This window comes from Streptomyces incarnatus (assembly GCF_001027185.1).
GTDB classification, from domain to species: Bacteria; Actinomycetota; Actinomycetes; order Streptomycetales; family Streptomycetaceae; genus Streptomyces; species Streptomyces puniciscabiei.
In genome coordinates this window covers 2,361,203-2,417,064 of sequence record NZ_CP011497.1, presented here as the reverse complement: position 1 = coordinate 2,417,064, position 55,862 = coordinate 2,361,203, and the positions used below count along the sequence as shown (strand labels likewise).

The window sequence follows — 55,862 nt, the reverse complement described above, 5'->3', positions numbered from 1 at the left end:
GCTTCGCCGGCCGTCCCGGCGGCGGTGGCGGCTTCGGCGGCGGTCCCGGTGGTGGCGGCGGTGGCCGTCCCGGCTTCGGCGGCCGTCCCGGCGGTCCCGGTGGCCGCGGTGGCACGCAGGGCGCCTTCGGCCGTCCCGGCGGTCCGGCGCGTCGTGGCCGCAAGTCGAAGCGGCAGAGGCGCCAGGAGTACGAGGCCATGCAGGCCCCGAGCGTCGGCGGCGTGATGCTGCCGCGCGGCAACGGCGAGACCATCCGTCTCTCCCGCGGCGCGTCGCTCACCGACTTCGCGGAGAAGATCAACGCCAACCCGGCGTCGCTCGTCGCGGTCATGATGAACCTCGGCGAGATGGTCACCGCGACGCAGTCCGTCTCCGACGAGACCCTGCAGCTCCTCGCCGACGAGATGAACTACGCGGTTCAGATCGTCAGCCCGGAGGAGGAGGACCGCGAGCTGCTCGAGTCCTTCGACATCGAGTTCGGCGAGGACGAGGGCGACGAGGAGGACCTGGTGGTCCGCCCGCCGGTCGTCACCGTCATGGGTCACGTCGACCACGGCAAGACCCGCCTGCTCGACGCCATCCGCAAGACGAACGTCATCGCGGGCGAGGCCGGCGGCATCACCCAGCACATCGGTGCCTACCAGGTCGCGACCGAGGTCAACGACGAAGAGCGCAAGATCACCTTCATCGACACCCCGGGTCACGAGGCGTTCACCGCCATGCGTGCCCGTGGTGCGAAGTCGACCGACATCGCGATCCTGGTCGTCGCGGCCAACGACGGCGTCATGCCGCAGACCGTCGAGGCGCTCAACCACGCCAAGGCGGCCGACGTGCCGATCGTCGTCGCGGTCAACAAGATCGACGTCGAGGGTGCCGACCCGACCAAGGTGCGCGGTCAGCTGACCGAGTACGGCCTGGTGGCCGAGGAGTACGGCGGCGACACCATGTTCGTCGACATCTCCGCCAAGCAGGGTCTGCACATCGACTCGCTGCTGGAGGCCGTGATCCTCACGGCCGACGCCTCGCTCGACCTGCGGGCCAACCCGAACCAGGACGCGCAGGGCATCTCGATCGAGTCCCGCCTCGACCGCGGCCGTGGTGCCGTGGCGACGGTCCTCGTCCAGCGAGGCACGCTGCGGGTCGGCGACACGATGGTCGTGGGCGACGCCTACGGTCGCGTGCGCGCCATGCTCGACGACAACGGCAACAACGTCGCCGAGGCCGGCCCGTCGACGCCGGTCCAGGTCCTGGGCCTGACCAACGTCCCGGGTGCGGGCGACAACTTCCTGGTGGTCGACGAGGACCGTACGGCCCGTCAGATCGCCGAGAAGCGCGCCGCCCGCGAGCGCAACGCGGCCTTCGCCAAGCGCACGCGCCGCGTGTCCCTGGAGGACCTGGACAAGGTGCTCAAGGCCGGCGAGGTCCAGCAGCTGAACCTGATCATCAAGGGTGACGCTTCTGGTTCCGTCGAGGCCCTGGAGTCCTCCCTGCTCCAGCTGGACGTCGGCGAAGAGGTCGACATCCGCGTCCTGCACCGCGGCGTCGGTGCGGTCACGGAGTCCGACATCGACCTGGCGATGGGCTCCGACGCCATCGTGATCGGCTTCAACGTCCGTGCGGCCGGCCGCGCGGCGCAGATGGCCGAGCGCGAGGGCGTGGACGTCCGGTACTACTCGGTCATCTACCAGGCGATCGAGGAGATCGAGGCGGCCCTCAAGGGCATGCTCAAGCCGGAGTTCGAGGAGGTCGAGCTCGGTACGGCGGAGATCCGCGAGGTCTTCAAGTCGTCCAAGCTGGGCAACATCGCCGGTGTCCTCATCCGGTCCGGCGAGGTGCGCCGCAACACCAAGGCCCGCCTCATCCGCGACGGCAAGGTGGTCGCGGAGAACCTCACCATCGAGGGCCTGCGCCGCTTCAAGGACGACGTCACCGAGATCCGCGAAGGCTACGAGGGCGGTATCAACCTCGGCAACTTCAACGACATCAAGGTCGACGACGTCATCGCGACGTACGAGATGCGGGAGAAGCCGCGGGCGTAAGCGCCGACGGTTCGCTGCTGGCCGGCGGGACTGCGGTCCTGCCGGCCAGCTTGCCGTTGCGGGCGCTGCTGCGGGGGCCACGGAAACCCCGTCGAGCGACCGCGCAGGTTCGCGTAACCTTTTGGTGTCCCCGGCCCACACGGGCCCGGGGCCATCGATCCCGTACCGGCGGGTGAACCGGCTGCATACATGTACGTGGGGACTCTGTCCTTCGACCTCCTCCTCGGCGACGTCCACTCGCTGAAGGAGAAGCGCTCCGTCGTCCGCCCGATCGTCGCCGAACTCCAGCGGAAGTACGCGGTGAGCGCGGCAGAGGTGGACCACATGGACCTCCATCGGCGAGCGATCATCGGCCTCGCCATGGTCTCCGGCGACGCGGCGCACCTCACCGACGTACTGGACCGGTGCGAACGGCTGGTCGCCGGCCGCCCCGAAGTGGAGCTGCTGTCGGTCCGCCGCCGCTTCCACGGCGAAGACGACTGACGCGACCACGCGACCAGACCACAGCAACGCAACAAGAAGAAAGAACGGGAGACGGACCAGTGGCCGACAACGCGCGGGCGAAAAGGCTGGCGGACCTCATCCGGGAGGTGGTGGCCCAGAAGCTGCAGCGCGGGATCAAGGACCCGCGGCTCGGCTCGCACGTCACCATCACGGACACCCGGGTCACGGGCGACCTGCGGGAGGCGACCGTCTTCTACACGGTCTACGGCGACGACGAGGAGCGGAAGGCAGCGGCCGCGGGCCTGGAGAGCGCCAAGGGCATCCTGCGCTCCGAGGTCGGCCGCGCCGCCGGTGTGAAGTTCACGCCGACCCTGACCTTCGTCGCGGACGCCCTCCCGGACACCGCCCGGACCATCGAGGACCTCCTCGACAAGGCGCGGCAGTCCGACGCGAAGGTCCGCGAGGCCTCCGCGGGCGCCGCTTACGCGGGCGGCGCGGACCCGTACCGCAAACCGGCCGAGGACGACACGACCGACACGGACGGCGACGCCGCGGAATGACCCAGAAGCACACCACGCCCGACGGCCTCGTCATCGTCGACAAGCCGTCGGGCTTCACTTCGCACGACGTGGTCGCCAAGATGCGCGGCATCGCCAGGACCCGCCGGGTCGGCCACGCGGGCACCCTCGACCCGATGGCGACCGGCGTCCTGGTCCTCGGTGTCGAGCGCGCCACCAAGCTCCTCGGGCACCTCGCCCTCACCGAGAAGGAGTACCTGGGCACCATCCGCCTGGGCCAGAACACGGTCACCGACGACGCCGAGGGCGAGGTCACCTCGTCCACCGACGCCTCCAAGGTGACCCGGGACGCCATCGACGCCGGCATCGCCAAGCTGACCGGCGACATCATGCAGGTGCCCTCCAAGGTCAGCGCCATCAAGATCGACGGCGTACGGTCGTACAAGCGGGCCCGCGAGGGCGAGGACTTCGACATCCCCGCCCGGCCGGTGAGCGTCTCCTCCTTCACGGTGTACGACGTCCGGGACGCCGTGGCCGACGACGGCACCCAGGTCCTCGACCTGATCGTCTCGGTCGTCTGCTCCTCCGGCACCTACATCCGCGCCCTCGCCCGCGACCTGGGCGCCGGCCTCGGCGTCGGCGGCCACCTCACCGCACTGCGCCGGACCCGCGTCGGGCCGTACAAGATCGATACGGCGCGGACCCTGGACCAGCTCCAGCAGGAGCTGACCGTGATGCCGATCGCGGACGCCGCCGCGGCCGCGTTCCCGCGCTGGCAGGTGGACGCCCGGCGTGCGCGGCTGCTGCTGAACGGCGTCCGGCTGGAGATGCCCGACGAGTACGCGGGCGCCGGTCCCGTCGCCGTCTTCGACGCCGAGGGCCGCTTCCTCGCGCTCGTCGAACAGCACAAGGGCAAGGCCAAGAGCCTGGCCGTCTTCGGCTGAGGCGCCCGGGTCGTCTGCTCGGGCATCCGCTGAGGGATCTACTGAGGCATCTGCTGAGAGGCCTGAGCCTGAGAGATCCGAGGGCTCTGCTGAGCGATCCGCTGAGAGATCCGCTGAGACACCTGCCGTGGGCGCTTGTCCGTGGAGCGGCGGCCGGCCACGGGGTGGGCCCCTGCCGCCGCTCCACGGTCCCCCCTCGGTTCCCCCACCCCCTAGGGTTATCCAGCGGCACCCGCCTATTCACCCGACCGGGCAGGCGCTCGGAGTGAACCGGGGGAGCGGAAGGGGGCGCGTTCGCCACACGATCTGTCCCGTCGATCACCGCAGGCCTACCGTCGTCGGACAGGGCACGCGGCGAGGGCGGGGAGGTACGGCCATGGCGGGACGGGGCCCGTGCAGCGGAAGAGGCGCCACCACCTACACCACGGGTACCAGCCACACCATGGGCACCCAGGCCGGCGCCTGCCTCTCGAACCCCACCGCGGGCCTGTCGAACACCACGGCCGCTTCGGACCCCGCCCCCGACGGCCCCCGCGCCGACCCGGTCCTCGTCCAGATCCGCGACCTCGCCGGCCGCCCCCGAGGCGTCGGCTTTCTCGCCGATCACCAGGGCACCCTGCTCACCAGCCACGAGACCGTCGACGGCCTGCCCCGGCTGGTGCTGCACGTCGCCGGCACCGACCGCACCTGTGTGGTCGCCGCCGACGCCGTCACCCCGCTGCCCGGGCGCGACCTGGCCCTGGTCCGCACCGAGGGCCTGGGCCTCGACCCGCTGCCGCTGTCCGTGCGGGAGCGGATCGACGCCGGGACCTATGTACGGGTCCCCGCGGGCTGCTGGCGCGAGGCCCGGGTCCTGGCCGCCACCGAGGTGACGTACACCGCCACCGACCGCTTCCACCTCCTCCAGGACACGCTGGAGCTGGCGATCGGCACCGCGGGCCAGGACGCGCTGCGGCTGGGCGGCGGGGCGGCCGGGGGACCGGTGCTCGACGCGGAGACCGGCGCGGTGATCGGCGTCCTCGGCACCGCCCTGCACTCCGCGCAGCGTGACACGGGCTTCGCGGTGCCGCTGCGGCCCGCCGACGGCCCCCTCGGCGAGCTGCTCGACCGCAACGCGACCACCGTGCCCGCCTACGGCGCCGACCTCAACCTCGCCGGGATGCTGCAGCTGACCGCCACCTCGGTCGGCCAGGACGGCCCGCAGGGCCTTCTCGCCGGCGCCGTGGAACCGGTCGAACGCCACGCTGTGGCACGGGAGTTGGCCGCCTTCACGGACGGCGACCGGGCCGTGCTCGGGCTCGTCGGCGCCCCCGGCAGCGGCCGTACGACGGCACTCGCGGCCCTCGCCGCCCGCCGGGCCCACGGCGAGCGGCCCGCACCGACGCTGTGGCTGCGCGGCGCCGACTTGGAGGACGCCGACGACTCGGTGGCCGACGCGGCCCGCCGCACCCTGGAGCGGGCCGCCAGGATCGTCGCCGCCGCCCGCGCCGTCCGCCCCGAATCCCTCGGCGACCTCACCCCCGAACACCTGGCCCACCTCGCCGCCCGGTCCGGCCGCCCGCTGCTGCTCGTCCTGGACGGCCCCGAGGAGATGCCCCCCGTCCTCGCCCACCGCCTTCCCGAGTGGACCAGGGAGACCGCCGCCTGGCTGCGCGGGACGGGGGCACGCCTCGCGGTGGCCTGCAGGGAGGAGTACTGGGAACGAGCGGGCGCGGAATTCCCCGCCGACCTCCTGCACATCCCGACACCCCCCACGTCGGCCGCGCCCGCCACCCCGGCCGATGCCGCCGGTCCGGCCGCTCCGGCAGGGCCCCCGACTCCCACGGCCACGGCCACGGCCGCGGCTCCCGCAGCCCTGACCACCGCCGCAATCCGCAGCGAGCCGTGCGGTGCCCGCACCGGGCCGTGTGCCGTTCCCACCGAGCCGTGCGCTGATCGCACCGGGCCGTGTGCCGTTCCCGCCGAGCCGTGCGCTGATCGCACCGGGCCGTGTGCCGTTCCCGCCGAGCCGTGCGCTGATCGCAGCGGGCCGTGTGCCGTTCCCATCGAGCCGTGCGCTGCCCGCGCTGAGCCGTGTGCCGTTCCCGCCGAGCCGTGTACCGCCACCGCCGAGCTGTGCGCTGCCCGCGCCGAGCCGTGTACCGCCGCCGCCGAGCCGTGCGCCGCCCGCACCGGGCCCTGCACCGCCGCCGCCGAGCCGTGTACTGCTCGCACCGAGCCGTGTGCCCTCCTCGCCGAGCCGTGCGCCGCCCCCAGCAGGCCTACGGCCCCCCTCCCTCCCTGCCTCCGGCTGACCGATCTGACCGAGGACGAGGCCCGTCTGGCCCGGGGGCGGCTCGGGATCCCCGATGGCGTGCTTGCCGAGCGGGACGCCCGGCATCCGCTCACCCTGCGGCTGCTGGCGGAAGTCCGGGCGGCCAACCCGGACGCGGAGATCGCGGGCCCGGTCGACCGGCACGAGGTGTTCGCCGCCCACCTGGACCTGATGTGCCTGCGGATCGCGGTCCGGCTCGCCGCCGAGAGCGGCCTGCGCGGCACCGCCGTACGCCGGCTCGCCGCGCGCGTGGCCGGGCAGGTGCACGAGGCCGCCCGGCGGAGCCTCGGGCCCGGGCAGGGCGAGCTGGACCGGGCGTCGTTCGAGGCGGTGTTCCCCTGGGGCCCCGCCCCGGCACGGCTCGGCGGCGGCACCGGCTGGGCGTCCGCCGTACTGACCGAGGGCCTGCTCGTCCCGGCCGGCCGGGGCTACCGCTTCGCGCACGAGGAACTGGCCGACTGGATCCAGGGCATGCACCTCGACCTCGACGAGGCCCTGCGCGCCCTGGTCCACCGCCCCCGGGCCGACCGCGACACCGCTGCCGTGCCGGTGCCGCACCACCGCGTCGGCCCCGTCGTCCAGGCCCTGCTGCTCCTCGCCCGGCAGCACGGCGACCGCCAACTGGCCGCACGACTGCGGGATCTGACGGACGCCCTGGACCGCGACCCCCGCTCCTGGTGGGCCGCCCGGCTGCTCGCCCACACCCTGCTGCAGGTCCCGGACGCGACGCCGTACACGGAGGTGCTGCGGCTGCTCGCCGACCGGATCGTCGCCTGGCGCCGCGCCCGGCGGCCCGTGCCGGGCGAGTTCGGCCCGGGCTTCTGGACCGATCTGCCGGTGTCCGACACCGAGCGGCTCGATCTGCTGCGCCGGCTCGTGCTGGCCGACCAGGCACCCCCGGAGGCCGGTGAGCGGTACCTGGACGCCGTCGCCCGGCTGCTCGCGGCCGCGCCCGCGGTCGTACAGCCGCGGCTGACGTGCTGGTTCGACGACGAACGACCCCTGCCCGCGACCCCGCACGCCACCGTCGCGACCGCCGCCCAGGCGCTGCTGCACACCCACCGGCACGGCGCGCTGGACGACCTCACCGAGACCCTGGTGGCGAGCGCGCACCGGCGCGCCGGCGAACTGCTCGCGACCCTCGCCGAGGACGAGCCGTCGGCCGTCTGCCGGGCCGTGGACCGCTGGGCGCACGACGAGCGCCCCGCCCGCAGGGCCGCCGCCGTGGCCCACGGACTGCGCGCGGCCCCGCACGTCCGCTCGGAGGCCGACCGCGAACTGCTGCGCTACGCCGCCCTCACCCTGCTGGCCCGCCCCGCCGACCGCGCCCTGCACGGCGCCGCCCTCGCCCTGCTGGTCCGCGACCCGCGCAGCCGCGACCGGCACCTCGCCGCGGCCCTCCGGCACTTCGCCGACGGCGATCCGCAGTTCCCGCCGGACGCCCTGGCCCCCGCCCTGACCACCCACCCCGGACCGGTCCTGGAGGCCTTCCGCACCCGGCTGTGCGGCCCGCACGCGCAGGAGGCGCTGCGCACCCTCACCGACGTCACCACCCCGGCCCTCGCCCCCCGCGTCGCGCCCCTGCTCCAGGAGGCGGTACGGCTGCGCCCGCCGGCCGCGGGGCACCTCGCCACCCACGTCGACCGCCGCCTCACCCAGGGCCCCACCGCCCGCCCGGTCCTGCTGCCCCTGGTCACCGGCCTGCTCGACGGCGCCCCCGAACAGTTGCGGGCCGCCCTCGCCACGGTCCTCGCCGCCGCCGGCACCCCCGCCTGCCGTCCGCTGCGCCGCGAGCTACTGGAGCTGCTGCTCGCCCGGGAACAAGAGCCGTCCGTGCTGGACGCCGTCCTGCACGCGGCCGCCGGGCACGGCGACGACGGCGGTTGCGAAGACGACGGCCGCGGCGACGACGGCTCCGGCGACGGCGACGGCCGCGGCGACGACGACTGCGGCGGCGGGCGCGACCACGGCGACGGCTGCGGCGGCGGTCGTGACCACTGCCGGGACGAGGAGGTGCGCGGCCTCGTCCACCGCGTCGGTCTGCTCCTCGTCCGCACCCCCGAGGGCGCCACCCGCTTCGACCGCGGCCTGGTCGACCTGGGCCGGCAGGTGCCCGGTTTCGCCGCGCGGATGGCCGGCTGGCTGGCCGCCGCCCCGGACGAATGGGCCGCCGTCGTCGGCCCCAGCACCCGCCGCACGCTCGAGAACCTCGCCGGCGTCCGCGTACCGGCGTGAGCGGACACCGGGCGTCGCAGGGAACGTGCGCCCGGTCACAGCCCCGATACCGATGCGGGTCCGGGGCACCCGGCATGGCACCCTTAGACCTGCGCAAGTCTTAGGCGTCGTTATGGACACGGGTTCGAGGAGCGGTCACAGTGCAGCGCTGGCGTGGCTTGGAGGACATCCCCCAGGACTGGGGGCGCAGCGTCGTCACCATCGGTTCCTACGACGGCGTCCACCGCGGCCACCAGCTGATCATCAAGCACGCCGTGGACCGCGCCCGTGAGCTGGGCGTACCGGCCGTCGTGGTCACCTTCGACCCGCATCCCAGCGAGGTGGTCCGCCCCGGCAGCCACCCGCCGCTGCTCGCCCCGCACCACCGCCGCGCCGAGCTGATGGCGGACCTGGGCGTGGACGCGGTCCTGATCCTCCCCTTCACCACCGAGTTCTCCAAGCTCTCGCCCGCCGACTTCGTGGTGAAGGTCCTGGTGGACAAGCTGCACGCGAAGGCGGTCGTGGAGGGCCCGAACTTCCGCTTCGGCCACAAGGCCGCCGGCAACGTCGAGTTCCTCGCCGAGCAGGGCAAGGTCTACGACTTCGAGGTCGAGGTCGTCGACCTGTACGTCACCGGCGAGGCGGGCGGCGGACTCCCGTTCTCCTCCACCCTCACCCGGCGCCTGGTCGCCGAGGGCGACGTCGAGGGCGCCCGCGAGATCCTCGGCCGGCCGCACCGCGTGGAGGGCGTGGTCGTCCGCGGCGCCCAGCGCGGCCGTGAGCTGGGCTTCCCGACGGCCAACGTCGAGACCCTCCCGCACACCGCCATCCCCGCCGACGGCGTGTACGCCGGCTATCTGCACGTCGAGGGCGAGGCGATGCCGGCCGCGATCTCCGTCGGCACGAACCCGCAGTTCGACGGCACCGAGCGCACGGTGGAGGCGTACGCCATCGACCGCGTCGGCCTCGACCTGTACGGCCTGCACGTCGCCGTCGACTTCCTCGCCTACGTGCGCGGCCAGGCGAAGTTCGACTCGCTGGAGGCCCTGCTGGAGCAGATGGCCGCGGACGTGAAGAAGTGCCGGGAGATCGTGGCGGCGGAGGGCTGAAGCCTTCGGCGGTGCCACGAGCGAAAGGGCGGCCGGTGCGATGAGCACCGGCCGCCCTTTCCTTACTCCTACTGTGCTTGGTCCTGCGCGGGGTCCTACTGCTGCGGCGGTTGCTGCGGCGGGTAGCCGGGCTGCGGCTGCCCCTGTCCCTGCGGCGGCTGGGGGTAGCCGTAGGGCTGACCGGGCTGCGGCTGTGCCTGCTGCTGCGGCTGTCCCTGCTGCTGGGCCTGGCCCTGCTGCGGCGGGTAGGGCTGCTGGCCCGGCGCGGCCTGCGGGTAGGGCTGCTGGCCCGGTGCCTGCGGGTACGGCGGCTGTCCCTGCTGGGGCGGATAGGGCTGCGGCGGCCCGGTGTACAGCTCCGGGCCGGGTGCCTGCGGGTAGGGCTGGCCCGGCATGGGCTGGCCCGGCATCGGCTGGCCCGGCATGGGCTGGCCGGGCATCGGCTGGCCCGGCATGGGCTGGCCGGGCATCGGCGGGGCGGCCACCGGCGGCGGGTTGCCGTCGCTGGTCCACAGGCCGTGCGCCTGCTGGTGCCGCACGAAGTCCTCGGCGATCAGCGCGGCGAGGTTGAAGTACGCCTCGCGCGTCTTGGGCCGCATCATGTCGAGGTCGACCTCGGCACCGGCGGACAGGTGCTCGTCGAAGGGCACGACCACGACCGCGCGGGTGCGCGTCTCGAAGTGCGCCACGATGTCCTCGACCTTGATCATCTTGCCGGTCTCGCGGACACCGGAGATCACGGTGAGCGAGCGGGAGACCAGGTCGGCGTACCCGTGCGCGCCCAGCCAGTCCAGCGTCGTACTGGCGCTGCTGGCGCCGTCCACGGACGGCGTGGAGATGATGATCAGCTGGTCGGCGAGGTCGAGCACCCCGCGCATGGCGCTGTAGAGCAGACCGGTGCCCGAGTCGGTCAGGATGATCGGGTACTGGCGGCCGAGCACGTCGATCGCGCGCCGGTAGTCCTCGTCGTTGAACGTCGTCGAGACGGCAGGGTCCACGTCGTTGGCGATGATCTCCAGACCGGAGGGCGCCTGCGAGGTGAACCGCCGGATGTCCATGTACGAGTTCAGGTACGGGATCGCCTGCACGAGGTCACGGATGGTGGCCCCCGTCTCCCGGCGCACACGCCGCCCGAGCGTACCGGCGTCCGGGTTGGCGTCGATGGCGAGGATCTTGTCCTGCCGCTCGGTGGCGAGGGTGGAGCCGAGGGCGGTGGTGGTCGTGGTCTTCCCGACCCCACCCTTGAGGCTGATGACCGCGATGCGGTAGCAGGAGAGCACCGGGGTGCGGATCAGCTCCAGCTTGCGCTGCCGCTCGGCCTCCTCCTTCTTGCCGCCGAGCTTGAACCGGCCGCCCGCCGCCGCGGGCCGTCCGCTCTTCGCCTTCTGCTTCTTGTTGTTCAGCAGCCGGTCCGAGGACAGCTCCACGGCGGCCGTGTAACCGAGCGGCGCGGCACCGGGGTTGGTCGGCTGCCGCTGGTCGTGCTGAACGGGCTGCGGCCAGGCCGCACCGGACCGCGGGTCCACGGGGGCCTGGGGGGCCTGTGGTGCTTGGGGAGCCTGCGGGGCCTGCGGGGCCTGCGGGGCCTGTGGCGCCTGCGGAGCCTGGAGGTCCTGCTCGGCGGAAGGCGTGCCGTCCGGTGCCTGCGGGGGCTGGGGGAAGCCGTAACCGCCGGGCTGGGGCTGGGCGTTCGGGGTGCCGGGCTGGGGGAAGCCGTAACCGCCCGCTGCGTTGGGGCCGTTGGGCTGCGGCTGGGGTGCGGGCGGCTGCGGGAAGCCGTAACCACCCGGCTGCGGCTGGGGGGTGGGAGCGCCCGGCTGGGGGAAGCCGTAACCGCCCGCCGCATTGGGGCCGTTGGGCTGTGGCTGGGGTGCGGGCGGCTGCGGGAAGCCGTAGCCACCGGCCACGTTGGGACCGTTGGGCTGCGGCTGCGGCTGCGGCTGCGGCTGCGGCTGCGGCTGCGGCTGCGGGTGCTGCGGCTGTGCGGGGGGCGGCGGGAAGCCGTAACCGCCGGCCGCGTTGGGACCCGCCGGGTGGGGCTGCGGCTGCGGCTGCGGTCCGGGGCCCGCCACCGGTTGCCCGGCTGCGTTCGGCTGACCCGGCTGACCGGCCTGACCCGGCTGCGGCGCGGTGGACGCGCCGGGCTGGTTCGCCTGGTTCTGCTGGTTCCAGGCGGCGGGCGCGGGCTGCGGGGCGTGCGGCTGGAACGGCGGCTGCTGGCCGGGCATCGGCCCGGGCTGCTGGGGCTGCTGCTGGGCGGGCCACTGGGCCGCCGGAGAGGGCGCCGCGGGCTGGTAGGAGGGCGGCAGCGGGGGCACCCCGCTCTGCGGCGCGGGCGGCGGCGTCCAGCCCGGCTGGGCGTCCTGGGCCGGAGCGGGCGGCACGGCGGCCTCGGGCGCGCCGGTCTGCGCGCTGCTGGTCTGCGTGCTGCTGGTCTGCGTGCTGCTGGTCTGGGCGGAGTCGTCCGGCTGGGGGCCGTTGGCAGGTACGCCGGACTGAGGCACGCCGTCCTGCGCGGTGGCCTCGGTGGTGACGTCGGCGGCGACGGCGTCCTGCGCCACGGCATCCTGGGCCACTGCATCCTGCACCACGGCGTCCGCGACCCCGGAGGCATCCGCCTCAGCGTCGTCGGACGGGGCGTCGCCGGACGAGGCGTCGTCGGCCTCGGCGTTGTCCACAGCCCCTTCCCGGGTACCGTCGGCGTCCCCGGCCTCGGCGCCGACGCCGCCCTCGACCGCGTCCCCGGCCTCGACCTGAGCCTTGCTCTCGCCTTCGCCCTCGTGCTCGCCCTCGCCCTCGTCCGAGTCGGCCCCGGAGACAGCCGCGTCCGCCCCGGGACCGGCGTCGTGCCCGGAGCCGGCCTCCGCGGGGACCACGTCCGCGGGCTTCGCGTCCGCCCGCTCCTCGGCGTCCTCGGCGGATCCCTCCGCAGTGGACGCGTCGCCCTCGGCGGAGGCGGTGCCTGTCGCCTGACCCTCCGCGGAGTCCTCGTCATCGTCGCCGCTCTGCAGCGCGGCCGCGCGCTCGGCGATCTCCGCCATCTCGCGCTTCAGGGCCACGGCGGAGAACCGCATGGTGGCCCCGCTCTCCAGGTCGCCGTTGCTCGTCTCCGGCTCGACCACGGACGCCGGTGCCTCCGGCTGAGCCTGCTGAACCGGCTGAGCCTGCTGAACCGGCTGAACCTGCTGGGCGGTCTGCGGCTGCTGCGCCTCGAAGCCCTCCGGCAAGCGCGGCATCGGAACGGGATTCCCGACGGGCGGCGCAGGCGGCGCGGGCGGCATGGGCGCGGCGTAGGGGGCGCCCTGTTCCGGCGCGGGCGGGGCGTAGGGCGCGCTGTGCGCCGGCGGGGGTGGCGGGGGCGCCGGAGCCGGCGAAGGCGCGGCGGACGAGCCCTGCGCGTTCTGCGTGTACCAGGCGGGCGGCGCGTAGTCGATCGTGAACTCGCCCGTCATCTCGATGGCGGACTCCGCGTCGGTCTGGTCGTCGTCGGGTGTGTCCCAGCCCCCGCGGATCCCGTCCCGATCGCTGTTCACAGTTCCTCCTGGTGTGGTCGAACACCCTCATGCCGTGCTTGGGGGCGACCGTTCCTGTCGTACGATTCGCCGGGCTTCCCCCTTGGGTCAATGGACCCCTTTGTCGCGGAGTGCGCACAAACCCGCTCGTGGGAACTCGCGACTGCCCGGTCCCAGCCTAATCACCAAAGCGACGCGACTGGCAGGCCCGGCTGCCCCTTCATGCCCGTCCGACGCGTCACACCGGGCCGGAGACCGCCACGGCACACGTGGACGTACATCAAAACGTGACACCAGTGCTCGTGAAAAACCAGGCAAGTTGGACGAGTCAGTCCATCCGGCGTGCCACGCCCAGCAGTCCCGTCTCGGCATCGGTCGCCCGGGTCACGACGTACTGCCGGTCCCGCTCGGTGCACCAGAGGGTCACACCGTCCGGAAGCGTGGGCAGCGTCTCGAGTTCGGGGCGCGGGAGTCCCATCACCCGCCCGATCTCCACCGCCTCGTCCGGCGACACCCGCTGCACGCCGACCAGACGCGCCTGACGCATCAACCGCGGCGCGACCGGGCTCAGATACGGCAGCAGCGTCAGCACGGACTGCCAGGGCGCCGACACCACGCGTCCGCGCGGGGGCCGCATGCCGCAGTCCCGCACCACCAGCACGGGCGTACCGGCGGAGGCGCCCTGCGGGGGCACTCGGCCCACGTCGTACACCGCGAGGCCGTTCTGTCCGCCGCCCATGGCGTGCACCATGGGCATCCAGGCCTGCGCGCGCCCCGTCTCGACGGCCACGCGCGCCCCCGTCGCCGCCGCCCGCAGCGCCATGACCTGCGCGGTCCACAGGCCGCCGATGAGCACGATGTCGTACGGCGTGGGGCGGTTCACACCGAGCACGGCGGGCTGGCCCTCGGCGTTGACGCCGACCACCACGCCGTCGTCGCCGATGGGCAAGGACAACGCGTCGGCCTGCTCCAGCGGCAGGGTGTGCCGCGGATGGCGCGGGCCGAGGAGGCCGAACCCGGTGCGCAGCCGTTCGCCGAGGCCCGGCGCCGGTGAGGGCGTGCCCGACGGCGTGGGGGAAGTCGACAGGGCCATCAGCGGGCACCTCCAAGCGGCAGGGTGGCCAGAACGCCGGGCAGTTGTTCCCGGTCCAGGCGGGCGAGGCCGGTCCGCGACTGCCGTGCCGCCTGCTCCAGATTGCGCCGTGCGTCGGTCAGTTCCTGGTTGCTGCGGCCGGTGATGCGCACATGGCCGGTGATGGCCACGTCCTGCTGCGCGCCCTTGGCCAGGGTCAGACTGAAGGTCGTCGCCAGGGCGGGCACCTCCGTCAGCCGCGCCACCAACTGCGCCAGCGAGCCGCCGGATCCGCCCAGTTGGGGCCAGCGGCGCACCCAGTAGGTGGTGTGGCGGCGGTTGTCGCAGCGCCAGCTGCGGCTGGACTCCTCGGTGCGGCGCTGCGGCGCCTCGCCACGCCCCGCCTGGGCCGTCACCATGGGGTTGGCACACGCGGACGTCGCGATGGCGGCCGTCAGTTCCTCCTCGGTGAGCAGGCTCGCCCGGAACCCGGCGCCGGTCAGCCGGCTCGACAGATGCTCGGCCGCGCGGGTCAGGCACTTCTGCGCGCCCGTCAGTCCGCCGCCGCGCGCCGCCACCGCCTCCGGGCACAACTCGGGATCCAGCTTCAGCGCGATCCATGTGATGCGCACCGCCGGAGAGCCGGTCTGGGCCTGCAGCGGCGCGTAGTTGCTGACCACGACCGACTGCTGGGGCAGGTGCAGCGCGGGCGCGGGCTGGGTGTGCACGACGATCTGCGCCGACTCCAGCAGGATCCCGTCGACTTCGAGGGTGTCCCGCACCAGACCCACCGGCAGCGGTCTGCGGCCGCGCTCCGCGCGCAACGCGTCGGCGTCCGACTCCACCTGCAGCACCGCGGTCAGGAAGCCGCCGTCACCGACCATGCCGATCGGCCGCTGGTCGCGGTCGTCGCCGCGGCTGTAGCTGTAGGTGCGCAGGGTCGGGTCGCACTCCACGGCCGGTGCGAGCCCGGCGTCGGTTCCCGGCGGCAGCGGTGTGCTCGCCGCGCGCCGGTTGCGGGCCCGCAGCGCCAGCAGGGTGCTGAGCCATTCCGGCAGGGAGCGCCCACGGCGTCGTACGACCGCGAGCACCACGAACAGCACGGCGACCGGGGCGACGGCGATCAGGGCGATCGTGCCCACGAGCCAGCCGCACAGCGCGAGGGCGGCCGCGATCTCCAGCAGCACCAGCCGCTGCAGCCCGAACGAACCGCCACGGCCCGAGCGGGACTCCAGATGCGGCGCGAACGCGCCCTGATACGCCGCCGGTGCCTGCTGGGTGGTGGGCCGAGAGGAAGACGAGCCGTGGTCAGCCGACCGGCGCGCGCGACGAGGACGTGATCCCGATTGCGATCGCGACCGGGTCCGCGTTGCGGAAGCCATCACTCCAAAACCCCCGAACTCACCCGGAAACCCTTTGAGCTCCGGTCCCTTCAAGCCGTGAGCACCCTACCCGTGCCACAAGCACCTCCACGCAACAGGCATAGTAGGGGGCGGGTCTGACAGTCGAGTCACCAGAGGCAACCGAGGGCGGGGGACGGATCTTCACAGGTCCCCCACGGCTCCGCAACGGGGAGAGAGCGGACAGAGATGGCATCACGGCGGGACGAACTCAGCGCCTACACCTTCGCGAAGCGCCGCACGCTCGCAGCATTCCTTCAGCCTTCGCCCTCCGGTTCGGAGGAGGGCGCCCCCAAGCCGCTGGGCGCGCTGGTGCCCGGCCTCGTCGTCGGCGCCGTGGTGCTCGCGGTGTTCGGCGCGATCGGGATGTTCAGTCCGACGGCGCCCAAGGGGTGGGACGACCCGGAGAAACACGTCATCGTCGCCAGCGAGTCGACCACGCGGTACGTCGTCCTGAAGACGGGTACCCAGGTCCAGCTGCACCCGGTCCTCAACATGGCCTCCGCCAAGCTGCTGCTGAGCCCCGAGAACGACAGCGTCATCACCGTCGACGAGAAGGTCCTGGACAGCGGCAAGCCCCCGCACGGCGTCACCATCGGCATCCCCTACGCCCCCGACCGGCTGCCCTCCTCGGACGAGGCCTCGGCCGCCAAGCGCTGGGCGGTCTGCGAGCGTCCCGGCGCCGGCGGCCGGGCCATCCAGAAGGCGGCCTTCGTGCTCGCGAAGAAGGAATGGTCCAAGACGGAGGGACCCGACCGGCTCACCCACGGGGACCTGATGTACGTCGTCGGCCCGGACGGCAAGACCCAGTACGTCGTCGACGCACAGGGCACGGCGTACCAGGTCGCCAACCCGAACGACAAGGAACTGCTCAAGGCCCTCGACACCCAGGGCCGCGCCCCGCAGCGGGTGTCCCAGGAATGGCTCGCCACCCTGCACAAGGGCGACGCCGTCTCGATCCCCACCGTCCCCGGCACACCCGGAGCGAAGGCCGGAGCTGGGCTGCCGGCGCAGTACGACAAGGTCGGCGAGGTCATCAAGGCGTACGACGGCCAGACGCTCCAGTACTACGTCGTGCTGCAGGGCAAGGTGGCCCGCATCTCCGAGTTCACCGCCACGCTCCTGCTCAACAGCGGAAAGCTCGTGAACGTCGGCCAGGCCGGTGAGGCCCAGCAGGTGAGCCCGGGCGCGGTCGCCGACAGCACCACGTTCGAGGGCGACAAGAACTGGCCGGCGTACAAGCCGAGGACGGTGAACGACGGCTCCAGCGCCACCAGCGGCCGCAACACGGTCTGCAACGTGCTGCGTTCGGTCGGCGCCAAGGGCAGCACCACCCTGTCGGCGTGGGTGGGCACGGACTTCCCGGCCCAGCTGCCCACCGGCTCCTCCAGCGGCTACGTCACCCCGGGCTCCGGCCAGCTCTACCGCCAGTTCCAGGGCACGGAGACCTCGGTCGGCGGTGTCTTCCTGGTGACGGACACCGGCCTGCGCTACGCCCTCCAGTCCAACAGCGACAGCGACAACAACAACGAGGGCATCGGCACCTCTGCCCAGAAGCACAAGGAGGAGTTGCAGGAGGCGAGGATCGCCCAGACCCATCTCGGCTACGAGAAGGTGACTCCCACCCCGGTCCCGATGGAGTGGTCGACGTTCCTGCCGACGGGCCCGCGCCTGTCGGAGGCGGCGGCCCGGCAGCCGCAGGGCTCGTAAGCGGCGGGGCGGAGGAGAACGGAAGCATGCTGATGGTGAAGGCAAGGACGCCGGGGAGCGCGGCACGAGCGGCGGCCCTGGCCGCCGCGACGGTCCTCACCGCGACCACGACGGTGATCGCCCTCCCCGCCGGCCCGGCACTGGCGGACGACGGCCAGTGCACGTTCCCGTCCAAGCCGTACACGGGCCGCCCGTGGGCGCTGCAGCGCGTCAACCTGGACGAGTTGTGGGCGCTGTCGAAGGGCAACGGCGTTCAGGTGGCCGTGATCGACACCGGGGTCGACGTCAAGAACCCCCAGCTCACCAAGGCCGTGGACGCGTCGAAGGGCGAGAACCTGCTGCACGCGAAGAACGCCAAGGGCGAGAAGATAGACCGCGGCAACAACTCGGGCACCACGGACACGGTCGGGCACGGCACGCGCGTGGCGGGCATCATCGCGGCCCGCCCGATGAAGGGAACCGGCTTCGTCGGCCTCGCTCCGGAGGCGACGATCATCCCGATCAAGCAGAACGACGCCGACGGCGACGGCACGGCGGACACGCTGGCCCAGGGGATTCGCGATGCGGTCGCCAAGGGCGCGGACGTCATCAACATCTCCCAGGACACGGCCAACGCCGTCACGGGCGGCCCGAAGCTGCAGGCGGCCGTCGACTACGCCCTGCGCAACCAGGTCGTGGTCGTGGCCTCGGCCGGCAACGACGGCTTGGGCGGCAACGTGAAGTTGACCTACCCGGCGTCGTACCCGGGCGTCCTGGCCGTGGCCGCGTCCGACCGCAACAACGAACGGGCGCCGTTTTCACAGTCGCAGGACACCGTGGGCGTCGCCGCACCCGGTGTCGACATGATCTCCACAGTTCCCGGCGGTGGCCACTGCTCGGACAACGGCACGAGCTTCTCCGCCCCCTATGTGGCGGGCGTGGCAGCCCTGTTGAAGGCCAAGTACCCCAAGTGGACGGCCCAGGAGGTCGTCGCCCAGATCGAGCAGACCGCGGAGCGCTCGATCCCGGGGCACGACCGTCTGGTGGGCTGGGGCGTGGTGGACCCGGTGAAGGCGCTGTCGGACGTGGATCCGGAACACCCCGTGCAGTCACCGCAGCCCGAGGGCGGCGTCTCCAAGGCGGAAGCCCCCTCGGTCACGCCGCTGCACTTCGGCGAGACCGCGGAGGAACGGGACAGCCGCATGGCGACCTACGTGGTCGTCGGCGGCCTGGTCCTGGTGGCGGGCCTGAGCGGTACGGCCGTGGCGGTACGGGACGCGCGGCGCAGGCGCGCCCGGCTGGGGGCCGGGCGCTGAACGCCCTGGACGAGCTGAACGTGCTGGGCCTGTTCCAGTCCGCTGTGCTGCTGGCCATGGCCTGCGTGAAGGCGGACCGGGTGCGGGCCTGGCGCGCGCATCAGTCCATCGGCACCGGAGCTGCCCGACGGCGCCTTCGTCCTCGCGCGGATCCTCTTCGTGAGCCTCGCCGGCTATGGCATCTCCACGGCCGTCCAGGGCTTCGGCGTCTCGGACCGCATGTCGTGGGACGACGGCGAGCTGACCAGCGCGGTGCATCAGGCGACGGACGACCTGGACGGCTACCGGTTCACGGTCGACGGCTCCGGCACGTCGCCGTACTTCTCCGACTACGCCTCGCTGCTCGAGGACAAGGTGGTCGAGGACGGCGGCGACGCCCCGCAGACCGGCGTGACCGTCACCCCGTCCGACGCCGACACGGCCGACGACACGCACCTCACCGTCACGGCGGACGGCACGGACACGTCGTTCTGCACCCACATCGAGCGCAGCCGCTCCGAGAAGGACGACTACTCCCCGCCGGGGCTCGCCGGCAGGGAGAGCTCACTGACGTACCGTGGATACCGGATCGCTGTGACGACGCGGAAGGGCGCGTGCTGACCCGGGGGAGCGGTGGACGGGCGGCTGACCTCACAGCTTGCCGAAGACCACTCCGCGCCAGGTCCAGCCGGACTTCAGCACGGTGTCGCGCAGCGGCTCGCGCAGCTGGGCACTGTCGAAGCGGAAGGTCTCGGTCGCCTCGAGCCGACCGCTCTCGCCCCGTCCGATGGTCCACTCACGACTGACGGTCCGGCTCGGCCCGCGCGTGTATTCCGACGAGATCTCGAGCCTCGTCGGCGTCCCGACCCGCTTGACCTCCCACTGCTCCTCGAGAGCGCGCACCTCGTGCTCCTTGCGGTCCAGCCGCATCCGGATCCGTACGGCGTGACTGATCTGGGACTGCACGAAGACCTGCTGCCAGGCGGGCTCCGTCAACCTCCACTCCGCCAGCAGGTCGCACCCCTCACCCCCGCCGTAGCGGACGACGTACGGAACATCGCGCTGATTGAGCCCGAGCAGAGCCGCCCGCAGCTCCTCGCCGGGGACGGGCGCAACCCCCTCCGGGGGGTGCTGGGTGCCGGTGAGTTTGTCGAAGAGGCCCATGGGGTCAACCCTACGAAGAACGCCGTGGTCAGTTCGGGGCCGGGGAGGCCTTGTCGTCGGCCTTGATGTCGAAGTTGATCTGGGAGCCCTGAACGGAGGTGACGGTGACCGTCACCCCCAGCGTGCTGCCGTCGTCCGCGGTCAGCTTGCAACGGGTGCTGCTGCCCACCTTCCCGGCGAGGTCCTCGGGGCAGGTGATGTGCGGCTTGGGCCGGCCCGTCTGCGCGGCGAGCCGCTCGGAAACCGTGGTCGCCAGCTTGCCGGCGGACACCTTCGGCTCGGACTTCCCCACGCTCACCGAACCCGAGCAGCCGGTGAGAAGCGTGCCGGCGGCCACGGCCGAGAGAATCGAAACAGCTGTGGTCATCCGGGCTTTGGACATTGCGACACTCCGCGTTGACTGGTGATGAAAAGAAGACCCCGAGAGCATACTTGGCGAGGTCCTGTGGTCACGCAGAAGCCGCGTCAGGGTATTTGCAGTCGCCGGCCGATGCTCCATCTTTCCTTCACCTTCTCCCCAGTCAATCCTCGCTGTCCCAAAACCCACCTGACTGGTGAACGCAATGCGCAGTTTCACTCGAGAGGATGAATCCAGCGTTGGCCCGGTAGCGCTAACTGCGCTGAGCTTCCTGCCAGTTGGGGCTCCTGGGGCGCCAGTGCCCCTGAGTGGCAGGGGCCGTGTGGGGGCGGTGAGCTCGTCATTCGCATGATGATGTTGGTGCTAGCGTGAACGGGCGGCGGCCGCCAAGGCGCCGATGGACAGGCGGAGTTGAAGCAAAAGGGGCGGGGCCTCGTGTCGGCTGATCTTGGAGTGGGGCCAGGGGTCCTCAAGAAAGGCGCATCGGACATTCTGGAATGCCTTACACCGGTCCAGAAGGTGGATCTGAAGGATCCCGCCGATCAGGGGTCGTCTTTCGGAGACGATTCGGCGGCCACCGCGCTGGTGGCCTTCTGCGGCACGTGGCAGTTGGGGGCACAGTTTCTCGCGGATTCTGCGGCAACGCTGGCGGGCGGTCTTAACAAGGCCAACGACAACTACGCGGAGACGGACGAGGCGATCCGTGACGCGGTGAAATCGGTCAAGTCGGATTTGAGGTAGGACGGGGAATCCGCGTCCATGGCAAGCGAGCTGGGGTCCACGAGCGACCCCAAGGATCTCATTCCGGGCGACCCCGGAAAGCTGCATGATCTCGCCACCACGCTCAACGGCTGGTCCAAGAAGTTCGAGAACATCGGCGACAGCCTGCGCGACCTCAAGATCCCGGGCTGGACCGGTCAGGCCAGCGACGCATTCTGGCCCACCTTGGGCAAGGAGAAGACCAACTGGTACCTCGCGGCCGACGCGATGTCGGGCGCGGCCAAGCAGATCTCCTCCTACTCCTCGACCCTGGGATGGGCTCAGGGGCAGGCCTCCACGGCGATCAAGCAGTGGAGTTCCGGGGACCACGACGCGGCGGAGACGACGCTGAAAGCGGCGCAGAAGCAGCTCAAGCCTGAGGCTGAGGCGCTGACGAAGAAGCTGGATGACCTGGCGGGTGGTTCCTCCCACAGTCCTGCCTGGCTCAAGGAAGCCAGGCAACAGGTCGACGACTGGAAGTGGCTCCAGGATCATTCTGTCGGCAAGACCAGTCAGAACCGGTGGAAGTGGGAGACCGAGCGCTGGGCGCCGAAGGGTGACGGTGAGCACCGCACCGAGAAAGTCTGGGGCAAGGACGAGAACGGCAACTGGTTTGTCCGGGACAAGCCTGCGGACGCAGGGGAGGACGGGGAAGAAGGGGCCACGCCCGGCAAGAAGACCAACACGAACATCAAACTTGCCGAGTGGTCGGACGGGGCCAAGGCCTGGTCCACAGGGGGCGATTGGGACACCTCCTTCCTGGGTGACGGCAAGGTGAAGGGTTCGATGGGCTTCGCCGCTCTCGGGGTGGACGGGAGCGCAGGCGCGAGCGTCACCAACGGTCGGCTGCAGGCGGGCGTTTCGGGCAGTGCCTATCTGGCCCAGGCGTCCGCGAGCGGCAGTGCGGAGTACGGAATGGCCGCGGTCCAGGGCGAGGCGAAGGCGTACGCGGGAGCCGATGCCTCGGCGACCGTCGGGGTCGGCAAGGACGGCCTGCACGCCGGGGCGGAGGCGTTCGCCGGAGCCAAGGCCACAGGGTCGCTCTCCGCCGATGTCGGCGGTGTCGGTGCCGGTGCGAGCGGGGAGGCCTGGGCGGGGGTGGGTGCCTCCGCCAATGCCGACCTGGGCATGAAGGACGGCAAGTTCACCATTGGCGGCGAGCTCGGAGTCGGTCTCGGTGTGGGCGGCAAGCTCTCTTTCGACGTCACCGTCGATCCACACAAGATGGTCGATTCGGTCGGTGACGCGGCCGACTGGGTGGGCGACACCTGGGACGACACCGTCGGCAGCTGGCTCTAGGCTCAACCGAAGCTCATCAAGGAAGTGGATTCACCATGACGACCACGCTGCCGGTCAAGATCTCCTTCTCGCTGCCGGACGGCTGGCAGGCGGCGCCGCCGGACGAGGTGGGAGCACCCGGCGTCGCCTTCGTCGCACTCCACCCCGCCTCCATCGACGGGTTCACGGCGAACATCACCATCGCCGGGCAAATGCGCAACGACAACGCCACGATGTGGCAGATCGCCGAAGAGTCGGTACCGCGGCTGGAGCAGGCCGGCACCGTGGAGGTCGTCAAGAAGGCGGAAATCGGCACACCGGACATCCCGGGGCTCACGGACTCCCCTGGTGTGGTCCAGAACCTCCGCCTTCACACCACCCTGCGGGGAGAGCCGCTGGAACTGCTCCAGACCCAGGTGTACCTCGGCATGGAGGACGTAAGGAATCCGGCGCAGCGTGCCGTCCTCGAATTCGTGCTGACCGCGAAGCCGACCCAGCTCCACGCGGTGCTCGATGACTTCAAGACTTTCCTGCGGACGGTACGGCCGGCCGAGGAAGACCATGCCTGAACGAGAGAGTGCCTCTTGCCCCAAAGGTTCTATGACCTCGGGGCAAGGGGGCGCTCCGATTGCTCAGACGGCAGTCCTCCACGCGTGTTCCGGAATCCGGTCCAGGACGTCGCACAGGTGGTTCAGCTTCTCGTCGACGGTCCGCGGAGACAGGGTGCCCCTGTACCACGTGAACAGTTCGCTGTTGCGCAGTTGAAGCGGGGACTTCTTGCTCTTGGTGCTCATCAGCAGGTACGGCACCACCGTGTCGCACAAGGCGCTGCGGACGAATTCCTCGTCCTCCGTGATGATCCGGAAGTTCTGATCGAACTCCGGTACCCCGAGCTTCATCTTGGGCCGGCGGTCGAACAGGGTGTCCAGAACGCTCGGGCGCAGTATCTGCAGGAACGGCCCCGGACCGGGCGTCGTGACGACGAAGACGGACTCGATGGTGGGCTGCTTGCGTTCTCCGGTGTCGGCGCCCGACGTCACGTTCATGTACCGGTACTCGAAGTACGTGAACCGGCGACCACGGAACTCCCCTGCGGTGTAGTGCCAGGCGCGCAGATTGCTCCCACGGGCAGGGAAGGGACGCAGTCCGCAGTACTGGTCGATACGCCCCTGCGTGCGTGTCTCGTACGTCCAACCGCGCTCCGCAGCGATCCGGGCGAGCTGCGCGTGGTCCTCCCTGACGTGCGCGTCCTTCCTGCGTCCGCGCGCGGAAACCGTGAACACGAGGGTGAACATGCCCACGATGACGGCGAACAGCAGCACCAGCACCAGAATCCCAGCCCATTGCGACATGGCCCCACCCTATTGCGGACGCGACTGATGCCAGGAACGGAGTCTTCCGTTTGATACTTGTGTAGAAGTTCGATGAAGATCGCAAACGATGCGGTGTCGGTGGACCGGCCCCGGCCATGATGGGGCGGTATCCCTCTGGCGTCGCCGGCCGGCAGTCGGCGGACCCCTCACCTCGAACCGGCAAAACGGGCAAAGCGCGGCTTCGGGTCCGGCATCGTAACTGAGTTAACACACAGGCCGGTTGGACCCGTTGTACGGGATGACTACAGTGGTAAACGCGTTGTGAGGCGCGGCTCGCTTTGCGATCGTACGGCGAGCGGTTGGTCGGTCCGGATCCTGTCGGGACCGATGGATGTACGGGGAAACGGGGAGGAGCGTCGTGCTTCCGGCAGACATGGTGGGGGGCGTGTCGGCGACCAGGGCGGCGAACCTGGAAGCCAGCGGTGAGGCGCTGGATGCGTTCGTGAAGCGGGTGGACAACGTCCTGAAGACACTTGAGGGGTCCGCCGGCAACCCGGCGAAGGTCGAGGCTCAAAAGATCAGACCGACGTCTCTGACCTCGGGTGCGGCGGACATCTTCCCTGAGGCGCACGGTCTGTACCACCAGTACACGCGGGTCCACGACGAGCTGACCAAGCTGTCCAGGAACCTGCATCTGCAGATCGAGGCGATCGGAATCGCGGTGCAAGGCGCGCACGTCGGCTTCGACAACCTCGAAGAGGAGCAGCGTCAGCGGTTCTGGGCGATCCAGGCGCAGATCGGGAAGGGCCAGGACGCAGCGGACGGCAAGCAGCGCACCGGCACCGGCACCAAGACGGAGGCGTGACGATGGCCGACAAGCACAACGCCGATCTGCAGCGAGTCGGTAATCAGAACAAGGCCACTGACTGGGTCCGAGGCTACGAGAGCAGCCCGCACAGTGGGTTCCTCCTCGGAGTGTTCGACACCGCCATCAGAGCCACGCCTGTCGGGCAAGCGGTCGCCGGTCGAACCGACTTCGGTCACCTCGACCTGCCTCTCAACAAGATGCTCGACCTGGTTGAGCAGACGGATCCCGAGGATCTGGAATCCTCCGGGAAGGCCCTGTGGGACGCACGCGATGCCATCAAGGCGGCGGCGGACGAGCTGGACGGCCACATCCAGAAAGTGCACTGGGTCGGAGAGTCGGGTGACTCATTCCGCGATTGGGGCGGCAAGCTCGTCACGCACACGCACTACTTGAGTGAGTTCGCCGGAGCTGCGGGCGACCAGATCACGGCTGCCGCCGTGGGTCTAGCCGCCGTCCGTGGAGCCATGCCGCCTCGTGACTCGGAAGCGAACCGGACAAGGCCCAAAGATTTCACGGCGGCCGAGAAAGCGGCCGACAAGGAAGGGTATGCCGCTGCCGTAAAGGTGGAGAAGGACCGCCAAGAGGCGATCAACCAGATGAACCGGTTGGCGTCGTACTACGCGGTGTCCGAAGAGGTGCTGTCATCCTTGCCCGAGCAGGGTAAGGAGCCGAAGTTCACATCCATGCCCAACGTTGGGGTGCCCAAGCCCACGATGAAGTCCGGCGTCGCTGCTCCCACGTCCTCCACGGGCTCGGGATCGGGATCGCACGGAGGTGTTGGATCGGTATCCGGCGGCGGCCATCACGTGACGGTACCGAGCGGTGACGTTCCCCGGCACGTCACGAGTGACAGCCCGGTGCCCACCCAGCACATCCCCGACAAGATTCCGCATCCCGACCAGCCTGTCGGCACGCACATCGACACAACTGGCACGCTGCCTCCGCCCGCGACCACTACACCTGGGCCCAGCCACACACCGCCGGTCACGGGCACGCCTCCCACAACTGGTGGCCAGCCCAATGTGTTCGACGGCGGTGGCTTCAGGGTTCCCATGCCCAACGCCCCTTCGGGCCAGGGCTTGAACGGCGCCGGTGGGTTGCGTAACTCTCCGACCGCTCGAGGGCGTGCGGGTACGTCCGAATTCACCAACCCCGGCTCCGGGCGCTCCGCAGGGCGAGGGCCCATGGACCAGATGGGTCGCGCCACATCGACTGGCCAGTCCGCCGTCAAGGGCACCGGAGCCGGACAGAGGGCGTCGTCCCCGATGGGCCGAGGGGTCACGGGTGGTACGCCCCGACCCGGAGGCTCGGCCGCATCACGGGCGAGCAGCGGGCCGGCTACCGGCGCAGGACGGTCCAACGGTGTCGTCGGAGGGCGGCCGTCCACCACGAACCCGTCGGCGAAGAACGGGTCGAGGCTTCCTCGCGGCACGGTCATCGGCGGTGAGGAAGAGGCCGCCTCGCGACCCACGACTGGCCGGCTCGGCCAGCGCGGTGTCTTCGGAACACCTGAGCCCACGGCGCGGCCTGGTGCGAGCACGGCGGGCTCTCGTGGCGCTTCGGGATCGTCCGAGGCTGTCACTGGCAGGCCGACCGCGCGGAACTCCGCAGCAGGAGCTGAGCGCAACGGCATGACTCGTGGTGGAACCGGTCTCACGCGTGGCGCCGGAAACAACGCAAAGCCCGGCGACGCTCGGAAATCGGAAGGATCGCCGCGGCCTGACTACCTGGTCGAGGACGAAGAGACACACCTGCCCGAAAAGCCCCGGCGTGATGTGCCGCCGGTGGTCAACTGAACGCGAGCGAGGACACGGAAGACGATGAAGTCAGGGAACAGCCGACGAGCCGAGCAGGCTATCGTTCACAGAACGCGCCGTGGTAGACGAGCGCGTGCTGTGGCGGCGGTCGTCGGCGCCCTGGCCGCCGCGACGGTGGGCTTGGCTCCGAATGCGGCTGCGGACGAGCAGCCGAAGCAGTGGTACCTCGGTCCGATGCAGGCAGAAAAGATGTGGAAGGTCAGCACCGGAAAGGGGGTAAAGGTCGCTGTCATTGACACCGGGGTGAACGCGAACACCTCGTCGCTCAAGGGACAGGTCTTGGCGGATGAGGCTCCGAAATCGGTCGCTTACCGAGCCACTGATGATTACGACGGGCATGGCACAACCATGGCCGAACTGATCGCAGGTACGGGAGCAGCTGGCGGCCTGAAAGGCCTTGCGCCCGGGGCGAAGATCATACCCATCCGCGTCAAGTTCGACGGCATGAAGCGTAGTGCGGAGGAAAAGAAGAAGACGCCCGATCCAACCTCCGCGATCAGGGCGGCGGCCGACACCGACGCGAAGATCATCAGTATGTCGTTCGGTTCGCCAGGGCCCGACTCCGACGAACAGGCTGCCATCGACTACGCGGCATCAAAGGGTAAGTTGCTGATTGCTGCAGTCGGCAATGACGGCCGGAAGTCAGGCGACACCATTGGCTATCCGGCTGCGGACTCCTACGTAGTCGGCGTAGCCGCAGTGGACAAATCCCTCACCGTGTCGAAGTTCTCCTCTGCTGGAAACTACGTTGACCTGTCGGCCCCTGGTCAGGGATTCCCCGGCTGGTGTGATGCAACCTTCCGCTCGTACTGCGACAACATGAACGGTACGAGCTCGGCGACGGCGATCGCCTCGGGAGCTGCCGCCCTGATCTGGTCCGCCCACCCCGACTGGACGGTGAACCAGGTAACCCGCGCCCTGATCGACACGGCCGGTCGCACATGGCCGAAGAACAACCCGAGCAAGTACGCCGGCTACGGGCTCATTCGCCCACGTCTCGTTCTCGCAAACCCGAACTACAACCCAGGACCGGCGCACGTCGACCCGCTCGCGAAGGACAACGGCGGCGACCTGCTGGCCAAGTCGGGTTCGTCCGTTGCTGCTTCGCCCTCTTCCGCCTCTGCATCAAACCCGTCACAGGCCCCGGAAAAGGGTTCTACCGGTGGAACTTCAGCGGCAGGATCGAGCGCGGAGTCGTCAAGTGGCGGTAGCAGCAACACCACTTGGATCGCACTGGGCGCCCTTGGCGCGGTCGTCGTGGTCGGCGGCGGCGCTCTGGCCATCGCGCGGGCACGACGCGCCAGGTGAGTTCCTCGGCGTCAACGCCGCAGCAGCCCAGTGCCGTTTCGGACAGGGCAGGCACTGTGTGTTCGCCGCTGGACGCGACAAGCAACAGCGGTGAGCCGAAACCTTCAGATCAACAACGGACACACGAAAGGCAGGGCCGACCATGGCCGGCGGAACGCAGAAGCTCCAAGACGATGCAGTAATCCGTCTCGAGAAGCAGATGCTCGAGAAGTACGAGAACATCCAGAAGCGCGTGCACACGCTCCAGGGCGTCATCGACGGCCTCGAGGGCCAGTGGCAGGGTATCGGCCGTGCCGCGTTCGACAAGAAGCAGATCGAGATCAACGAGTCGCTGCGCAACATCGGCGGCATCCTCGGTGACGTCATCGAGGCCATGACCACGACGCGCAACATCAAGGACAGCAAGGAAGACGAGGTCCGCGCGGCGGTCAACAAGATCGACATCCACGACGGCGCCTCCTCGACCCCGCCGTCCGCCCTGAGCTCCTACTGAGCCGAGAAGGTCTCAGAAGCATCTGCCGGGCAACCGGCGCAGTCATCAGCTACACACACCAGCGAGACGAGGTAAAGAGGCATGGCCAACAACGCTGAGGGGCTGTCAGTCACTTACGACGGGCTCGACACCGCGGCGACCAGCATCGGTAACCAGGCGAGCCAGCTCGAGCAGGATCTGCAGGACCTGCGCAGCCTGGTGGTGAACAGCCAGCAGTACTGGGAGGGCCAGGCCCAGGGCACCTTCCACGAGAAGCTGCAGCGCTGGGACAAGGAAGCTGCCCACATCCACCAGGCACTGCAGGGCATCGGCCACGTCGTCGCCCAGTCCGGCGGTACCTACATGGAAGGCGACAAGAAGGCGGCCAGCTACTTCCACTAGGCCGAGGCTCGCAGAATCAACTCCAGGGTGGGCGCGCGCGGGAGGCGCCCACCCTGCTGTTGTGCCGAGCGGCAAAGCCGAGCTTCCGAACCGGAGAGGTAAAGAGTGAGCATGCGCGAGTCAGGGTCCGGACCGAGTGCCCGAGACACCCGGCAGTTCGGCCCGTACACGGTCATCACGCGGCTCGACTCCGGCCTTCCCGCGCACACCCCCGTCCCCGAGCACCGCTTCATCGCCCGCAGCGCCGACGGCGACCGCACCGTACTGCTCAGCGGCCCTCTGGCGACCGTCGACCCGCAGCGTTTCATGGCCGAAGCCGATGCCTCCCGCTATCTCCTGGGGCCCTGGGTCCTGCCGGCCGTCGAACTCGCGCCCCCCGGCGAGCAGCCGTGGCACGCACGCCCTTACGTGCCCGCGCTCCCCCTGCCCATCGCTCTCGCCCTGCACGGCGGCCCGCTGCCCGAGCGGACGGTTCGGGCGCTCGGTGTCGCCCTGGCCGAGAACCTCGCCATCATGCACGGCCAGAACCTGACCCACGCGGGACTCTGCCCGGCCGCTGTTCTGATCGCCGCGGACGGACCCCGGCTCACCTGCTTCGGGGCGGTAAGGGCAGCCTCTCCGGACGGTGCCGCACGACAGGACGTACCCGGGCTCGACCCCGGCAGCCTGCCTCCCGAGCAGGCCGCCGGTGGGCAGCCGCGCCCGCTGGGGGACGTATACGCGCTCGGCGCGACGCTCGCCTACGCCGCCACCGGGTACACCATGCCCGAACGGGAGGAACTTCCCTCCGGGCTGCGGTCGATCACCACCAGGTGCCTGAGCCGCGATCCCGCCCACCGGCCGCAACTCGTCGATGTGATCGACGAGTTGACGGGGAGTGCTCCGTCGGACGCTCCCGTGGGTTTCGCACCGCCCTCGCGAGCGGACGCGTTCCTTGGCCCCGGTTGGCTGCCCGCCCGACTCATCGCCGCGATCGTCCACCAGTCGGCGTCCGTGCTGGCCGCCGAGGTACGGCTGCCCGCGCAACCGGCCCGGCCGCCGGGCGCAGTGCCGTCCCCGGCGCCGATACTCCACCCCAGCCACTGACGCAAGAAGCCGATGCCTACTCCTCTCACCCACGACGACCCCATTGCCCTCGGCCCTTTCCGGCTCATCGCCCGGCTCGGCAGCGGAGGCATGGGCACCGTCTACGTGGCGCGCTCCGCCGGCGGTCGTACCGTCGCCCTGAAGACCATGCACGCCGCCATCGCCACCGACCCGGCGGCCCGCACCCGTTTCCGGCTGGAGGTGGACGCGGCCCGGGTCATCGGCGACCAGTTCGGCGCGCGGGTGATGGATGCGGATGCGCTCGCGGAGACGCCCTGGCTGGCCACGGAGTACGTGCTCGGACCCCCGCTCGACGAGGCCGTCGAAGGCGGGGCACCCTTGCCCGAGCGGTCCGTACGGGCCCTGGGCGCCGCCCTGTGCTCCGCGCTCGGCCAACTGCACCGGTCGGACGTCGTACACCGCGACCTCAAGCCGTCCAACATCCTCCTGACCGCCTACGGGCCGAAGGTCATCGACTTCGGCATCGCACGGGCGATCGGCGACGAGCGGCTGACCCGTGCCGGCGCTGCCGTCGGTACGCCGGCCTTCATGTCGCCGGAACAGGCGACCGGGCAGGAACATGACGCGGCCGGTGATGTGTTCGCGCTCGCCGGTGTACTGGTGTACGCGGCCACCGGGCGCGGCCCGTTCGGGCACGGGCAGACGGCGGATCTGCTCTACCGGGTGCGATACGCGGAGGCGGACCTCAGCGGTGTACCGGCGGCCCTCGTGCCGGTGCTGGCCCAGTGCCTGGCCAAGGAGCCTGGGGCTCGCCCCACCACGGCTCAGCTCGCGGGGCAACTGCACGACGGCAGGGGCGAGTTCGCCGACCATCTGCCCGACGAGCTGCTGGCCGACATCGGGCGGCGGGCCACCGACGTCTGGCGGCTGACGCCCCAGCGGCTGCCGGCGCCTGCAGCCGAGGCGGGTCCGACCACGGTCGCTCCGGTGCCCAAGCGGGGCCTCTCGCGCCGCGGGTTCCTGGCATCGGGTGGGGCGCTCGCGGTGACCGCGGCCGCGGGTGGGGGACTGTGGTGGTACCGCGGGCGTGCCAAGGCCCCGGCCAAGAAGGCGCCCCAGCAGACGCGCAACCTTGAGCCGCTGTGGCATTACGGCGGTAAGGGGGCGATGGAGATGGACTCCTGGGGACTGATCCACCCGTATCACGCCAACGGATCCATCTGGCTCCCCTACAACGCCGTCATGAAGCGTCTCAACCCGTCCAACGGGGCTTCCCGAGACGTCCTGTTCGGCGGGAACTGGTGGCAGGCGGCTGCGGTGAACGACCGGCTGTACATGCTCCAGCAGTACTACCCGGAGAACGGCAAGCCGCCCCTTGGCGTGACGTCGATCGACGTCTGGGACGAAAGTCAGAACTACGAGGGGCCGACCTCGACTCGATTCGCGTCCGCCACGTCCACCATCAAGCCGAACCAGCTCCTCTGCATCACCGACGGCGTCGCCTACGTCGCATTGGGTTACGGGAAGGACATCGAGGACCAAGGGTTCCTCCCCTCGCAGACCTGGACCCTGCGGGCCGCCGATTTCAAGAGCGGCAAGACGCTCTGGACGAAGCCGTTGCCGAAGCGGTCGAGCAAGAGTCACCGACTGCACTTCCTCGCCGCGAAGGTCGCCGGCGGCCGCCTGGTGACCTTCCAGGAGGTGACGGACATGAAGCCGCACATCGTCGTACGTGACATCGACAGCGGAGCCGTCCTGTGGGACAAGCCGTATGACATCGAGGACATCGACTCTCTCAGAAGCGAGATCGCCGCGGACGACAACCACCTCTACGTCGGTGGCGCGCAGCTCCGGGCCCTGCGACTGAGCGACGGGACTCAGGTCTGGGCGAGCAAGAGCGGGCAACGATACAGCCCGCCGACGCTGGCGAACGGCGTGCTGTACGCCGTCGCCGAGGGCGTCGGACTCACGGCGGTGGACACCCCACGCGGCAAGGTCCTGTGGACCGAGGCGACAGCCGAAGCGGACCAGGCGTACACCGGCTGGCAGCCGATCATCGGCACGCGCTACGCGTACTACAAGAACGCACTGCAGCTTCGGGCCGTATCGCTGTCGGCCCACAACGTCGCGCTGACCTACCAGACGACCGCTGTGGAGTTCCACGCGGACACCCGGTCGGGTCTGCTTCTCGGCGTGGAGTCCGACGACCTCTCCGCCTACCCCCTGAAGTGACCACGGACAGCCCCTGGAGCAGGTCAACGTCCGCACCGCCGTCCGGGAACCGCCCCGTTCTTCTCGGCAGAAAGACCAACCTTCGATGAAACCACTTGGCACCGGCGACCCTGTCCGTCTCGGCCCCTACCGCTTGCTCGGCGTCCTCGGCGAGGGCGGCATGGGCAAGGTCTACGTCGGACAGGACGGCGCCGGCGTCCTGGCCGCCGTCAAGGTGCTGCGGCCCGAACTGGCCCACGACACCGACCTGGCCCAGCGCTTCGTGCGCGAGGCACAGGCCGCACAGGCGGTGCGCAGCAAGGGAGTCGCTGCCGTGCTCGGGGCGCACACCGAGGGCGCGCGGCCGTGGATCGCCACCGAGTTCCTCGCCGGCCTCACCTTGGACCAGGTGGTCGACACATACGGCCCGCTTGCCGAACCGGCACTGCGGGCCTTGGCCACTTCCCTGGCGCTGACCCTCGCCGACATCCACGCGGCGGGCTTCGTCCACCGGGATCTCAAGCCGCCGAACATCGTGCTCACCTCGAACGGGCCGCGCGTCATCGACTTCGGCATCGCCCGGCCGGAACACGGCCTCACCCTCACGACCACCGGACAGATCCCGGTCACGCCGGGCTACGGCGCACCCGAGCAGGTACTCGGGCGACGAGTCGCCCCGCCCGCGGACGTGTTCTCGCTCGGCGCCGTGCTCGTGTACGCCGCCACCGGCCAACGAGCCTTCGACGGCGGGCACGTGGCGGCGCTGCAGTACGAGGTGGTGCACGGTGAGCCCCGGTTCGGTGACATGCCACCGCAATTGCGGGAGCTCATCGCCCCATGCCTCGCGAAGGACCCGGCCGCCCGCCCGCTGCCCGTGCAGATCGCACAAGCCATGTCGGCGCCCAGGGGGGCGGACCGGGCGTGGCAGCGCGGGAAGATCGCCGATGCGATCAAGAAGCGGGAAGCCGAAGCTCATCGCCTGACCACGCAGATCACGGCGCACTCGACGGTCGGAGCACCGTCCGTCGGTCGGCGGCGCCTGCTCATCGGACTCTCCACGGCGGGCGTCGTCGTCGCGGCCGGGGGCGGTACGACGGCCTGGTGGTTCGGTATCCGCGGAGGCACCACGACCCGGACCATCAAGAAGAGCGACCCTTTCGACATCCCCCCGGCTGTGCGGACCCCCGTGCAGCCGTTGGGCGCCGACCCCGACAAGGATCCGAGCAAAACCGGGGAACCGGCCAGCATCTGGTCACTGGGCGACCTGGCCGACGTCTACTCGCCGCTGCTGCTGCCCATACGCGACGTCCTCGTCTTCGGCACCGCGAGTGGTGGCATCGCCGCGTACGACGTCAGGGACGGCAAGAAGCGCTGGACGGCGCCCGGCATGGTGGCGAAGGCCGGCTACCTGTCCCTGTCGGACCGGCTCGTCGTCGGCGCGGACAGCCAGGGGGTGTTGCGGACCTTCGTCCCGTCCACCGGCGAGCCCAAGTGGACATGTCCTGGCGCCGAGGCCATGACGCTGCTGGGCGCCGACGCGGAGGCGGTGTACGTCCTCACGAAAGAGGGGAGAGTGCGCAGCATCGGCCGCACGGATGCGAAGGTCCGCTGGACGGCCACCGTTCCGGCCGACTTCCGCCAGAAGGTGATCCCGCCCGGCGCCGTCGGCCAGGGCAGGGTCATCATCCCCGCGTCGAACGGTAGCGTCCTCGCCGTACGGACCAGCGACGGCCGCACGGTGTGGAGCCGGACGGCTCACCTCAACAGTGACGACTTCACGGTCCGCCCGGCGGCCGACGGCGACACCGTGTACCTCAACGGCAAAACGCTGGAGGCGCGTCGGCTCAGCGACGGGCAGCTCACCTGGGCCGCCAAGCCTGGCGACGAAGACGGCTTCGGTGCGTCGGCGGTGTCCACGGACGCGGTCTACGCCACCAGGGGCTCCTACCTCACACGCCGGGACAAGCGTGACGGCAGCGACATGTGGACGCCCGAGCGCATAGGGGTCTACAGCTCACCGATGACCGCCCTGACCAACAGCCGCGTGGTGCTGAGCGGTCACGGCGTGTGGGCGTTGGACAACGGTTACTCCGAGACGGACCCGATGGAGCTCAAGACAGCGAAGGCGGCCGACGGCAGCCAGGGATGGGCGTACGACGTCGACCAATTCACCTATGGTCACTTGGCCTCCGCCGCCAACCGTGTCTTCCTCATGCACGACAGTGGGGTCGAGGCCCTGACGACGTTCTGAGCGGTGAGGGCCCGAAGCGGTGTTCCTGCCCCTCACCCGCTCCGCTCAGCCGTGGGATGCGCCGCACTGCTCGGACGCGGACACTCCATCGCTGAACTTGGTGATGGCTTCCTCCATGGCTGACAGTCCGACCGTGCCATGCTCCTTGCGGATGACGGTGAAGATCTCATGGCCTTCCTTCTGCAGCTTGGCGCACGAGGCGTGGCCCACCCCCATCGAGCCGGAGACGATGTACCCGGCGCCCTCCTTCTTGGCGCTGCCGGGGTTCAGGCGATGAGCGCTGTAGGCAACGTTGTTGAGCGTGGTGCCCGACTCCCACTGTTCGATGACGCTGGTGACGGCGACCTGCCCGTCGACCACGAGTCGGCAACGCGTGAAGCCGGAGGGGCCGCTCTTCACCGATGAGATCTTCTTCCCCACCGGCAGAAGCGGTCCAAGAACCGAGGCAGGTACCGCAGTTCCGCACAGTGACGACGGAACCGCGTATTCCCGCTTGTCCTCCGAAGTGCCCGAAGAACAGCTCGCCATGGTCACACCGGCGGCCAGGAGGCAGACGAGACGGACCAAGGGGGAATGGGGACGGATACGCGGCATCTCGGATTCCTGGCTAGGGGATTTCGGTTTCAAGATCGTCGGCCATGTGACGCCCGTTCGTGGATGCGTCGTTGAAGCCGTTCTGCGTCGCGTCCATGGCCCACCCGCCGACCCTGCCGGCGTAGGGGGAGCGGTGTGCCTTGGCAGCTTCGACGGCGGCCCGCTGGGCCAGGGCGGTGTTCCGCTCGCGGCTGTCCTCCCAGAGCTTGGCGGAGTCCAGCCCGCTGTCGTCGAGCTTGCTGCCCTCGACGTCCTGGAACAGCTCTCCGAGGACGACGCTGCTCACCGTTCCGGCCGCACCACCGGCAGCGGCGCCCAGCACCGGCGAGCCGATGAAGCTCGTCCCCACGCCGATGCCGGTGCCGACGACGCCGTTCGCGACGTTCTGCCACTGGGACACGGCGTGGTTGTAGGCGTCGTCCTGCTCCTTCGCGGGGCCCAGCACGGCTTCCTGGCGTCCGATGGCCAGGGAGCCTCCGATCTCCGCCGACCTGCGTGAGATCTCCTTGACGGTGTCCTCCACACTCGCGTCGTACCGCTGGTCCGCGGGGAGGTCCGGATTCAGGTGGTAGTCCATCAGGTTCGCCATGTAAGCCTTCTGGCCGACCTCCACAGCCGAGTACCCGTCGGGGTTCTGTCCGACGGAGATCAGGAAGCGGGACACGTCGGCGTGATTCATCTGGGCTGACGCACCGGCGACGGGGAAGAGCTTCTCGATCTGCTGCCACTGGTCGGAACCCGGATCCGGCTTCACGTCGGTCGTGGCCCGGTTGATGTCCGGCAGGTACTCCGAGGCCATCTGGCCGATGCTGTCGGACATGTAGCCGTTCTTGGTCAGGCGGTCGGGGTCGTCGCTGATGGACGCGACGACGCTCGCCATGAGTCTGGCCTGCTGGCCGTTGTGCGCGGGGGTGTCCGCCGTGGGCAGTTCGCCCGCCGGGTGCCCGGTCGTCGCTGCCTCGATCACCATCGCCAGGTTGTTCTGCCCGGGGTGGATGTCGTTGCCCTTGAGGTCGGTCTCCTTGGGCCACTCCCGGTCCTCGAAGAGGTACTTGAAATTGGAGACGGCCTCCTTGTGGTCTCCCCCTCTGGGGAGGTAGTCCTCGTTGAGGAAGTCCGTGGCCGCGTCCGGGCTGGCGGACAGCGCCTTCAGGTATCCCGTCAACGGGTCGTCGCCGCTGTCGTCGCCCATGCGGTTGAGCCACGGGTCCATGCCCATGTGCTGCCAGGCCAGGTTGGCGTGCTCGCCGTTGCCGGTGAGCTTGCGCTCGGTGGTCATGAGAGCGGTGCCATAGCTCTTGAGGAACTGGTCGTCGTAGTCGCCCGCCCGCATGAGGTTGCTCATGACCTGGAAACCCATGGGGCCGGTCTGCCCGCCGATCGGCTGGTCGCCGAGAGCGATCATCTTGCCCTTCCACTCGGTCATGGCGGTCGAGTCGCTCTGCGAGGCGGTGGCGAGGGCCAGACTCAGGTTCCGCTGGAGGTCGCCGTACTTGTCGACGCGCTCCGGTCCCAACTGAGCCGCCTTGTGCGGGTCGTTGATGCCCGCCCAGAACTCAAGGGTCTTCTGGGGCCCGAGATCCGTGGCGAAGCGCTCCGCGAACAGCGGGTCACCGGCGTGCTGCTTCAGCCCGGCGTTGAGCTTGTCGAACTCGGCGGGGGTCAGGTCCTCCGGGTCCTTCTTGGCGAGACGCGCCAGCTCGTCCGCGTCCTTGACGGCTTTCGCAGCGGAGTCGCGGTCCTTGTAGGTCGCGTCCGAGAAGCCGTAGTCGGTCTGGTCGACGAGAGCGGTGAGTACGGTCTTCGCCGAGTTGTCGCTCTCGGTGGCATTGCGGAGGATCTCCTGGACCTCGTCCCGGAGGGCGGTGACATCGTGCTCGTCGTGTTCCGGCGGGGTGTACCCGGACGCGGCACGGTCGGGATGGACGTTCATGGTCACGGTGAACGTGCCCTTGCCCGTGTCCATCACGGTCAGGTTCTTCTTCAGCCCGCGCTCGATCGCCCCGATGAGCAGTTTCTGATAGCCCTTCAGCTCGCCGACGGTGTCGCTCAGGATGTTGTGAATGGTCTGAGCCTGGGTGTGGGCGTCCTGGAACTCACCGGCCGTCTTGCCGATGAACTCCTTGGTCACCTGTTGGTTCATGCCGGCCCAATTGGCCTTGTTCGCAGCCTGGTGGAGGCCCTTTTCGGCGTCCCCCGCCAGGTCTTTCAGGTTCCGGACGATATGTCCCCAGTCCTCGACGGCGTCGTCGAGCAGCTTGAAGTTGGCGAAGCGCAGAGCGTCGAGATCCATGAGTCGGTGTCCCCGTGGTACGTCGAGATCAGTTCTTCTTCGGCGTGTCGTAGGCCGGGTTGTGCTTCCCCGGACCACCGACACGTTCGTCGAAGCCCGCCTCGAGGGTGTCGATGCTGCTCATCTGCCGCTGGATGTACGCGTCGTCGCCTGCGTGGATCTTCTTGGTGACCTGCATGTGGTTGGAGATCTGGGCGCACGCGTCCAAGAGGGAGTTGAGCTGCGTGTCCCACTTGCCCGACACGTGCTGGAGCCCTGCGCCGAGGGCGAAGCCCTGTTTCGTCAGGTCGCTCGCCGCCGAGTCGACGCTCGTGTTCGACAGCCGGGCCTTGTCCCAGAGCTGGTTGTAGAGGGTATGGGCCTGGCTGCCGATCTTCGTCAGGTCGTGCTGAGTGACCTTGAGATCGCCTGTCTGGCCCGGAAGGGCTGGGGAGCCCCCTCCGGGGTCGTCCGGGACGTGGTTGAGCTGCATATGTGCCGCCCCGGACTGCTGGCGCGTCAGCGCGTCCGACTTGAGCTGCTCCCATTCGTCCCATGCCATGGATGACCCATCCCCGCGGAGTGCCTGACCGGTAATTGCGTTCCATTTGAATCGTCTAGGTCAGGTAAAAATAGCAAAGCGTTGGTGCGGGCACAGCAGCAACCCCAACTGCCCCCGAAACCTCCACTTGACTCCTGCAGTTCTCCAGGAACGCCGGATGCCGCGGACCAGAACGATCCGCGGCATCCAGCTCAGGGCAGGCCCAGCTGCCCGAGAACAACTCCGAGAGCGATGGTCCCTTAGGAGTCCACCAGCCCCACCTGCACCATCGGCTTCCCCCTCTTCCGCGACACGAAGATGCCCCGCCCCGCCGGCATCGCCCGCGGCCGTACGCCGCCCAGCAGTTCGCCCTCGGCGGGGTCGCCCGCGAGGACCACGCCCTGGGCGCCGAGTTCCTTGATGCGCTGCATGAAGGTCTCATAGCCGGCGCGTCCGGCGCCCGCCGTGGAGCGGGCGATGATGAAGCGGACGCCGACGTCGCGGGCGAAGGGGAGGAGTTCCGTCAGGCCCGCCAGCGGGTTGCCGCTGGACGTGGACACCAGGTCGTAGTCGTCGATGACGACGTACACCGTGGGGCCCCGCCACCAGCTGCGGTTGCGCAGCTGCTCCGGGGTCACGTCGGCCGTCGGGGTGCGGCGCTGCATCAGGTCGGCCAGCGCGTCCATGTGGTGCTGCATCTGGTTCGACATGGGGATGTACTCGGCCAGGTGCGAGTCCGGGGTCACCCCGAGCAGCGAGCGTCGGTTGTCGACGACGAACAGCTTGCAGCTGTGGCCGTCGTAGCGCTCGGTGAGGCGCTTGATCAGCAGCTTGAGCAGGTTCGACTTGCCGGACTCGCTCTCCCCGAACACCAGGAAGAACGGGTCCTGTTCGAAGTCCACGAACACCGGCTCGAGGTTGTCCTCGTCCAGGGCGAAGGAGATGCCCCGGTTCGGGAAGCGGTCGCCGGGCGGGAGCTGGGTCGCCGGGAACTCGCGGGGCAGCAGGCGTACCTCGGGCGCGCCGGGCTCCTGCCAGTGGCGGGTGACCTCGGCCGCGAGCGCCGTCGTCGCCTCAGCCAGGTCCGTGTCGGAGGAGAGGCCGTCGATGCGTGGCACCGCCGCCATGAAGTGCTGCTTCTGCGGTGTCTGACCGCGGCCCGGCACCCCGGTGGGCACGTTGGCCGCGATCTTGCGGTCGATCTCCGAGTCCATGGGGTCACCGAGCCGCAACTCGAGGCGGTTCATCAGGTGGTCCTTGAGGTTCGCCCGGACCTCCATCGACCGCGACGCGGTGATGATCACGTGGATGCCGTAGCCGAGACCGCGCTGGGCCATGTCCAGGACCAGCGGCTCCAGGGCCTCGTAGTCCGTGCGGAAGTTGCCCCAGCCGTCGATGACGAGGAAGACGTCACCCCAGGGCTGGTCGGTCACCGAGATGTCGCCGCGTGCGCGGCGGGAGCGGAACTCCGCGATGGAGGAGATGCCCGCGGAGCGGAAGTACTCCTCGCGCCGGGTCATGACGCCGTACACCTCGGCCGCCGTACGACGGACCTTCTCCGGGTCGAGGCGGGAGGCCACGCCGCCCACGTGGGGCAGGCCGGCCACCGCGGCCATACCGCCACCACCGAAGTCCAGGCCGTAGAACTGCACTTCGTAGGGGGTGTGGGTGAGGGCGAACGACGCGATGATCGAGCGCAGCAGCGTCGACTTGCCGGACTGCGGGCCGCCGACGATCTGCATGTGACCGGCCGCGCCGCCGAAGTCGAGCCACAGCGGGTCGCGCCGCTGCTCGTAGGGCTTGTCGATGAGGCCGGCGGGCACCACCAGCCGGCCCGCGCCCTCGTAGCCGGGCTGGGTCATGCCGCGTCCGGGTACCGGGGCCAGGCCCGGCAGCAGCGCGTCGAGCGACGGCGGGCTGTCCAGCGGGGGCAGCCACACCTGGTGGGCGGCCGGACCCTGCGCCTCGAGGCGCCGCACGATCACGTCGAGCACGGTGTCGGCGAGCGCGTCGTCCTGCTGCTCGGCCGGCGTCTCCTTGCGCTGCTGCGGGATCGGCGCGTACTGCACCGGCACCTCGGCCGCGGTGAACAGGACGGGCCTGCGGTCGACGGGCAGCGGGCCGCCGAACGCCGCGGCCTGCTGCGAGCTCGTGCGGTACACGCCGGAGACGTACGCCGCCTTGAAGCGCAGCATTTCGTCGGTGCCGAACTTGAGGAAGCCGGAACCCGGGACGTTCGGCAGCTCGTAGGCGTCCGGGACGCCGATCGCGGCGCGGGACTCGGCCGCCGAGAACGTCCGCAGGCCGATGCGGTACGACAGGTACGTCTCCAGGCCGCGCAGGCGGCCCTCCTCCAGGCGCTGCGAGGCCAGCAGCAGGTGCACGCCCAGCGACCGGCCGATACGGCCGATCTGCACGAACATCTCGATGAAGTCCGGCTTGGCGGTCAGCAGCTCGCTGAACTCGTCGATCACCAGGACGAGCGAGGGGATGGGCTGCAGCGGGGCGCCTGCGGCGCGCGCCTTCTCGTAGTCGTGGATGTTGGCGTAGTTGCCCGCGTCGCGCAGCAGCTCCTGGCGGCGGTTGAGCTCACCGCGGATCGAGTCGCCCATGCGGTCGACGAGGGTGAGGTCGTCCGCGAGGTTGGTGATCACGGCCGCCACGTGCGGCAGCTGGGCCATGCCCGCGAAGGTGGCACCACCCTTGAAGTCGGCGAGGACGAAGTTCAGTGTCTCGGAGGAGTGGGTCACAGCAAGGCCGAGGACGAGCGTGCGCAGCAGCTCCGACTTGCCGGAGCCGGTGGCACCGACGCACAGGCCGTGCGGGCCCATGCCCTCCTGCGCGGCCTCCTTGAGGTCGAGCATCACGGGCCGGCCGTCCTCGCCGAGACCGATCGGCACCCGCAGCCGCTCCGACTGCGAACGCGGCCGCCAGGTCCGCTTCGGGTCGACCGAGGCCGCGTCGCCCAGGTTCAGCAGGTCGGTGAACTCCAGGTTCGCGAGCAGCGGTTCGTCGTCGTCCCCGCCCGACGCCATGCGCAGCGGCGCCAGTTGACGGGCGAGGGCCTCGGCGGCCTCGTACGACAGGACGTCCGGGGTCCCTTCGTAGACCATGCCGTGCGCCGACTCCAGGCGCAGCTCCTTGGGCCGGACGACGACCGACAGGTCGCCCCGGCCGACGGTGAGGTCGCCCGGCACGACCTCCAGGACCGTCACACCCTGCATGCCCTCGGGGCTGGCCAGCAAAGAGGTGGGGGGCAGGGAGACGCCGTCGAGCACCACCACCACGTGCGGCTGGTCCGGGACCGGGGAGCCACCGGGGTGGAAGCGCGGGCGGCCCTGGAGACGGGAGGCGAGCCGGTCCTCCAGCTCCACCGGGTCGGTGGTGATCAGGCGGATGCTGCCGGCGCCGTCGGCGTGACCCGGCGCCTGCACGTGCGGCAGCCACTTGGCCCACTCCCACTCGGGCGCCGACTGGCGTTCGGCGACGACGGCGATGACCAGGTCCTCGGGGGAGTGCAGCGAGGCGAGGGAGGCGGTGACGGCACGGGCCGCGCCGCGCACGGTGCCGGGCTCGCCGCTGATGGTCACGTGGTAGAAGGCGCGCAGCGACACCGCCATCGGCAGCTCGTCGAGGGTGCTGTGCGTGGCCAGGAAGCGCTGCATGGCGCCCGCGGTCAGCGGCTCCAGCTCGTCCACCGGCGCGGTCTGCGGCGGGATCAGGGGAGTGGCCAGGGCCTGCGGGCCGAGGCCCACCCGCACCTGCCCGAAGTCCTCGTCGCCGGTGCGCCGTTCCCACACCCGGCTGCCCTCGGCGACCAGCGCCCACAGTTGCTCCGGCGAAGGGTGCAGGTAGTACTGCGCGTCGCGCTGGACCTTGGCGGTGTCGAGTGCGGCGCGCCGGGTCTGGGAGAGGTAACGCAGGTAATCGCGGCGCAGGTCGGCCATCTGCCCCTGGTTGCCGCGGCGGTAGCGGACCAGCATCGAGATGCCCATGGCGATCGTCGAGGCCACCATCAGCAGGCCCATGATCTTCATGAAGGGCTGGGCCTGGGGGTTGAAGAAGAACACCACGGACCCGCCCATGCCGAGCATGGGCAGGAGCTGCATCCAAGCGCTCTCCTGCTGGCCGCGCGGAAGTTCCGGCGGAGCCTGCAGCAGGACCTCGTCCGTGGGCACTTCCTTCGGCAGCGCCCGCGGTGGGCGCTTGACGACGATGTGGCTCACTACGCACCAATTCCCTTGCCGGACCGAGATTTTTCGTCCGCCGCCCCGTGTCAGGCGAACGTCGATCGCGAAGCGCGATCCTACTGACAACCACGGACAACGGCTGGCGGTAGGGTGCCGGTGAGACGCGTGAGCAGTTGCGAATCGTTCCGGGAAAACCCGGGCAATCCGCAACGGTTCGAAGGAGGCGCCTCCCCGCAAACCCCGGATGAGACCGCTCGGTTCACCGGCGGAGCGTGTGGCGCCGCACAACCTACACAGGATTTTTACGGGCGGAAGGTGCACGGCGGCACCGCAGGCCGCCCCACCACCGACGAGGGGGAACAGCAGGTGAGCATGACGGCCTCCGCGCCGGCCGGCGCGCCCGGCGGACACGGCACCGGAGCCCCTTCCGGGGCGGGTACGGGATTCGGCTTCTGCCGGGTCACCATCGTGGCGCCCGACAGCCGTATCGACGTGGCGCTTCCCGACGACGTACCGGTCGCGGACCTGTACCCGGAGATTCTGCGGCTGTCCCAGCAGAGCCCCGCCGAGGGCGCTCCGGTCGGCTACCACCTCGTACGGCGCGACGGCACCGTCCTCGACGGCGCCCGGTCCTTCACGGCACAGCGCATCCTCGACGGCGAACTGCTCACCCTGCGCCCGTTCGCCGAGTCGCTGCCGCCCGCCGTGCTCGACGACGTCTCCGAAGCGGTGGCCTCCGCCGTCACCCGCGACCGGACCCTGTGGAGCGGCGACCTCACCCGCGCCGCCGGTCTCGTCGCGGGCGGCATCCTGCCCGCGTTGCTCGCCTTCGTGGCCTGGAGCTCCCAGATCCGCCACGACATGCACAGCCTGCAGGGCATCATCGCGGGCGTCACCGGCATCCTGCTGGTCACCATCGCCTGTGTACGCGCGCGTGTGTACGACGACCGGGGCTCCGCGGTCGCGCTGGGACTCGGTGCCCTGCCGAACATCGGCGTGGCCGGCTCCGGGCTGCTGCCGCTCGCCCACCACGAGGGCATCGGACGGCTCCAGTTCCTGCTCGCCTGCGCGGCGGTCCTCGTTGCCTCCCTGGTGCTCACCCTGGTGTCGCCCGGCGGCGACGGACCCTTCGTGGCGTTCCTCTTCGCCTCCGCCATCGGTCTGATCACCACCTTCATCGCGACCCTCACCGATCTGAAGCCCATCGAGACGGCCGCCATCGGCGCCCCGCTGTCCGTCGTCGCGCTGGCCTTCCTGCCGGGCCTGTCCATGCGCTTCGCCCGGCTGCCCATCGGCTTCGAACCGCCCAACCCCTCCCGCGGCGGCTACGACACCGGCGAGCCCGTCCCGCAGGAGCCCGTGGACGCCGACCGTGTGGCCGCACAGGCCCGGCGCGGCCACGAACTGCTCGTCGGGCTCGTCGGGGGCTGTGCCCTCGTCGCCGTCGGCGCGTCGATCGTCCTCGGCTTCTCCAGCAACGTCTGGGCCCAGCTCCTGGCGCTCGCGACCGGCGTGGCGATGCTGATGCGGGCGCATCTGTTCCGCTACACCGCGCAGGTGGGCGCCACTCTGGCGGCCGGCCTCGCCGCCATCGTCTTCCTCGGTCTCGGGCTCGCCCTGAACCCGCCGCGGGGCTATCTGATCGACGCCCTCCAGGGCGACACCGCGTCCCTCGACATCCGCAGCATCTGGCTCGCCGCGGCGGTCGGCGCGGCCACCGCCCTCGTCACCGCGATCGGTCTGATCACTCCGCGCCGCGGTGTCACCCCCTTCTGGGGCCGTTTCCTGGAGATCGCCGAGAGCTTCGTCCTGCTCACCCTGATCCCGCTGGCGCTGGCCGTGTTCGACGTGTACGCGCGTGCACGGGCGATGACCAGCTGAGGACCGAAGCGCGGGAAGCCACGGAGAAAGGGCGGCACACATGCGTGCCGCCCTTTTCATGTTCTGCCAACCGCCGCGCAGCTCACTGCGCCGCAAGCCCCCCATTGCGCTCATTGGGCTCCAGATCGAACTCCCCGTCCCGCGCCCCCAGCACGAACGCCCGCCACTCCGCCTCGGTGTAGCGGAGCACGGTGGCGTGGTCGAGGGAGGAGCGCATCGCGACCGCGCCGCCGGGCAGGTAGGCGATCTCGACCCGCTCCTCGTGCTCCTCCGTGCCCGGCGCGCAGTGCCACTCCACGCCGGAGATGTCGAGGGCGTACAGCTCGTCCCGCTCCCGCTCCTTGCGCGCCTTGACGTCCTCCTGCGATTCCGGCGCCGGTGCTCCGGCGCTCGTGCCCTGTGTCTCGGCCATGGTGAAGCGGCCCCCTTCGGCATACGGACTGCGTTGCGTCGTCACCCTACTGGGAGGGCACGCGCGCGTACGGTGAAACGGCCTGGTCACCGCCTGTAGGAGGGAGTCCGGCCGGACACGCGGGGCGGACCGGCGACCGGTTGTGCCCAGGGAGCGGAGGTTTCGTCACGGGCAGGCAACGGGGCGCCCATGCAATGCCATGCTCACGTAAATTCCGGGCCATGAGCATGCCCGGCACTGCCCCTTGGTCCCTCCCGTCGACCGACGTCCTCGCCCTGGGGCGCGGCCGGGGCGGCGGCTACCACAGCAGCTATCACGGCGGCTACCACAGCGGCTTCCACAGCAGCTACCACCACTACGGGAGCCATGGTTCAGGCGGCGGTGGCGACGTGTGGATGTGGATCCTCGTCCTGGTCGTCCTGATCGTGGTCCTCCTGGTCTGGAACGCCAAGCGGAACCAGTGACACGGACGGCCGAACCGTCCTGGTACCCTGTGTGACGGCCGTTTGTGTACGCACCCCCGGAGCCCTCTGAACAGGCTCTGGAGGCCGCGCCCAGCGGATCCCGCCTCCCGAGTAACGGAAGCTCCCCCGAGAAGCAGACCGGGGGCACTCGGTGGCACTCACAGACTATGAGGAGTACGCGTGTCGCTCGACGCCGCTACGAAGAAGCAGATCATCGCCGAGTTCGGTACCAAGGAGGGTGACACCGGCTCCCCCGAGGTCCAGGTCGCTCTGCTCTCCCGTCGGATCTCCGACCTGACGGAGCACCTCAAGACCCACAAGCACGACCACCACTCCCGCCGTGGCCTGCTGATCCTCGTCGGTCAGCGCCGCCGCCTTCTCCAGTACCTGGCGAAGAAGGACATCCAGCGCTTCCGTACGCTGGTCGACCGCCTCGGCATCCGCCGTGGTGCGGCGGGCGCCAAGTAGGACGCCGTGAAGGGAGCGGTTCCCGGTATCAGATCCGGGGGCCGCTCCCTTCGTCGTACATGCGGAAACGTGCGGAGTGTCACTCACGCTTTGTAGTGTGGTAGCACAACGCAATACGTACGACACAGAACGAGGAGAAGCGCACCTCGCCGCCGCCGGTCCTCGGTAGTGGCCCCCGGGGGGAAGCGAGCCCCGGGTGCTTCGATCGAAGACCGGCCCGCACCAGACGGCGCGCTTCTCCACCACCGTCCCCCTGCCACACGGGCAGCCAAGGGACGAAAGACGATATGTAACGGAGAAAACGCTAGTGGAGAACGAGACCCACTACGCCGAGGCCGTCATCGACAATGGCGCCTTCGGTACCCGTACCATCCGCTTCGAGACGGGCCGTCTGGCCAAGCAGGCCGCCGGTTCCGCCGTGGCGTACCTGGACGACGACACCATGGTGCTGTCGGCCACCACCGCCTCCAAGAATCCCAAGGACCAGCTCGACTTCTTCCCGCTGACGGTCGACGTCGAGGAGCGCATGTACGCGGCCGGGAAGATCCCCGGTTCCTTCTTCCGCCGTGAGGGCCGCCCCTCCGAGGACGCGATCCTCACCTGCCGCCTCATCGACCGCCCGCTGCGCCCGTCCTTCAAGAAGGGCCTGCGCAACGAGATCCAGGTCGTCTGCACGGTCATGGCGCTCAACCCCGACCACCTGTACGACGTCGTGGCGATCAACGCCGCGTCCGCGTCCACGCAGCTGGCCGGTCTGCCCTTCTCCGGCCCGATCGGCGGCGTCCGCGTCGCGCTGATCCGCGGCCAGTGGGTCGCCTTCCCGACGCACACCGAGCTCGAGGACGCCGTCTTCGACATGGTGGTCGCCGGCCGCGTCCTGGAGGACGGCGACGTCGCGATCATGATGGTCGAGGCCGAGGCCACCGAGAAGACCATCAAGCTGGTCGAGGGCGGCGCCGAGGCGCCGACCGAGGAGGTCGTCGCCGCCGGTCTGGAGGCAGCGAAGCCCTTCATCAAGGTCCTGTGCCGCGCCCAGGCCGACCTCGCCGCCAAGGCCGCCAAGCCGGTCGGCGAGTTCCCGATCTTCCTGGACTACCAGGACGACGTCCTGGAGGCCCTGACCGCCGCGGTCAAGCCCGAGCTCGCCCAGGCGCTCACCATCGCCGGCAAGCAGGAGCGCGAGGCCGAGCTGGACCGCGTCAAGGGTCTCGCCGCCGAGAAGCTCCTGCCGGAGTTCGAGGGCCGCGAGAAGGAGATCTCCGCCGCGTACCGCTCGCTGACCAAGACCCTGGTCCGGGAGCGCGTCATCAAGGAGAAGAAGCGCATCGACGGCCGTGGCGTGACGGACATCCGTACGCTGGCCGCCGAGGTCGAGGCCATCCCGCGGGTGCACGGTTCCGCGCTGTTCGAGCGTGGCGAGACCCAGATCCTGGGCGTCACCACCCTCAACATGCTCCGCATGGAGCAGCAGCTGGACACCCTCTCCCCGGTGACCCGCAAGCGCTACATGCACAACTACAACTTCCCGCCGTACTCCACCGGTGAGACCGGCCGCGTCGGCTCCCCGAAGCGCCGCGAGATCGGCCACGGCGCCCTCGCCGAGCGCGCGCTCGTGCCGGTGCTGCCCACGCGCGAGGAGTTCCCGTACGCGATCCGCCAGGTGTCCGAGGCCCTCGGCTCCAACGGCTCGACGTCCATGGGCTCGGTCTGCGCCTCCACCATGTCGCTGCTGAACGCCGGTGTGCCGCTGAAGGCCCCGGTCGCCGGTATCGCCATGGGCCTGATCTCCCAGGAGATCGAGGGCGAGACGCACTACGTCACCCTCACCGACATCCTCGGTGCGGAGGACGCCTTCGGCGACATGGACTTCAAGGTCGCCGGCACCAAGGAGTTCGTGACCGCCCTCCAGCTCGACACCAAGCTGGACGGCATCCCCGCCTCCGTCCTGGCCGCGGCCCTCAAGCAGGCCCGCGACGCGCGTCTGCACATCCTCGACGTGATGATGGAGGCCATCGACCGGCCCGACGAGATGTCCCCGCACGCCCCGCGGATCATCACCGTCAAGATCCCGGTCGACAAGATCGGCGAGGTCATCGGCCCCAAGGGCAAGATGATCAACCAGATCCAGGAGGACACGGGCGCCGAGATCACCATCGAGGACGACGGCACGATCTACATCGGTGCCGCCGACGGTCCCTCGGCGGAGGCCGCCCGCGCCACGATCAACGGCATCGCCAACCCGACGATGCCCGAGGTCGGCGAGCGCTACCTCGGTACGGTCGTGAAGACGACCACCTTCGGTGCGTTCGTCTCCCTGCTGCCCGGCAAGGACGGTCTGCTGCACATCTCGCAGATCCGCAAGCTGGCCGGCGGCAAGCGCGTGGAGAACGTCGAGGACGTCCTCGGCGTGGGCCAGAAGGTCCAGGTCGAGATCGCCGAGATCGACTCCCGCGGCAAGCTCTCCCTCGTTCCGGTGATCGAGGGCGAGGAAGGCTCCGACGAGGCGAAGGACGACGCCGAGCAGTGACGTCCCGTAGCTCCAAGGTGACGGCCCGCCCCTCTTCGGAGGCGCGGGCCGTCGCCCGTACCCAAACCCTGATCAAGGGCCAGAACGGCATCGGCACGGTCCGCAAGACCACCCTCCCGGGCGGCCTGCGCATCGTCACCGAGACCCTGCCCTCGGTCCGCTCCGCGACCTTCGGCATCTGGGCGCACGTCGGCTCCCGCGACGAGACGGCGGCCCTGAACGGCGCCACGCACTACCTGGAGCACCTGCTCTTCAAGGGCACGAACCGCAGGTCGGCGCTGGACATCTCCTCCGCCCTCGACGCCGTCGGCGGCGAGATGAACGCGTTCACGGCCAAGGAGTACACGTGCTACTACGCGCGCGTGCTCGACACCGACCTGCCGCTCGCCATCGACGTGGTCTGCGACATGCTGACCGGCTCGCTGATCCTCGAGGAGGACGTCGACGTCGAGCGCGGCGCGATCCTCGAAGAGATCGCCATGACCGAGGACGACCCCGGCGACTGTGTGCACGACCTGTTCGCGCACACCATGTTCGGCAACAACGCCCTCGGCCGCCCCGTCCTCGGCACGGTGGACACGGTCAACGCCCTCACCGCCGACCGCATCCGCCGTTTCTACCGGAAGCACTACGACCCCACCCACCTGGTGGTCGCCTGCGCCGGCAACATCGACCACAACAAGGTCGTACGACAGGTCCGCGCGGCCTTCGAGAAGACGGGCGCCCTGCGGAGCCCGGACGCGCAGCCCATCGGCCCGCGCGACGGCAGCCGTACGATCCGCACCTCCGGCAAGGTCGAACTGCTCGGCCGCAAGACGGAGCAGGCGCACGTCGTCCTCGGCATGCCCGGCCTCGCCCGTACCGACGACCGGCGCTGGGCCATGGGCGTGCTCAACACCGCGCTCGGCGGCGGCATGTCCTCCCGCCTCTTCCAGGAGGTCCGGGAGAAGCGTGGCCTCGCCTACAGCGTGTACTCGTACACCTCCGGCTTCGCCGACTGCGGCCTGTTCGGGGTGTACGCCGGCTGCCGGCCGAGCCAGGTGCACGACGTGCTGAAGCTCTGCCGCGACGAACTCGACCACGTCGCAGCCAACGGCCTCACCGACGACGAGATCGCCCGCGCCATCGGCCAGCTCCAGGGCTCCACCGTCCTCGGCCTGGAGGACACCGGCGCGCTGATGAACCGCATCGGCAAGAGCGAGCTGTGCTGGGGCGAGCAGATGTCCGTCGACGACATGCTGGACCGGATAGCGGCGGTCACCCCGGACGAGGTCCGCTCGGTCGCCCGCGACATCCTGGGACAGCGCCCGTCGCTGTCGGTCATCGGCCCGCTGAAGGACAAGCAGGCCGCGCGGCTGCACGACGCCGTCGCCTGAACACCTCCCGGTCACTCCCCAAGGAAGCACCGGTCACTCCCTAAGGAAGCAAGAGATGAGCAAGCTGCGCGTGGCGGTCCTCGGGGCCAGGGGCCGGATCGGCTCCGAGGCGGTCAAGGCGGTCGAGGCCGCCGAGGACATGGAGCTGGTCGCCGCCCTCGGCCGGGGCGACAAGCTCCAGACCCTGGCCGAGACCGGGGCCCAGGTCGCCGTCGAGCTGACCACCCCGGACTCCGTCATGGACAACCTCGACTTCTGCGTGCGCCACGGCATCCACGCGGTCGTCGGTACGACGGGCTGGACCGAGGAGCGCCTCGCGCAGCTGACGGGCTGGCTGGCCGACTCCCCGCAGACCGGTGTGCTCATCGCGCCGAACTTCTCCATCGGGGCCGTCCTGACGATGAAGTTCGCGCAGATCGCCGCGCCGTACTTCGAGTCGGTCGAGGTCGTCGAGCTGCACCACCCGAAGAAGGTGGACGCGCCGAGCGGTACGGCCACGCGCACCGCCCAGCTCATCGCCGAGGCCCGCCGGGCGGCGGGCACGGCCCCGGCGCCGGACGCCACGGTCACGGCCCTGGACGGCGCCCGGGGCGCCAGCGTCGACGGGATCCCGGTCCACGCCGTCCGCCTGCGCGGCCTGCTGGCCCACCAGGAGGTGCTGCTCGGCGGCGAGGGCGAGACGCTGACCATCCGCCACGACTCCCTGCACCACAGCAGCTTCATGCCGGGCATCCTGCTCGGCGCGCGCCGCGTGGTGACCGCTCCCGGCCTCACGTTCGGCCTGGAGCACTTCCTGGACCTGAGCTGAGACAGACCCTCCGATGCGAGCGAAGATCACCTACCTCGTCACGGCCGCCGTCCTGGTCTTCTACTTCGTCCTGGTCGGCAGCCGCGGCGTCATGCTCATCGAGTCCGGCACGGTCGTGACCGTGACCTTCGGGGTCGCGGTGCTGATCCTGCCGGTCATCGGCCTGTGGTTCCTGTGGAAGAACACCCAGTTCGTCCGCAGGGCCAACGCCCTCGCCGCCGAACTCGACGCCGAGGGCGGCCTGCCCGTGGACGAGCTGAAGCGGCTGCCCAGCGGCCGGATCGACCGCGACTCGGCCGACGAGGTCTTCGCCAAGCGCAAGGCCGAGACCGAGGCGACCCCCGACGACTGGCGCTGCTGGTTCCGCCTCGCCGTCGCCTACCACGACGCCCGCGACACCCCGCGCGCCCGCAAGGCGATGCAACGGGCCATCGCCCTGCACGACGGCAGGCCGGTCCAGGTCTGAGGCCCTGTCGCCGAACTCCGGCCGTCCGCCCGGGGCGGGCCCTGCGCCCGCCGCGACGGGGGCGCCGCGCGAGCCCTGTTCGAGCCCGGGGGACACCACTGCCCGGGAGACACTGCCCGGGGGACACTGATGTACGCAGCAGGCGCATGCTCTGGGGGTGCGGGGCGGACGGGAGTACGACACAGGGCCTGGCCCCGCCCTCACCGCCCCGGAATGCTGCCCCCGCCGTCCACCCCGAGCTGCTGTCCGGTGATGAACCCGGCGTCCTCGCTCAGCAGGAACGCGATGGCCGCGGCGACCTCCTCCGGGCGGCCGAGGCGTCCCGCGGGCACCGAGCGCAGCACCCTGGCCTCCTCCGCGCCGCCCACGGGGTGCGAGGCTCGGAAGAGCTCGGTCTCCACCGGGCCGGGAGCCACCGCGTTGACCGTCACCCCGTCCGCGGCCAGCTCCAGCGCCCAGGTCCGGGTCAGGCCCGCCAGCGCGCTCTTGGCCGCCGCGTAGCTGCTGCGCCGGCGCGCGCCATGCACCGAGCGGCTCGTCACATTGACGATCCGGCCCCAGCCGCGCTCCCGCATCCCGCCGACGCAGGCCTGGGTGACCTGTACGGCCGCGCGCACGTTCAGGTCGTACACCGCCTGCAGTGTGTCGAGCCTTATCTCCCCCAGCGGTTCCGGCACGGCGATGCCGACGTTGTTGACGACCGCGTCCACACGCTCGTCACGCGTCACGGCCTCCAGCAACTGCCGGGTGGCCTCCGCATCGGCGAGGTCGCAGGCGTGCAGTACTCCAGGGAAATCACTGGCCGGGGCGCTGCGGGCGACTCCCAGCACCCGGTGCCCCCGGGCGGCGAGCCGGTGTGCGGTGGCGAGGCCGATCCCCTTCGACGCTCCGGTGATCAGCACGGTACGTCCGGACAACAGCGGTCTCCCTTCCGGTGCGGAGGACATCCCACAGCCGATCCTTGCACCGGCCCGCACCTGCCATGCCGTGGACCCGCCATGCCGTGGGCCCGGCACGCCGTGGGCCCGGCACGCCGTAGGGGCCGCCCCGCAGCAAGCGAGGCGGCATCCTCGGGCTACCCGGGGGTCAGTGGTGGCGGTTCTCCGCCGCCCACGCCTCCACCGTGTCCGCGGCCCGGTCGAACGCCGCCGGGCGCCCCAGGAAGTCCAGCGTGTGCGTGGTCAGCAGTGCAGGGGTGTCCGCGGCCGGCCGGTCCTCGCGTACGAGCACCAGCGCCTGCCCCTGCACGGTGCGCGGCAGCCCCAGCCAGCGCACCGGCTGCTGCACCGTCCGCACCGACACCACCCGCGCCCACGGCACCGTACGCGTCACCAGGAAGCCGACGTGGCGCAGCCCGCGGCCGCTCACCCACACGCCCATGCGCAGCAGCCGCAGCGCCCCGGCGATGACCACGAGCCCCGAGACCAGCACGGCCACGGCGGAGGAGGCCGAGCCGGTCAGGGCGATGAGCACCGCGGAGAACAGCACGAAGGAGGCGAGCAGCAGCACCAGCGCCGCCGCACCCACACGCCAGGGACCGGGACGGTAGGGACGCCGCCAGCGCTCCCGGTCGTCGTGGGGCAGCGCGCTCTCGGAAGCGGCCTCGAAGGTGCGGTCGGCCGTCAGGAAGGACAGGGGCACGGCTGGTCCTCACTCCATGCGTGCGTGGGCTGTGCCCGGTGAGGCTATCCGCCGCTGTTGCCGCCCACCACCCTGGGCGGCCGGAAGGGCTCAGTGCCCCTGCGAGGCCTGGGACTGCTGCGCCGGCGTACTGGACGGTGTGGACATCGCCGGCATGCCGAGTATCAGGGCTCCCACCAGCCCCGCGACAAGGGTGAGTCCGAGCAGCCAGCGCCCGGCTATCTCCCCGAAGGACGCCCGCGGCCGGGGCGGGGGAGTGACATTGCTGCGGAACCTGTCCGCCTCGGCCAGGAAGGCGAAGGGCACGGGTTCACGCCGACGGAACATCGCCGTACGTCTCCTTTCATGATCAACGTTTTAGGCTCGAACGAGTGGGCCTCACCGATACAGACGCTCGAGTGACACAAAAGGTGCCCATGTCGGAAAAAAACCGTGGTGGGATTTCTGAGGCCGGGTACTGCCGTGGCCCGGGCGGGTGCCCCGTAAGGTGGGCGCGAACCACAGCTGTGATGGGAAGGACCCCTAACCCCGTGACCACCCCCGAGTCGCTCACGTTCCGCAGTGACGTCACCGTCGAGCTGGTGAAGTCCAGTGCTTCGGACGCCGACGTCCTCTTCGCCGCGCGGGTCTCCACCGCCGGCGAGCAGTCCCTGGACGAGCTGAAGAAGGACCCCGAGCGCTCCAAGGGACTGATCAACTACCTGATGCGCGACCGGCACGGCAGCCCGTTCGAGCACAACTCGATGACGTTCTTCATCAGCGCCCCGATCTTCGTGTTCCGCGAGTTCATGCGGCACCGCGTCGGCTGGTCGTACAACGAGGAGTCCGGCCGCTACCGGGAGCTCCAGCCGGTCTTCTACGTCCCCGGCGCCGACCGCAGGCTGGTGCAGGAGGGCCGCCCCGGCAAGTACGTCTTCGTCGAGGGCACCCCGGCCCAGCACGAGGCGGTCAGCAGCACCCTGCGGGAGTCGTACGAGCAGGCGTACGCGGCCTACCAGAAGATGCTCGCCGAGGGCGTCGCCCGTGAGGTCGCCCGCGCGGCCCTCCCCGTCGGCCTCTACTCCTCGATGTACGCCACCTGCAACGCCCGCTCCCTGATGCACTTCCTCGGCCTGCGCACCCAGCACGAGCTGGCCAAGGTGCCGTCCTTCCCGCAGCGGGAGATCGAAATGGTCGGCGAGAAGATGGAGGCGGAGTGGGCGAAGCTCATGCCGCTGACGTACGCCGCCTTCAACGCGAACGGCCGCGTGGCCCCGTAAGACCTTTAAGACCCGTAAGAAAGGCCTACGAAGCCCTGTTCCCCCACCAGGAACGGATGTACGGGTCAGCCTCGCGAAGTGTCCGTATTGCGGCATTTGGAGAAGTTCATCTAGCCTGATCAAACGGACCCGGCACTGCTTGAACCCCCGAGCAGGCAGTGCCGGGATCCGCATTTGTCCTGACTTTCCCGACCCCCCGAGGGCAGACCGCACAGGGAGCACCGAGTAGCGTGTTACCCATGGCTCCGACCTCGACTCCGCAGACCCCCTTCGGGCGGGTCCTCACCGCCATGGTCACGCCCTTCACGGCGGACGGCGCACTCGACCTCGACGGCGCGCAGCGGCTCGCCGCCCACCTGGTGGACGCAGGCAACGACGGCCTGATCATCAACGGCACCACCGGCGAGTCCCCCACCACCAGTGACGCGGAGAAATCGGAGCTCGTACGAGCCGTACTGGAGGCCGTCGGCGACCGTGCCCACGTCGTCGCCGGCGTCGGCACCAACGACACCCACCACAGCGTCGAGCTGGCCCGCCAGGCCGAGCGCGACGGCGCACACGGCCTGCTGGTCGTCACGCCGTACTACAACAAGCCCCCGCAGGAGGGCCTGTACCGGCACTTCACGGCCGTCGCCGACGCCGCCGAACTGCCGGTCATGCTGTACGACATCCCCGGCCGCAGCGGCGTCCCGATCAACAACGAGACCCTCGTCCGGCTCGCCGAGCACCCCCGGATCGTCGCCAACAAGGACGCCAAGGGCGACCTCGGCCGCGCCAGCTGGGCCATCGCCCAGTCCGGCCTCGCCTGGTACTCCGGCGACGACATGCTGAACCTCCCGCTGCTCTCCGTGGGCGCGGTCGGCTTCGTGTCGGTCGTCGGCCATGTCGTCACCCCCGACCTGCGCGCCCTCGTCGACGCGTACGTCTCCGGGGACGTCGTCAAGGCCACCGAGATCCACCAGAAGCTGCTCCCGGTCTACACCGGCATGTTCCGCACCCAGGGCGTCATGACCACCAAGGCCGCGCTCGCCCTCCAGGGACTGCCCGCGGGCCCGCTGCGCTCGCCCATGGTCGAGTGCTCGCCCGAGGAGATCGCCCAGCTCAAGATCGATCTTGCCGCCGGCGGGGTACAGCTCTGACAACAGACTTGGCACCACAGGGACTTCACAACTGAAGAACCAACGGGCTTCACAACTGAAGAACAACAGAAGAAGCGGGCCACCGGTGCCCGCACCCCACAACGACAACTGCTTCTGCACGAACGTCTCACGCGCCACGTGCCCGACCGGTACGTGGCGCGTGTGGTGAGGAGAGTCTTTTGAGTCATCCGCATCCCGAACTCGGCCCGCCCCCGCCCCTCCCCGAGGGGGGCCTGCGGGTCACCCCGCTCGGCGGTCTCGGCGAGATCGGCCGCAACATGACGGTCTTCGAGTACGGCGGCCGCCTGCTGATCGTCGACTGCGGAGTGCTCTTCCCCGAGGAGGAGCAGCCCGGAATCGACCTGATCCTGCCGGACTTCTCGTCCATCCGGGACCGCCTCGACGACATCGAGGGCATCGTCCTCACGCACGGCCACGAGGACCACATCGGCGGTGTCCCCTTCCTGCTCCGCGAGAAGCCGGACATCCCGCTGATCGGCTCCAAGCTGACCCTCGCCCTGATCGAGGCCAAGCTCCAGGAGCACCGGATCCGCCCGTACACCCTCGAAGTGGCCGAGGGGCAGCGCGAGCGCATCGGCCCCTTCGACTGCGAGTTCATCGCCGTCAACCACTCCATCCCGGATGCGCTGGCCGTCGCCATCCGCACCCCCGCCGGCATGGTGGTGCACACCGGCGACTTCAAGATGGACCAGCTCCCGCTGGACAACCGCCTCACCGACCTGCACGCCTTCGCCCGGCTGAGCGAGGAGGGCATCGACCTCCTGCTCACCGACTCCACGAACGCCGAGGTCCCGGGCTTCACCCCGCACGAGCGCGACATCTCCAACGTGCTGCGGCAGGTCTTCGCCGGCGCCCGCAAGCGGATCATCGTCGCGAGCTTCGCCAGCCACGTCCACCGCATCCAGCAGATCCTGGACGCGGCCCACGAGTACGGCCGCCGGGTCGCCTTCGTCGGCCGCTCCATGGTCCGCAACATGGGGATCGCCCGCGACCTGGGCTATCTGAAGGTGCCGCCGGGTCTGGTCGTGGACGTCAAGACGCTCGACGACCTCCCCGACCACGAGGTGGTCCTGGTCTGCACGGGATCCCAGGGCGAGCCGATGGCGGCGCTGTCGAGGATGGCCAACAGGGACCACCAGATCCGGATCGTCGAGGGCGACACGGTGATCCTGGCGTCCTCCCTCATCCCCGGCAACGAGAACGCGGTCTACCGTGTGATCAACGGCCTGACCCGCTGGGGCGCCAACGTCGTCCACAAGGGCAACGCCAAGGTGCACGTTTCCGGCCACGCGTCCGCGGGCGAGCTGCTGTACTTCTACAACATCTGCCGTCCCAAGAACCTCATGCCGGTGCACGGCGAGTGGCGCCACCTGCGCGCCAACGCCGAACTCGGAGCGCTCACCGGTGTCCCGCACGACCGGATCGTCATCGCCGAGGACGGCGTGGTCGTCGACCTGGTCGAGGGCAAGGCCAAGATCTCCGGCAAGGTCCAGGCGGGTTACGTCTACGTCGACGGCCTCTCCGTCGGCGATGTCGGTGAGCCGGCCCTGAAGGACCGCAAGATCCTCGGCGATGAGGGCATCATCTCGGTCTTCGTGGTCGTGGACTCGTCCACCGGCAAGATCACCGGCGGCCCGCACGTCCAGGCGCGCGGCTCCGGCATCGAGGACTCGGCCTTCTCCGATGTCATCCCGAAGATCACGGAAGCGCTGGAGCGGTCCGCCCAGGACGGCGTCGTGGAGCCCCACCAGCTCCAGCAGCTCGTCCGGCGCACCCTCGGCAAGTGGGTCTCGGACACCTATCGCCGCAGGCCGATGATCCTCCCTGTGGTCGTGGAGGTCTGACGGCTCGTCGGAGCATCACCCGAGCGGGGCGCCTCGATTTGCATCGGGGCGCCCCGCTCCAGTACGTTTACGGCTCCGCCCCACCGGGAACCCCAGCACTTCACGTGCTGGACACGGATGCCCGGAGCGGGGTGGAAAACCGACTCAGAACTTCTGATAAA

General features: G+C 70.2%; 44 protein-coding genes. 30 read left to right on the top strand and 14 right to left on the bottom strand.

Annotated elements, in window-relative coordinates:
- The 6 genes from infB to ABB07_RS10545 form a co-directional block, all read left to right on the top strand.
- A partial coding sequence (gene infB, locus ABB07_RS10575) for a translation initiation factor IF-2 (protein ID WP_244189316.1) occupies positions 1 to 2,039 on the top strand: 2,039 nt, incomplete at its 5' end.
- A gap of 189 nt (positions 2,040 to 2,228) precedes the next feature.
- Complete coding sequence (locus ABB07_RS10570) at positions 2,229 to 2,522, top strand: DUF503 domain-containing protein (protein ID WP_208898485.1); 294 nt, start codon at positions 2,229 to 2,231, stop codon at positions 2,520 to 2,522.
- Between the two features lie 59 nt (positions 2,523 to 2,581).
- Entirely contained in the window at positions 2,582 to 3,043 is a 462-nt protein-coding gene (rbfA, locus tag ABB07_RS10565) for a 30S ribosome-binding factor RbfA (protein ID WP_208898484.1), read from the top strand.
- Entirely contained in the window at positions 3,040 to 3,945 is a 906-nt protein-coding gene (gene truB, locus ABB07_RS10560; protein WP_208898483.1) for a tRNA pseudouridine(55) synthase TruB, read from the top strand. The genes rbfA and truB overlap by 4 nt, the downstream gene beginning before the upstream one ends.
- Positions 3,946 to 4,321: 376 nt before the next feature.
- A complete protein-coding gene (locus tag ABB07_RS40725; RefSeq protein WP_244189315.1) occupies positions 4,322 to 8,494 on the top strand; it encodes a trypsin-like peptidase domain-containing protein in 4,173 nt (1,390 codons plus the stop codon).
- 140 nt (positions 8,495 to 8,634) lie between these two features.
- Positions 8,635 to 9,582 carry a bifunctional riboflavin kinase/FAD synthetase gene (locus tag ABB07_RS10545; protein WP_208898482.1) on the top strand — a complete coding sequence of 316 codons (948 nt, stop codon included), beginning with the start codon at positions 8,635 to 8,637 and terminating at the stop codon, positions 9,580 to 9,582.
- A gap of 95 nt (positions 9,583 to 9,677) precedes the next feature.
- On the opposite strand, the gene ABB07_RS10540 is transcribed toward ABB07_RS10545, so the two are convergent.
- The 3 genes from ABB07_RS10540 to eccE all read right to left on the bottom strand — a co-directional run bounded on the left by ABB07_RS10540 (position 9,678) and on the right by eccE (position 15,548).
- On the bottom strand, positions 9,678 to 13,115 hold the full coding sequence (locus tag ABB07_RS10540) for an SCO5717 family growth-regulating ATPase (RefSeq protein ID WP_208898481.1): 3,438 nt from the start codon (positions 13,113 to 13,115) through the stop codon (positions 9,678 to 9,680).
- A gap of 307 nt (positions 13,116 to 13,422) precedes the next feature.
- On the bottom strand, positions 13,423 to 14,187 hold the full coding sequence (locus tag ABB07_RS10535; protein ID WP_208898480.1) for a hypothetical protein: 765 nt from the start codon (positions 14,185 to 14,187) through the stop codon (positions 13,423 to 13,425).
- On the bottom strand, positions 14,187 to 15,548 hold the full coding sequence (eccE, locus tag ABB07_RS10530; RefSeq protein WP_208898479.1) for a type VII secretion protein EccE: 1,362 nt from the start codon (positions 15,546 to 15,548) through the stop codon (positions 14,187 to 14,189). The genes ABB07_RS10535 and eccE overlap by 1 nt, the downstream gene beginning before the upstream one ends.
- Before the next feature lie 207 nt (positions 15,549 to 15,755).
- Between eccE and eccB the strand changes: the two genes are divergently transcribed.
- From eccB to ABB07_RS10515, 3 genes are all read left to right on the top strand, one after another.
- Complete coding sequence (eccB, locus tag ABB07_RS10525; protein ID WP_208898478.1) at positions 15,756 to 17,276, top strand: type VII secretion protein EccB; 1,521 nt, start codon at positions 15,756 to 15,758, stop codon at positions 17,274 to 17,276.
- 26 nt (positions 17,277 to 17,302) lie between these two features.
- Entirely contained in the window at positions 17,303 to 18,571 is a 1,269-nt protein-coding gene (mycP, locus tag ABB07_RS10520) for a type VII secretion-associated serine protease mycosin (RefSeq protein WP_208898477.1), read from the top strand.
- 159 nt (positions 18,572 to 18,730) lie between these two features.
- Positions 18,731 to 19,171, top strand: a complete 441-nt coding sequence (locus ABB07_RS10515) for a hypothetical protein (protein WP_208898476.1) — start codon at positions 18,731 to 18,733, stop codon at positions 19,169 to 19,171.
- A 30-nt stretch (positions 19,172 to 19,201) separates the two neighbouring features.
- Here the strand turns inward: ABB07_RS10515 and ABB07_RS10510 are convergent, their stop codons facing one another.
- Together ABB07_RS10510 and ABB07_RS10505 are read right to left on the bottom strand one after the other, a co-directional pair.
- Entirely contained in the window at positions 19,202 to 19,714 is a 513-nt protein-coding gene (locus tag ABB07_RS10510) for a hypothetical protein (RefSeq protein ID WP_208898475.1), read from the bottom strand.
- A 28-nt stretch (positions 19,715 to 19,742) separates the two neighbouring features.
- On the bottom strand, positions 19,743 to 20,081 hold the full coding sequence (locus ABB07_RS10505) for a DUF4333 domain-containing protein (protein WP_244189314.1): 339 nt from the start codon (positions 20,079 to 20,081) through the stop codon (positions 19,743 to 19,745).
- A 426-nt stretch (positions 20,082 to 20,507) separates the two neighbouring features.
- Between ABB07_RS10505 and ABB07_RS10500 the strand changes: the two genes are divergently transcribed.
- The 3 genes from ABB07_RS10500 to ABB07_RS10490 are packed head-to-tail and all read left to right on the top strand — an operon-like array spanning position 20,508 to position 22,678.
- Positions 20,508 to 20,813 (top strand): hypothetical protein, encoded by a 306-nt coding sequence (locus ABB07_RS10500; RefSeq protein WP_208898473.1) that lies wholly within the window; start codon positions 20,508 to 20,510, stop codon positions 20,811 to 20,813.
- 18 nt (positions 20,814 to 20,831) lie between these two features.
- On the top strand, positions 20,832 to 22,130 hold the full coding sequence (locus tag ABB07_RS10495; RefSeq protein WP_208898472.1) for a putative T7SS-secreted protein: 1,299 nt from the start codon (positions 20,832 to 20,834) through the stop codon (positions 22,128 to 22,130).
- A 35-nt stretch (positions 22,131 to 22,165) separates the two neighbouring features.
- Positions 22,166 to 22,678: a hypothetical protein gene (locus tag ABB07_RS10490; protein WP_208898471.1), complete on the top strand. Its 513-nt coding sequence runs from the start codon at positions 22,166 to 22,168 to the stop codon at positions 22,676 to 22,678.
- A 63-nt stretch (positions 22,679 to 22,741) separates the two neighbouring features.
- Here the strand turns inward: ABB07_RS10490 and ABB07_RS10485 are convergent, their stop codons facing one another.
- Positions 22,742 to 23,461 carry a hypothetical protein gene (locus ABB07_RS10485; RefSeq protein WP_208898470.1) on the bottom strand — a complete coding sequence of 240 codons (720 nt, stop codon included), beginning with the start codon at positions 23,459 to 23,461 and terminating at the stop codon, positions 22,742 to 22,744.
- A gap of 352 nt (positions 23,462 to 23,813) precedes the next feature.
- Here ABB07_RS10485 and ABB07_RS10480 point away from each other — a divergent pair, with 352 nt between their 5' ends.
- The 8 genes from ABB07_RS10480 to ABB07_RS10445 all read left to right on the top strand — a co-directional run bounded on the left by ABB07_RS10480 (position 23,814) and on the right by ABB07_RS10445 (position 33,798).
- Positions 23,814 to 24,287 carry a hypothetical protein gene (locus ABB07_RS10480; RefSeq protein ID WP_244189313.1) on the top strand — a complete coding sequence of 158 codons (474 nt, stop codon included), beginning with the start codon at positions 23,814 to 23,816 and terminating at the stop codon, positions 24,285 to 24,287.
- Positions 24,288 to 24,289: 2 nt separating this feature from the next.
- The gene (locus ABB07_RS10475; protein WP_208898469.1) at positions 24,290 to 26,086 is read left to right on the top strand and encodes a WXG100 family type VII secretion target; all 1,797 of its coding nucleotides are present in this window, start codon (positions 24,290 to 24,292) and stop codon (positions 26,084 to 26,086) included.
- Between the two features lie 99 nt (positions 26,087 to 26,185).
- Positions 26,186 to 27,415: a S8 family serine peptidase gene (locus ABB07_RS10470; RefSeq protein ID WP_244189312.1), complete on the top strand. Its 1,230-nt coding sequence runs from the start codon at positions 26,186 to 26,188 to the stop codon at positions 27,413 to 27,415.
- A gap of 199 nt (positions 27,416 to 27,614) precedes the next feature.
- Positions 27,615 to 27,908 (top strand): WXG100 family type VII secretion target, encoded by a 294-nt coding sequence (locus tag ABB07_RS10465; protein WP_411573187.1) that lies wholly within the window; start codon positions 27,615 to 27,617, stop codon positions 27,906 to 27,908.
- 81 nt (positions 27,909 to 27,989) lie between these two features.
- Positions 27,990 to 28,289 carry a WXG100 family type VII secretion target gene (locus tag ABB07_RS10460; protein WP_208898467.1) on the top strand — a complete coding sequence of 100 codons (300 nt, stop codon included), beginning with the start codon at positions 27,990 to 27,992 and terminating at the stop codon, positions 28,287 to 28,289.
- A 111-nt stretch (positions 28,290 to 28,400) separates the two neighbouring features.
- Positions 28,401 to 29,375, top strand: a complete 975-nt coding sequence (locus tag ABB07_RS10455; RefSeq protein ID WP_208898466.1) for a serine/threonine-protein kinase — start codon at positions 28,401 to 28,403, stop codon at positions 29,373 to 29,375.
- 12 nt (positions 29,376 to 29,387) lie between these two features.
- Entirely contained in the window at positions 29,388 to 31,568 is a 2,181-nt protein-coding gene (locus ABB07_RS10450; RefSeq protein WP_208898465.1) for a protein kinase domain-containing protein, read from the top strand.
- An 85-nt stretch (positions 31,569 to 31,653) separates the two neighbouring features.
- The gene (locus tag ABB07_RS10445) at positions 31,654 to 33,798 is read left to right on the top strand and encodes a serine/threonine-protein kinase (RefSeq protein WP_208898464.1); all 2,145 of its coding nucleotides are present in this window, start codon (positions 31,654 to 31,656) and stop codon (positions 33,796 to 33,798) included.
- A gap of 45 nt (positions 33,799 to 33,843) precedes the next feature.
- Here ABB07_RS10445 and ABB07_RS10440 read toward each other — a convergent pair whose 3' ends face one another.
- The 4 genes from ABB07_RS10440 to eccCa form a co-directional block, all read right to left on the bottom strand.
- The gene (locus ABB07_RS10440) at positions 33,844 to 34,218 is read right to left on the bottom strand and encodes a hypothetical protein (protein WP_208898463.1); all 375 of its coding nucleotides are present in this window, start codon (positions 34,216 to 34,218) and stop codon (positions 33,844 to 33,846) included.
- 187 nt (positions 34,219 to 34,405) lie between these two features.
- Positions 34,406 to 36,685 (bottom strand): DUF6571 family protein, encoded by a 2,280-nt coding sequence (locus ABB07_RS10435; RefSeq protein WP_208898462.1) that lies wholly within the window; start codon positions 36,683 to 36,685, stop codon positions 34,406 to 34,408.
- Positions 36,686 to 36,713: 28 nt separating this feature from the next.
- Positions 36,714 to 37,226, bottom strand: coding sequence for a hypothetical protein (locus ABB07_RS10430; RefSeq protein ID WP_208898461.1), 513 nt, complete (start codon positions 37,224 to 37,226; stop codon positions 36,714 to 36,716).
- Between the two features lie 239 nt (positions 37,227 to 37,465).
- On the bottom strand, positions 37,466 to 41,431 hold the full coding sequence (gene eccCa, locus ABB07_RS10425) for a type VII secretion protein EccCa (RefSeq protein ID WP_208898460.1): 3,966 nt from the start codon (positions 41,429 to 41,431) through the stop codon (positions 37,466 to 37,468).
- A 336-nt stretch (positions 41,432 to 41,767) separates the two neighbouring features.
- On the opposite strand from eccCa, the gene eccD reads away from it, so the two are divergent.
- The gene (gene eccD, locus ABB07_RS10420; RefSeq protein WP_208898459.1) at positions 41,768 to 43,276 is read left to right on the top strand and encodes a type VII secretion integral membrane protein EccD; all 1,509 of its coding nucleotides are present in this window, start codon (positions 41,768 to 41,770) and stop codon (positions 43,274 to 43,276) included.
- An 82-nt stretch (positions 43,277 to 43,358) separates the two neighbouring features.
- Here eccD and ABB07_RS10415 read toward each other — a convergent pair whose 3' ends face one another.
- On the bottom strand, positions 43,359 to 43,688 hold the full coding sequence (locus tag ABB07_RS10415) for a DUF397 domain-containing protein (RefSeq protein WP_208898458.1): 330 nt from the start codon (positions 43,686 to 43,688) through the stop codon (positions 43,359 to 43,361).
- A gap of 221 nt (positions 43,689 to 43,909) precedes the next feature.
- Between ABB07_RS10415 and ABB07_RS10410 the strand changes: the two genes are divergently transcribed.
- The 6 genes from ABB07_RS10410 to ABB07_RS10385 all read left to right on the top strand — a co-directional run bounded on the left by ABB07_RS10410 (position 43,910) and on the right by ABB07_RS10385 (position 49,797).
- On the top strand, positions 43,910 to 44,152 hold the full coding sequence (locus ABB07_RS10410) for a hypothetical protein (RefSeq protein ID WP_208898457.1): 243 nt from the start codon (positions 43,910 to 43,912) through the stop codon (positions 44,150 to 44,152).
- Positions 44,153 to 44,332: 180 nt separating this feature from the next.
- Positions 44,333 to 44,620, top strand: a complete 288-nt coding sequence (gene rpsO, locus ABB07_RS10405; protein WP_030619140.1) for a 30S ribosomal protein S15 — start codon at positions 44,333 to 44,335, stop codon at positions 44,618 to 44,620.
- Between the two features lie 307 nt (positions 44,621 to 44,927).
- Positions 44,928 to 47,147 (top strand): polyribonucleotide nucleotidyltransferase, encoded by a 2,220-nt coding sequence (locus ABB07_RS10400; protein WP_055708656.1) that lies wholly within the window; start codon positions 44,928 to 44,930, stop codon positions 47,145 to 47,147.
- Positions 47,144 to 48,523, top strand: a complete 1,380-nt coding sequence (locus tag ABB07_RS10395) for a M16 family metallopeptidase (RefSeq protein WP_208898456.1) — start codon at positions 47,144 to 47,146, stop codon at positions 48,521 to 48,523. Before ABB07_RS10400 ends, ABB07_RS10395 begins: the two co-directional genes overlap by 4 nt.
- Before the next feature lie 55 nt (positions 48,524 to 48,578).
- The gene (gene dapB, locus ABB07_RS10390) at positions 48,579 to 49,331 is read left to right on the top strand and encodes a 4-hydroxy-tetrahydrodipicolinate reductase (RefSeq protein WP_208898455.1); all 753 of its coding nucleotides are present in this window, start codon (positions 48,579 to 48,581) and stop codon (positions 49,329 to 49,331) included.
- A 13-nt stretch (positions 49,332 to 49,344) separates the two neighbouring features.
- Entirely contained in the window at positions 49,345 to 49,797 is a 453-nt protein-coding gene (locus ABB07_RS10385) for a tetratricopeptide repeat protein (RefSeq protein WP_208898454.1), read from the top strand.
- Positions 49,798 to 49,997: 200 nt separating this feature from the next.
- On the opposite strand, the gene ABB07_RS10380 is transcribed toward ABB07_RS10385, so the two are convergent.
- The 3 genes from ABB07_RS10380 to ABB07_RS10370 all read right to left on the bottom strand — a co-directional run bounded on the left by ABB07_RS10380 (position 49,998) and on the right by ABB07_RS10370 (position 51,765).
- Complete coding sequence (locus ABB07_RS10380) at positions 49,998 to 50,714, bottom strand: SDR family oxidoreductase (protein ID WP_341845880.1); 717 nt, start codon at positions 50,712 to 50,714, stop codon at positions 49,998 to 50,000.
- Positions 50,715 to 50,883: 169 nt separating this feature from the next.
- Complete coding sequence (locus tag ABB07_RS10375; protein WP_208898452.1) at positions 50,884 to 51,438, bottom strand: hypothetical protein; 555 nt, start codon at positions 51,436 to 51,438, stop codon at positions 50,884 to 50,886.
- A gap of 90 nt (positions 51,439 to 51,528) precedes the next feature.
- Positions 51,529 to 51,765 (bottom strand): hypothetical protein, encoded by a 237-nt coding sequence (locus ABB07_RS10370; protein ID WP_208898451.1) that lies wholly within the window; start codon positions 51,763 to 51,765, stop codon positions 51,529 to 51,531.
- A 182-nt stretch (positions 51,766 to 51,947) separates the two neighbouring features.
- Between ABB07_RS10370 and thyX the strand changes: the two genes are divergently transcribed.
- From thyX to ABB07_RS10355, 3 genes are all read left to right on the top strand, one after another.
- The gene (thyX, locus tag ABB07_RS10365; RefSeq protein ID WP_208898450.1) at positions 51,948 to 52,697 is read left to right on the top strand and encodes an FAD-dependent thymidylate synthase; all 750 of its coding nucleotides are present in this window, start codon (positions 51,948 to 51,950) and stop codon (positions 52,695 to 52,697) included.
- Positions 52,698 to 52,936: 239 nt separating this feature from the next.
- Positions 52,937 to 53,836: a 4-hydroxy-tetrahydrodipicolinate synthase gene (gene dapA / locus ABB07_RS10360; protein WP_208898449.1), complete on the top strand. Its 900-nt coding sequence runs from the start codon at positions 52,937 to 52,939 to the stop codon at positions 53,834 to 53,836.
- A 179-nt stretch (positions 53,837 to 54,015) separates the two neighbouring features.
- On the top strand, positions 54,016 to 55,701 hold the full coding sequence (locus ABB07_RS10355) for a ribonuclease J (protein WP_208898448.1): 1,686 nt from the start codon (positions 54,016 to 54,018) through the stop codon (positions 55,699 to 55,701).
- The last annotated feature ends 161 nt before the right edge of the window (positions 55,702 to 55,862 follow it).

What these genes read in the sequence shown, in the direction of transcription:
- ABB07_RS10570 (WP_208898485.1), top strand. Translation starts at nt 2,229, where the DNA reads ATGTACGTGGGGACTCTGTCCTTCGACCTCCTCCTCGGCGACGTCCAC.
- truB (WP_208898483.1), top strand. Translation starts at nt 3,040, where the DNA reads ATGACCCAGAAGCACACCACGCCCGACGGCCTCGTCATCGTCGACAAG.
- ABB07_RS40725 (WP_244189315.1), top strand. Translation starts at nt 4,322, where the DNA reads ATGGCGGGACGGGGCCCGTGCAGCGGAAGAGGCGCCACCACCTACACC.
- ABB07_RS10535 (WP_208898480.1), bottom strand. Translation starts at nt 14,187, where the DNA reads ATGGCCCTGTCGACTTCCCCCACGCCGTCGGGCACGCCCTCACCGGCG.
- eccE (WP_208898479.1), bottom strand. Translation starts at nt 15,548, where the DNA reads ATGGCTTCCGCAACGCGGACCCGGTCGCGATCGCAATCGGGATCACGT.
- eccB (WP_208898478.1), top strand. Translation starts at nt 15,756, where the DNA reads ATGGCATCACGGCGGGACGAACTCAGCGCCTACACCTTCGCGAAGCGC.
- mycP (WP_208898477.1), top strand. Translation starts at nt 17,303, where the DNA reads ATGCTGATGGTGAAGGCAAGGACGCCGGGGAGCGCGGCACGAGCGGCG.
- ABB07_RS10510 (WP_208898475.1), bottom strand. Translation starts at nt 19,714, where the DNA reads ATGGGCCTCTTCGACAAACTCACCGGCACCCAGCACCCCCCGGAGGGG.
- ABB07_RS10505 (WP_244189314.1), bottom strand. Translation starts at nt 20,081, where the DNA reads ATGACCACAGCTGTTTCGATTCTCTCGGCCGTGGCCGCCGGCACGCTT.
- ABB07_RS10495 (WP_208898472.1), top strand. Translation starts at nt 20,832, where the DNA reads ATGGCAAGCGAGCTGGGGTCCACGAGCGACCCCAAGGATCTCATTCCG.
- ABB07_RS10490 (WP_208898471.1), top strand. Translation starts at nt 22,166, where the DNA reads ATGACGACCACGCTGCCGGTCAAGATCTCCTTCTCGCTGCCGGACGGC.
- ABB07_RS10485 (WP_208898470.1), bottom strand. Translation starts at nt 23,461, where the DNA reads ATGTCGCAATGGGCTGGGATTCTGGTGCTGGTGCTGCTGTTCGCCGTC.
- ABB07_RS10480 (WP_244189313.1), top strand. Translation starts at nt 23,814, where the DNA reads ATGTACGGGGAAACGGGGAGGAGCGTCGTGCTTCCGGCAGACATGGTG.
- ABB07_RS10475 (WP_208898469.1), top strand. Translation starts at nt 24,290, where the DNA reads ATGGCCGACAAGCACAACGCCGATCTGCAGCGAGTCGGTAATCAGAAC.
- ABB07_RS10465 (WP_411573187.1), top strand. Translation starts at nt 27,615, where the DNA reads ATGCTCGAGAAGTACGAGAACATCCAGAAGCGCGTGCACACGCTCCAG.
- ABB07_RS10460 (WP_208898467.1), top strand. Translation starts at nt 27,990, where the DNA reads ATGGCCAACAACGCTGAGGGGCTGTCAGTCACTTACGACGGGCTCGAC.
- ABB07_RS10455 (WP_208898466.1), top strand. Translation starts at nt 28,401, where the DNA reads ATGCGCGAGTCAGGGTCCGGACCGAGTGCCCGAGACACCCGGCAGTTC.
- ABB07_RS10450 (WP_208898465.1), top strand. Translation starts at nt 29,388, where the DNA reads ATGCCTACTCCTCTCACCCACGACGACCCCATTGCCCTCGGCCCTTTC.
- ABB07_RS10445 (WP_208898464.1), top strand. Translation starts at nt 31,654, where the DNA reads ATGAAACCACTTGGCACCGGCGACCCTGTCCGTCTCGGCCCCTACCGC.
- ABB07_RS10435 (WP_208898462.1), bottom strand. Translation starts at nt 36,685, where the DNA reads ATGGATCTCGACGCTCTGCGCTTCGCCAACTTCAAGCTGCTCGACGAC.
- ABB07_RS10430 (WP_208898461.1), bottom strand. Translation starts at nt 37,226, where the DNA reads ATGGCATGGGACGAATGGGAGCAGCTCAAGTCGGACGCGCTGACGCGC.
- eccD (WP_208898459.1), top strand. Translation starts at nt 41,768, where the DNA reads ATGACGGCCTCCGCGCCGGCCGGCGCGCCCGGCGGACACGGCACCGGA.
- ABB07_RS10415 (WP_208898458.1), bottom strand. Translation starts at nt 43,688, where the DNA reads ATGGCCGAGACACAGGGCACGAGCGCCGGAGCACCGGCGCCGGAATCG.
- ABB07_RS10410 (WP_208898457.1), top strand. Translation starts at nt 43,910, where the DNA reads ATGAGCATGCCCGGCACTGCCCCTTGGTCCCTCCCGTCGACCGACGTC.
- dapB (WP_208898455.1), top strand. Translation starts at nt 48,579, where the DNA reads ATGAGCAAGCTGCGCGTGGCGGTCCTCGGGGCCAGGGGCCGGATCGGC.
- ABB07_RS10385 (WP_208898454.1), top strand. Translation starts at nt 49,345, where the DNA reads ATGCGAGCGAAGATCACCTACCTCGTCACGGCCGCCGTCCTGGTCTTC.
- ABB07_RS10370 (WP_208898451.1), bottom strand. Translation starts at nt 51,765, where the DNA reads ATGTTCCGTCGGCGTGAACCCGTGCCCTTCGCCTTCCTGGCCGAGGCG.
- thyX (WP_208898450.1), top strand. Translation starts at nt 51,948, where the DNA reads ATGGGAAGGACCCCTAACCCCGTGACCACCCCCGAGTCGCTCACGTTC.
- dapA (WP_208898449.1), top strand. Translation starts at nt 52,937, where the DNA reads ATGGCTCCGACCTCGACTCCGCAGACCCCCTTCGGGCGGGTCCTCACC.